The organism is Jiangella muralis (assembly GCF_001270745.1).
GTDB classification, from domain to species: domain Bacteria; phylum Actinomycetota; class Actinomycetes; order Jiangellales; family Jiangellaceae; genus Jiangella; species Jiangella muralis.
On record NZ_LFXL01000035.1, the window covers coordinates 57,353 to 103,137 of the forward strand.

Annotated in this window: 45 protein-coding genes (1 of these 45 cut by a window edge); 19 read left to right on the forward strand and 26 right to left on the reverse strand. The window is 72.4% G+C overall.

Annotation, left to right across the window (positions count from 1 at the left end; all coding sequences use genetic code 11):
* Nucleotides 1-99, forward strand: partial view of an aldehyde dehydrogenase family protein gene (locus ACW62_RS25900; protein ID WP_053207004.1) — the 3' end only. The gene continues 774 nt to the left of window position 1, outside the view; only the last 99 of its 873 coding nucleotides appear in the window; the start codon falls outside the window, past its left edge; it ends in the stop codon at nucleotides 97-99.
* A 4-nt stretch (nucleotides 100-103) separates the two neighbouring features.
* Here the strand turns inward: ACW62_RS25900 and ACW62_RS25905 are convergent, their stop codons facing one another.
* The 6 genes from ACW62_RS25905 to ACW62_RS25930 all read right to left on the reverse strand — a co-directional run bounded on the left by ACW62_RS25905 (nucleotide 104) and on the right by ACW62_RS25930 (nucleotide 5,468).
* Nucleotides 104-1,279 carry an HAAS signaling domain-containing protein gene (locus tag ACW62_RS25905; protein ID WP_053207005.1) on the reverse strand — a complete coding sequence of 392 codons (1,176 nt, stop codon included), beginning with the start codon at nucleotides 1,277-1,279 and terminating at the stop codon, nucleotides 104-106.
* Nucleotides 1,276-1,611 carry a PadR family transcriptional regulator gene (locus ACW62_RS25910; RefSeq protein ID WP_053207006.1) on the reverse strand — a complete coding sequence of 112 codons (336 nt, stop codon included), beginning with the start codon at nucleotides 1,609-1,611 and terminating at the stop codon, nucleotides 1,276-1,278. Before ACW62_RS25910 ends, ACW62_RS25905 begins: the two co-directional genes overlap by 4 nt.
* 128 nt (nucleotides 1,612-1,739) lie before the next feature.
* The gene (locus ACW62_RS25915) at nucleotides 1,740-3,956 is read right to left on the reverse strand and encodes a heavy metal translocating P-type ATPase (protein WP_053207007.1); all 2,217 of its coding nucleotides are present in this window, start codon (nucleotides 3,954-3,956) and stop codon (nucleotides 1,740-1,742) included.
* Nucleotides 3,953-4,879 (reverse strand): hypothetical protein, encoded by a 927-nt coding sequence (locus tag ACW62_RS25920; RefSeq protein WP_053207008.1) that lies wholly within the window; start codon nucleotides 4,877-4,879, stop codon nucleotides 3,953-3,955. The genes ACW62_RS25915 and ACW62_RS25920 overlap by 4 nt, the downstream gene beginning before the upstream one ends.
* 24 nt (nucleotides 4,880-4,903) lie before the next feature.
* Nucleotides 4,904-5,113, reverse strand: a complete 210-nt coding sequence (locus ACW62_RS25925) for a heavy-metal-associated domain-containing protein (protein WP_053207009.1) — start codon at nucleotides 5,111-5,113, stop codon at nucleotides 4,904-4,906.
* 43 nt (nucleotides 5,114-5,156) lie between these two features.
* Complete coding sequence (locus ACW62_RS25930) at nucleotides 5,157-5,468, reverse strand: metal-sensitive transcriptional regulator (protein ID WP_053207010.1); 312 nt, start codon at nucleotides 5,466-5,468, stop codon at nucleotides 5,157-5,159.
* Nucleotides 5,469-5,681: 213 nt separating this feature from the next.
* On the opposite strand from ACW62_RS25930, the gene ACW62_RS25935 reads away from it, so the two are divergent.
* From ACW62_RS25935 to ACW62_RS25945, 3 genes are all read left to right on the forward strand, one after another.
* Entirely contained in the window at nucleotides 5,682-6,290 is a 609-nt protein-coding gene (locus ACW62_RS25935) for a dihydrofolate reductase family protein (protein ID WP_053207011.1), read from the forward strand.
* A 58-nt stretch (nucleotides 6,291-6,348) separates the two neighbouring features.
* Nucleotides 6,349-6,951, forward strand: coding sequence for a uridine kinase family protein (locus ACW62_RS25940; RefSeq protein ID WP_053207012.1), 603 nt, complete (start codon nucleotides 6,349-6,351; stop codon nucleotides 6,949-6,951).
* Between the two features lie 71 nt (nucleotides 6,952-7,022).
* Nucleotides 7,023-7,235, forward strand: a complete 213-nt coding sequence (locus ACW62_RS25945) for a PspC domain-containing protein (protein ID WP_053207013.1) — start codon at nucleotides 7,023-7,025, stop codon at nucleotides 7,233-7,235.
* Here ACW62_RS25945 and ACW62_RS25950 read toward each other — a convergent pair.
* Entirely contained in the window at nucleotides 7,216-8,346 is a 1,131-nt protein-coding gene (locus tag ACW62_RS25950; protein WP_053207014.1) for an adenosine deaminase, read from the reverse strand. The two genes, ACW62_RS25945 and ACW62_RS25950, sit on opposite strands and share 20 nt — an antisense overlap.
* Nucleotides 8,347-8,399: 53 nt before the next feature.
* Here ACW62_RS25950 and ACW62_RS25955 point away from each other — a divergent pair, with 53 nt between their 5' ends.
* The 3 genes from ACW62_RS25955 to pta are packed head-to-tail and all read left to right on the forward strand — an operon-like array spanning nucleotide 8,400 to nucleotide 11,532.
* Nucleotides 8,400-8,924 carry a hypothetical protein gene (locus ACW62_RS25955; RefSeq protein WP_053207015.1) on the forward strand — a complete coding sequence of 175 codons (525 nt, stop codon included), beginning with the start codon at nucleotides 8,400-8,402 and terminating at the stop codon, nucleotides 8,922-8,924.
* Nucleotides 8,924-9,412, forward strand: a complete 489-nt coding sequence (locus ACW62_RS25960) for a DUF421 domain-containing protein (RefSeq protein ID WP_053207016.1) — start codon at nucleotides 8,924-8,926, stop codon at nucleotides 9,410-9,412. Before ACW62_RS25955 ends, ACW62_RS25960 begins: the two co-directional genes overlap by 1 nt.
* A 53-nt stretch (nucleotides 9,413-9,465) precedes the next feature.
* Nucleotides 9,466-11,532, forward strand: a complete 2,067-nt coding sequence (gene pta / locus ACW62_RS25965) for a phosphate acetyltransferase (RefSeq protein ID WP_053207017.1) — start codon at nucleotides 9,466-9,468, stop codon at nucleotides 11,530-11,532.
* Nucleotides 11,533-11,549: 17 nt separating this feature from the next.
* Here the strand turns inward: pta and ACW62_RS25970 are convergent, their stop codons facing one another.
* On the reverse strand, nucleotides 11,550-12,515 hold the full coding sequence (locus ACW62_RS25970) for an LLM class flavin-dependent oxidoreductase (RefSeq protein ID WP_205629603.1): 966 nt from the start codon (nucleotides 12,513-12,515) through the stop codon (nucleotides 11,550-11,552).
* Nucleotides 12,516-12,559: 44 nt separating this feature from the next.
* Here ACW62_RS25970 and ACW62_RS25975 point away from each other — a divergent pair, with 44 nt between their 5' ends.
* Both ACW62_RS25975 and ACW62_RS25980 read left to right on the forward strand, forming a co-directional pair.
* Nucleotides 12,560-13,708: an acetate/propionate family kinase gene (locus ACW62_RS25975; protein ID WP_053207018.1), complete on the forward strand. Its 1,149-nt coding sequence runs from the start codon at nucleotides 12,560-12,562 to the stop codon at nucleotides 13,706-13,708.
* Between the two features lie 63 nt (nucleotides 13,709-13,771).
* Nucleotides 13,772-14,863 carry an endonuclease/exonuclease/phosphatase family protein gene (locus ACW62_RS25980; RefSeq protein WP_053207019.1) on the forward strand — a complete coding sequence of 364 codons (1,092 nt, stop codon included), beginning with the start codon at nucleotides 13,772-13,774 and terminating at the stop codon, nucleotides 14,861-14,863.
* A gap of 57 nt (nucleotides 14,864-14,920) precedes the next feature.
* On the opposite strand, the gene ACW62_RS25985 is transcribed toward ACW62_RS25980, so the two are convergent.
* From ACW62_RS25985 to ACW62_RS25995, 3 genes are all read right to left on the reverse strand, one after another.
* On the reverse strand, nucleotides 14,921-16,213 hold the full coding sequence (locus tag ACW62_RS25985) for a hypothetical protein (RefSeq protein WP_053207020.1): 1,293 nt from the start codon (nucleotides 16,211-16,213) through the stop codon (nucleotides 14,921-14,923).
* A gap of 471 nt (nucleotides 16,214-16,684) precedes the next feature.
* A complete protein-coding gene (locus ACW62_RS25990) occupies nucleotides 16,685-17,569 on the reverse strand; it encodes a phosphotransferase family protein (protein WP_053207021.1) in 885 nt (294 codons plus the stop codon).
* Nucleotides 17,566-18,933 (reverse strand): NsdA family TPR-like regulatory protein, encoded by a 1,368-nt coding sequence (locus ACW62_RS25995; protein WP_205629605.1) that lies wholly within the window; start codon nucleotides 18,931-18,933, stop codon nucleotides 17,566-17,568. The genes ACW62_RS25990 and ACW62_RS25995 overlap by 4 nt, the downstream gene beginning before the upstream one ends.
* Before the next feature lie 297 nt (nucleotides 18,934-19,230).
* Between ACW62_RS25995 and ACW62_RS34355 the strand changes: the two genes are divergently transcribed.
* Both ACW62_RS34355 and ACW62_RS26000 read left to right on the forward strand, forming a co-directional pair.
* Nucleotides 19,231-19,392: a hypothetical protein gene (locus ACW62_RS34355; protein WP_157574980.1), complete on the forward strand. Its 162-nt coding sequence runs from the start codon at nucleotides 19,231-19,233 to the stop codon at nucleotides 19,390-19,392.
* A gap of 539 nt (nucleotides 19,393-19,931) precedes the next feature.
* Nucleotides 19,932-20,429 carry a hypothetical protein gene (locus tag ACW62_RS26000; protein ID WP_053207022.1) on the forward strand — a complete coding sequence of 166 codons (498 nt, stop codon included), beginning with the start codon at nucleotides 19,932-19,934 and terminating at the stop codon, nucleotides 20,427-20,429.
* 67 nt (nucleotides 20,430-20,496) lie between these two features.
* Here the strand turns inward: ACW62_RS26000 and ACW62_RS34360 are convergent, their stop codons facing one another.
* The 4 genes from ACW62_RS34360 to ACW62_RS26015 all read right to left on the reverse strand — a co-directional run bounded on the left by ACW62_RS34360 (nucleotide 20,497) and on the right by ACW62_RS26015 (nucleotide 24,064).
* Nucleotides 20,497-20,649, reverse strand: a complete 153-nt coding sequence (locus ACW62_RS34360) for a hypothetical protein (protein ID WP_157574981.1) — start codon at nucleotides 20,647-20,649, stop codon at nucleotides 20,497-20,499.
* 109 nt (nucleotides 20,650-20,758) lie between these two features.
* Nucleotides 20,759-22,342, reverse strand: a complete 1,584-nt coding sequence (locus ACW62_RS26005) for an amidohydrolase (protein ID WP_053207054.1) — start codon at nucleotides 22,340-22,342, stop codon at nucleotides 20,759-20,761.
* A 50-nt stretch (nucleotides 22,343-22,392) separates the two neighbouring features.
* Nucleotides 22,393-22,746, reverse strand: a complete 354-nt coding sequence (locus ACW62_RS26010) for a cupin domain-containing protein (protein WP_053207023.1) — start codon at nucleotides 22,744-22,746, stop codon at nucleotides 22,393-22,395.
* Between the two features lie 19 nt (nucleotides 22,747-22,765).
* The gene (locus ACW62_RS26015; protein ID WP_053207024.1) at nucleotides 22,766-24,064 is read right to left on the reverse strand and encodes a thymidine phosphorylase; all 1,299 of its coding nucleotides are present in this window, start codon (nucleotides 24,062-24,064) and stop codon (nucleotides 22,766-22,768) included.
* A gap of 85 nt (nucleotides 24,065-24,149) precedes the next feature.
* Between ACW62_RS26015 and ACW62_RS26020 the strand changes: the two genes are divergently transcribed.
* On the forward strand, nucleotides 24,150-24,785 hold the full coding sequence (locus ACW62_RS26020; RefSeq protein WP_053207025.1) for a maleylpyruvate isomerase N-terminal domain-containing protein: 636 nt from the start codon (nucleotides 24,150-24,152) through the stop codon (nucleotides 24,783-24,785).
* Here the strand turns inward: ACW62_RS26020 and ACW62_RS26025 are convergent.
* Nucleotides 24,782-26,260, reverse strand: a complete 1,479-nt coding sequence (locus ACW62_RS26025) for an MFS transporter (protein ID WP_083460177.1) — start codon at nucleotides 26,258-26,260, stop codon at nucleotides 24,782-24,784. The genes ACW62_RS26020 and ACW62_RS26025 overlap by 4 nt on opposite strands.
* A 143-nt stretch (nucleotides 26,261-26,403) precedes the next feature.
* On the opposite strand from ACW62_RS26025, the gene ACW62_RS26030 reads away from it, so the two are divergent.
* Entirely contained in the window at nucleotides 26,404-27,120 is a 717-nt protein-coding gene (locus ACW62_RS26030) for a TetR/AcrR family transcriptional regulator (RefSeq protein WP_053207027.1), read from the forward strand.
* Between the two features lie 10 nt (nucleotides 27,121-27,130).
* Here ACW62_RS26030 and ACW62_RS26035 read toward each other — a convergent pair whose 3' ends face one another.
* From ACW62_RS26035 to ACW62_RS26080, 10 genes are all read right to left on the reverse strand, one after another.
* The gene (locus ACW62_RS26035; RefSeq protein ID WP_053207028.1) at nucleotides 27,131-28,075 is read right to left on the reverse strand and encodes a hypothetical protein; all 945 of its coding nucleotides are present in this window, start codon (nucleotides 28,073-28,075) and stop codon (nucleotides 27,131-27,133) included.
* Nucleotides 28,076-29,396: 1,321 nt separating this feature from the next.
* On the reverse strand, nucleotides 29,397-29,798 hold the full coding sequence (locus ACW62_RS26040; protein WP_053207029.1) for a cytidine deaminase: 402 nt from the start codon (nucleotides 29,796-29,798) through the stop codon (nucleotides 29,397-29,399).
* A complete protein-coding gene (locus ACW62_RS26045) occupies nucleotides 29,795-31,078 on the reverse strand; it encodes an ABC transporter permease (protein WP_053207055.1) in 1,284 nt (427 codons plus the stop codon). Before ACW62_RS26045 ends, ACW62_RS26040 begins: the two co-directional genes overlap by 4 nt.
* Nucleotides 31,075-32,340: an ABC transporter permease gene (locus tag ACW62_RS26050; protein WP_205629607.1), complete on the reverse strand. Its 1,266-nt coding sequence runs from the start codon at nucleotides 32,338-32,340 to the stop codon at nucleotides 31,075-31,077. Before ACW62_RS26050 ends, ACW62_RS26045 begins: the two co-directional genes overlap by 4 nt.
* The gene (locus tag ACW62_RS26055) at nucleotides 32,337-33,932 is read right to left on the reverse strand and encodes an ABC transporter ATP-binding protein (protein ID WP_053207030.1); all 1,596 of its coding nucleotides are present in this window, start codon (nucleotides 33,930-33,932) and stop codon (nucleotides 32,337-32,339) included. The genes ACW62_RS26050 and ACW62_RS26055 overlap by 4 nt, the downstream gene beginning before the upstream one ends.
* Nucleotides 33,933-34,032: 100 nt before the next feature.
* Nucleotides 34,033-35,139: a BMP family lipoprotein gene (locus ACW62_RS26060; RefSeq protein WP_053207031.1), complete on the reverse strand. Its 1,107-nt coding sequence runs from the start codon at nucleotides 35,137-35,139 to the stop codon at nucleotides 34,033-34,035.
* Nucleotides 35,140-35,328: 189 nt separating this feature from the next.
* Entirely contained in the window at nucleotides 35,329-36,375 is a 1,047-nt protein-coding gene (locus ACW62_RS26065) for a hypothetical protein (protein ID WP_157574982.1), read from the reverse strand.
* Nucleotides 36,376-36,471: 96 nt separating this feature from the next.
* Entirely contained in the window at nucleotides 36,472-37,155 is a 684-nt protein-coding gene (locus ACW62_RS26070; RefSeq protein WP_053207033.1) for a hypothetical protein, read from the reverse strand.
* 56 nt (nucleotides 37,156-37,211) lie between these two features.
* Nucleotides 37,212-38,789 (reverse strand): acyl-CoA mutase large subunit family protein, encoded by a 1,578-nt coding sequence (locus tag ACW62_RS26075; RefSeq protein WP_053207034.1) that lies wholly within the window; start codon nucleotides 38,787-38,789, stop codon nucleotides 37,212-37,214.
* A gap of 257 nt (nucleotides 38,790-39,046) precedes the next feature.
* Nucleotides 39,047-39,622, reverse strand: a complete 576-nt coding sequence (locus ACW62_RS26080) for a hypothetical protein (protein ID WP_053207035.1) — start codon at nucleotides 39,620-39,622, stop codon at nucleotides 39,047-39,049.
* Between the two features lie 234 nt (nucleotides 39,623-39,856).
* On the opposite strand from ACW62_RS26080, the gene ACW62_RS26085 reads away from it, so the two are divergent.
* The 6 genes from ACW62_RS26085 to ACW62_RS26110 all read left to right on the forward strand — a co-directional run bounded on the left by ACW62_RS26085 (nucleotide 39,857) and on the right by ACW62_RS26110 (nucleotide 45,631).
* A complete protein-coding gene (locus ACW62_RS26085; RefSeq protein ID WP_053207036.1) occupies nucleotides 39,857-40,987 on the forward strand; it encodes a glycosyltransferase family 4 protein in 1,131 nt (376 codons plus the stop codon).
* Between the two features lie 174 nt (nucleotides 40,988-41,161).
* A complete protein-coding gene (gene sdhC, locus ACW62_RS26090) occupies nucleotides 41,162-41,539 on the forward strand; it encodes a succinate dehydrogenase, cytochrome b556 subunit (RefSeq protein WP_074946504.1) in 378 nt (125 codons plus the stop codon).
* A 4-nt stretch (nucleotides 41,540-41,543) separates the two neighbouring features.
* The gene (locus ACW62_RS26095; RefSeq protein ID WP_053207038.1) at nucleotides 41,544-41,987 is read left to right on the forward strand and encodes a succinate dehydrogenase hydrophobic membrane anchor subunit; all 444 of its coding nucleotides are present in this window, start codon (nucleotides 41,544-41,546) and stop codon (nucleotides 41,985-41,987) included.
* 21 nt (nucleotides 41,988-42,008) lie between these two features.
* Entirely contained in the window at nucleotides 42,009-43,760 is a 1,752-nt protein-coding gene (sdhA, locus tag ACW62_RS26100; protein ID WP_053207039.1) for a succinate dehydrogenase flavoprotein subunit, read from the forward strand.
* Nucleotides 43,760-44,509 carry a succinate dehydrogenase iron-sulfur subunit gene (locus tag ACW62_RS26105; protein ID WP_053207040.1) on the forward strand — a complete coding sequence of 250 codons (750 nt, stop codon included), beginning with the start codon at nucleotides 43,760-43,762 and terminating at the stop codon, nucleotides 44,507-44,509. Before sdhA ends, ACW62_RS26105 begins: the two co-directional genes overlap by 1 nt.
* A 198-nt stretch (nucleotides 44,510-44,707) precedes the next feature.
* Nucleotides 44,708-45,631, forward strand: a complete 924-nt coding sequence (locus ACW62_RS26110; protein ID WP_157574983.1) for a type IV toxin-antitoxin system AbiEi family antitoxin — start codon at nucleotides 44,708-44,710, stop codon at nucleotides 45,629-45,631.
* Nucleotides 45,632-45,785 lie beyond the last annotated feature (154 nt).

Consider the following 45,785-nt stretch of genomic DNA (forward strand, 5'->3'; position numbering starts at 1 on the left):
GCGCCGGAGGCCGAGCCCGACTGGATCGCCGAGCCCGGCCTCGAGCGCATCACCGCCTACCTGGAGACGAAGACCGTCTGGCACCCGGTCGGCGTCTGACCCGTCACTTCAGCGCGTCGGGGTCGCCCGGCGGCACCGTCACCGGGCCCGGCAACTGCGGGCCGAACGGCGCATCCAGCATCGCCTGCTCGCACCGGCCGTCCGGCGACACCCCCACCGTCAGCCGCGGGAAGACGTGGTCGCCCCAGGCGTTGGCGGCGGTGAACGACTGCTCGTCGTAGGCGCCGTCGTAGCAGTCCTCCTGCCAGCCGAGGTCGATCGGGTTGCCGTCCTGGTCATAGAGCCGGACGTTCTCCAGCAGCGCGCCGTCGGCGCCGTACGGGAAGATGTTGGTGACCTGGGCGCCCTCCTGGTCGTAGAAGCCCGGATCGTCGTAGCCACCGTCGACGTACTGCACGTGGGAGCCGGTGGCGGCCTCGAACGCCACGCCGGCCACCACCAGGCCGCCGATCGCCAGCGCGGCGTTGACCGCCTGCACCGCGACCAGCCGCGGCCCGCGGATCTGCCGGGCCGCGGCCCGCCGGCCCAGCCACACCGAGGCGACCGTCGCCACCAGGAACACCGCCATGCCGAACGCCACGCTGCCCGCCACGAGGGCGGTGATCATCCCCAGCGCGACGGCCCGCGCGACCCACCAGGCCGGGCGCAGCGACGTGACCAGCTCGATCGCCGGCCGTCCCCACGGCATGCTGCGCACCCACTCCTCGACCTGCGCCAGCAGCGGCGCCGTCGGCAGTCTCCGCAGCTCGGCCACGGCGTCCTGACGGCCGATGACCAGCAGCAACGCCCCCGCGACGGCGAGCACGGCCGAGATCAGCGCCGGGACCGCGAAGGTCCCGGGCGAGCCGCTCAGCTCGAACACGGTGTCGACGAACGCGAGCGCGGCCAGCCCGACGGCGCTCCAGCCGAAGAAGGCGACCACGAACCGGACCAGCCGCCGGATGAAGCCGGTCCGCTCGCCGCTCGGCTCCGGCTCGGGTTGCGGCAATCCGGCCGCGGCGCGCAACTCGGCCGCGTACGCCGCCGGCGCGCCCAGCCGGTCGATCAGCACGCCGATCGTGACGTCGTCGCCGTACTCGGCCGCGACGTCGTCGAGGTGGTCGCGGACGTCCTCGGCGATCTCCGCGAGCTCGTCCGCCGGCAGGTCGCCGAGCTCGTCGCGGACCGCGGCGACGTACGTCGCGACGGCCGGGTGGGCGGTGGCCCGGGTGGTGCTCACGCTGCCTCCTTGGTGGCGTGGTCGACCAGCTCCGTCAGCACCCCGGCGAACTCGCGCCACGTCTTGGCCGAGCGTCGCAGCAGGTCACGGCCGGTGCCGTTGAGGCTGTAATACTTGCGGTGCGGGCCCTCCTCGGAGGGCACGACGTACGTGGTCAGCGCGCCGGCGTGGTAGAGCCGCCGGAGCGTCCCGTAGACCGAGGCGTCACCGACCTCGCTCAGTCCGGCCGCGCGCAGCCGCCGCACGACGTCATAGCCGTAACCGTCCTCCTCGCGCAGGACGGCGAGCACGGCGAGGTCGAGCACACCCTTGAGGAGCTGACTGGTGTCCATGGCGGACTATTCTGCATGACGCAGTACTGCGCGTCACGCGACACGCCGCCCACGCCCATGATCATCAACCTTTTGCGCTGGTGGAGCAGCACAAAAGGTTGATGATCATGGGCGTGGGGTTGCCGGCGTCAGGCGGCTGCCTTGAACCGGCGCAGCCGCAGGCTGTTCGACACCACGAACACCGACGAGAACGCCATGGCCGCGCCCGCCAGCATCGGGTTGAGCAGTCCGGCCGCGGCCAGCGGCAGCGCCGCGACGTTGTAGCCGAAGGCCCAGAACAGGTTGCCCTTGATGGTCGAGAGCGTGCGCCGGGCCAGCCGGATCGCGTCGGCGGCCGCGTTGAGGTCGCCACGGACCAGGGTGAGGTCGGACGCCTCGATCGCGACGTCGGTGCCGGTGCCCATCGCCAGGCCGAGGTCGGCCTGGGCCAGTGCGGCGGCGTCGTTGACACCGTCGCCGACCATCGCGACGACCTTGCCCTCGCTCTGCAGCCGCTTCACCACGTCGACCTTGTCGGCCGGCAGCACCTCCGCGACCACCTCGTCGATGCCCACCTCACGCGCGACGGACCGCGCCGTCGCCTCGTTGTCGCCGGTCAGCAGGATCGGGGTCAGCCCCAGGCCGCGCAGCCGGGCGATCGCGTCGGCGGACGTCGGCTTGACGGCGTCGGCGACCACCAGCACGCCACGCGCGGCGCCATCCCATGCGACGGCGACGGCGGTGCGGCCCGCGGCCTCGGCCCGCTCCATCGCCACCTGCAGCGACGGCGGGAGCTGGACGGACCACTCGGCGAGCAGCCGCGGCCGACCGGCCAGCACGCCGTGCCCGTCGACGACACCCTGGACGCCGAGGCCCTCGATGTTGCGGAAGTCCTCGACGGCGGGCAGCGCGCCGGCCCGCGAGCGGGCGCCGTCGGCGACGGCCTTGGCGATCGGGTGCTCCGACGCGTCTTCCAGGGCGCCGGCCAGCCGCAGCAGTTCGTCGGCGGACTCGTCCTCGGCGGGCACGACGTCGAGCAGCGTCATGGTGCCGGTGGTGACCGTGCCGGTCTTGTCGAGCACGACGGTGTCGACGCGACGGGTCGACTCGAGCACCTGCGGGCCCTTGATGATGATGCCCAGCTGGGCCCCGCGGCCGGTGCCGACCAGCAGCGCCGTCGGCGTGGCCAGGCCCAGCGCGCACGGGCAGGCGATGATCAGCACGGCCACCCCGGCCGCGAACGCCGCCGCGGCCCCGCCGCCGGTGCCCAGCCAGAAGCCCAGCGTGGCGACGGCCAGCCCGATGACGATCGGCACGAAGATGCCGGAGACGCGGTCGGCCAGGCGTTGCACCTCGGCCTTGCCGTTCTGCGCGTCCTCGACCAGCTTGGCCAGCTGCGCGAGCTGGGTGTCGGCGCCGACCCGGGTGGCCCGCACGACCAGCCGGCCGTGCGCGTTGACGGTGGCGCCGGCGACCTCGTCGCCCGCACCGACCTCGACCGGGACGGACTCGCCGGTCAGCATCGACCGGTCGACGGCCGACGCGCCCTCGGTGACGACGCCGTCGGTGGCGATCTTCTCCCCCGGCCGGACGACGAACAGGTCGCCGACGGCGAGGTCGCCGGCCGGGATGCGCTGCTCGACGCCGTCACGCAGGACGGAGACCTCCTTGGCGCCCAGCTCCAGCAACGCCCGCAGCGCCGCACCGGCCCGCCGCTTCGACCGGGCCTCGAAGTACCGCCCAGCCAGGATGAACGTGGTGACACCGGCCGCGACCTCGAGGTAGATGTCGCCTGCGCCGCCGCCGCGCGAGATGGTGAACTCGAACGGGTGCTTCATGCCGGGCATGCCGGCGGTGCCCCAGAACAGCGCGTACACCGACCAGCTGAGCGCGGCCAGCGTGCCCATGGAGATGAGGGTGTCCATGGTGGCGTTGCCGTGCCGCAGGTTGGTCCAGGCCGCCTTGTGGAACGGCAGCCCGGCGCCCAGCACGACCGGCGCGGCCAGCGTCAGCGACAGCCACTGCCAGTAGTCGAACTGCCAGGCCGGCACCATGGCCAGCACGATGACCGGCACGCTGAGCACGGCAGACAGGATCAGCCGGTCGCGCAGCGGACGCACCGGGTCGGCCTCCGCCACCTCGGCGGCGGACGGCTCGGGCTGCGGCAGCCGCGCGGTGTACCCGGCGGACTCGACCGCCCCGATCAGCTCCGCGGTGGCGATGTCGCCGTCGTAGCTGACCCGTGCCTTCTCCGTCGCGTAGTTGACGGTGGCCGTGACGCCGTCGAGCTTGTTGAGCTTCTTCTCGACGCGCATGGCGCACGAGGCGCAGGTCATGCCGCCGATCTCGAGGTCGACGGTGCTCATGGGTGATCCTCCGCGGCGATCGTGAACTCCGCGGTACGGACGACACCGTCGTGTTCGAAGTCGAAGAACAGCCGGTAGTCGGCCGCGGACGCGGCGGTGGCGAAGAACGAGACGTCCGGTCCGGACGGCGTGACGCCGTCGCCGGGCTCGCCCTCGGGGTGAACGTGCAGGTAGGCGAGGTCGCCGTCGCGCAGCGCCACCAGGTGGCCGTAGGCGCCGAGGTACGGCTCGAGATCGGTGACCGGGACGCCGTCGCGGCTGACGGACAGCGTCAGCTTCGACTCGACCCCGGTGTCCATGTGACCGTCGAGCGTGACGGTGTAGCCGTCGACCTGCGCGGTGGTGCTGGCCGGGGGCAGCGCCGCCGGCTGGTAGTCGCCCGGGACGGACAGGCTGGTCCCGAGCGTCAGGGCCTCACCCTCGGTGGAGAAGTCGGCGAACAGCTTCCACTCGCCGGACGTGAGGTCGAGCGGGACGCTCCAGGTGCCGTCGTCGGCCCGCACCGGGTGGACGTGCTGGTACCCGGTGAAGTCGCGGCGGACGGCGATGAGGTGCAGTTCCTGCTCGTGCTCGACGTCGTACTCGGTGACGGGTCCGTCGGGACCGTCGATGGTGAACTGGAGCGGCTGGGCCGGCCCGGCGGGCAGGGTGTCGGCCGCCAGCGCGAACGTGTAGCCGTTCTCGGAGACCATCAGGCCCCCGGGCAGGTGCTCGGCAGCCTCGGCCGATTCGTCGTGGCCTTCCTCTTCCTCGCCCGCCTCGTCGTCGTGCCCGTCCATGCCGGACTCCTCCTCCGACTCGGCCGCGGCGGGCGCGGTGTCGTCCTCGCCGATCGGGCCGACGACACCGCCGACCGCGGCCGCCAGGCCGAACGCGCCGGCGAGGCACAGCGCATAGACACCGAGTTTGGCCGGCGCGTTCATGGCACTACCTCCGTGGACAGGGGCTCAGGACCCGGTGAGCTGGTAGCCGGCCTCTTCGACCGCGGCCTTGACGTCGTCGGCGCCGAGCGGCGACGCGCTGGTGACGTCGACGTTGCCGGTGGCGAGGTCGACGTCGACCTGGCTGACGCCGTCGAGCCGGCCGAGCTCCTCGCGGACCGACCCGGCGCAGTGGTCACAGGTCATGCCGACGACGGTGTAGGTGGAGGTGGTCATGGCGATGCCTTCCCTCGGTACGGTGGTGCGTGGACGGCGCGAGTCAGGACCGGACGAGCCGGGCGATGGCGTCGGAGGCCTCCTTGACCTTCACGTCGGCCTCGGCGCCGCCCTGACGGGCCGCCTCGACGACGCAGTGGGCCAGGTGCTCCTCCAGCAGGCCGAGCGCGACCGACTCCAGGGCCTTCGTCATGGCCGAGACCTGCGTGAGGATGTCGATGCAGTACTTCTCCTCGTCCACCATGCGCTGCAGCCCCCGCGCCTGACCCTCGATGCGGGTGAGCCGCTTGAGGTAGTCGTCCTTGCGGTGGATGTAGCCATGGGGGGCGTGGCCCTCGTCCTGTGTCTCGGTCATGAGTCCTCCTCGCGTCGACGCCGATCCGTTCCTATACACGGTACCCAGGTGCCGTATCGGCGTCTGCCATATTCATACACTACCCCCCTAGGGTATGTCCACTCCCGCGTGGCAGAGGGGTGACGCCGCGGCGACGCCAGCGTGTGGTTCGCTCGCCCCGCACGGCGTCCGGCACCGCTTGAGCACGAACGGAAGAAACAGGGGGACCAGATCATGAAATTGACGGCCACCATGCAGGTCACGGTCGACGGCGTAGCGCAGGGCAACGGCGGGGCACACCCCGATCTCGACCCCGGGTTCGAACGCGGCGGCTGGGCGCTGCCGCTGTTCGACAGCGAGTCCACGACCCACGTCGAACAGCGCTGCCTGAAGGCCGACGCGTTCCTGTTCGGCCGGCGGACCTACGACTTCTTCGCCAGCACCTGGGGCACGATCGACGACATGGTGAAGAGCACCATCGGCCAGGCCTTCAACACGCGGCCCAAGTACGTGGCCTCGACCACCCTCACCGACCCGGGGTGGGGCCCCGCGACCGTCGTCGCCGATGCGGCCGCCGTCCGCGAGCTGAAGGCCGCCCCCGGCGGGGAACTGCAGGTGCACGGCAGCATCGCCCTGGTCCGCTGGCTGCTGGAGAACGACCTCGTCGACGAACTGGAGCTGCTCGTGTTCCCGGTCGTCGTCGGCGAGGGCACGCGGCTGTTCCCCGACGCCGGCCCGGACCACGCGCTCGACCTCGTGGAGTCACGAACCTTCCCGAAGGGCGTCGTGCTCCAGGTCTACCGGCCGGCCGGGCGCCCGCAGTACGCACCGGTCGCCGGCTGACGCAGGCCGCCGGGCGTCCGCTCGGGCCGGCCGGGTGGTCGTGACAGACTGTGCCTCCGTGCACCGTGTCGTCCTCCTCGCCGGCCCGTCGGGCAGCGGCAAGTCCCGGCTGGCCCGCGAGAGCGGCCTGCCGGTGCTGAACCTCGACCACTTCTACCGCGACGGCGACGACCCGGGGATGCCGCGCCATCCGGACCTCGGGATCATCGACTGGGACGACCCCCGCGCCTGGGATGCCGAGCGCGCCGTCGACACGCTGGTCCAGCTGAGCCGCACCGGCAGCGCCCAGATCCCGGTGTACGACATCGCGCACGACCGCACCGTCGGCAGCGAGCCGTTCACCGTCGGGACGGCGCCGGTGTTCGTCGCCGAAGGGCTGTTCGCGGCCGACATCGTGGCCGAGTGCCGGTCGCGGGGCATCCTGGCCGACGCCATCGTGCTGCACCGCAAGCCATGGAAGAACTTCGTGCGCCGGCTCGCCCGCGACCTCGCCGAGCGCCGCAAGCCGCCGCTGACGTTGCTGCGTCGCGGGCGGGAACTGATGCGCACCGAGCGGGTGATCGTCGACCGGCAGCGCGCCCTCGGTGCCCGCCCGGCCGACGCGCAGCAGGTCCGGGACGCGCTCAGGGATGCCGCCGGTGCGCCCTCCGGGAAGCCCTGACCTGCGGTCTCCGGGTCGGACCATCCGCGAGACGGACGCCCGGCGGGCGCCCGCGGACCTACCGTTGAGGTATGAGCACAAGCAGCTATTTCTCAGAGGCCCGAGGCGGACTGGTCCGCCCGACCGGCAACCGCATGATCGGCGGCGTCTGCGCCGGCCTGGCCCGGCGGTTCGGCATGAAGACGCGCACCGTGCGCATCCTCTTCCTGCTGTCCTGCCTGCTGCCCGGCCCGCAGGTGCTCGTCTACCTGGCGCTCTGGATCATCATGCCGACCGAGGACTGACCCCGGCCGTCCGCACCCGGTCGAACGCCCGCTGGGCGCCCAGCGCGGCGTACCCGGGCTTGACGACATCGTTGATCAGCGCCAGCCGCTGGTCGAACGGGATGAACGCACTCTTCAGCGCATTCACCGTGAACCACTCGAAGTCCGGCAGGTCGTAGCCGAAGGCGTCGGCCAGCAGGGCGAACTCGCGGGACATCGAGGTTCCGCTCATCAGCCGGTTGTCGGTGTTGACGGTGACCCGGAACCGCAGCCGCGCGAGCAGGCCGATCGGGTGCTCGGCGATCGAGCCCGCGGCGCCGGTCTGGATGTTCGACGACGGGCACAGCTCCAGCGGGATCCGCTTGTCGCGGACGTACGCCGCCAGCCGCCCCAGCGTCACCGAACCGTCGGGCGCCACCGAGACGTCGTCGATGATGCGCACGCCGTGGCCCAGGCGGTCGGCGCCGCACCACTGCAGCGCCTCCCAGATGGACGGCAGCCCGAACGCCTCGCCGGCGTGGATGGTGAAATGCGCGTTCTCGCGGCGCAGGTACTCGAACGCGTCGAGGTGGCGGGTGGGCGGGAAGCCGGCCTCGGCGCCGGCGATGTCGAAGCCGACGACGCCGGCCTCGCGGTTCGCGACCGCCAGCTCGGCGATCTCGCGCGACCGGGCGGCGTGCCGCATGGCCGTCAGCAGCGTCGCGACCCGGATGGGCCGGCCCGCCGCGGCCGCCCGCGTCTCGCCCAGCCGGAACCCCTGCTCGACCGCCGCCACGACGTCGTCCAGCGACAGGCCGCCGCCGAGGTGCTGCTCCGGCGCGTACCGCACCTCGGCGTAGACGACGCCGTCGGCGGCGAGGTCCTCGGCGCACTCGGCGGCCACCCGCACCAGCGCGTCGCGGGTCTGCATGACGGCGACCGTGTGCTCGAACGTCGCCAGGTACCGCTCCAGCGACAGCGAGTCGGCCGCGTCGGTGAACCACCGCCGCAGGCTGGCCTCGTCGGAGGCCGGCAGTTCGTGCCCGATCTCACCCGCCAGCTCGAGAACGGTGGCCGGCCGCAGCCCGCCGTCGAGGTGGTCGTGCAGCAGCACCTTCGGCGCGGCCAGGATCTCGGCGTCGGTCGGTCGCATGCTCCGAACCTACCCCGCCGATTGGCTACATCGCCGCTGGGTACGACCCGGATGTGAGCCAGCCTCTCGCGACGCTGCCGAGCAGCCGCGACGCCGTCGCCGCACGCCGCGGCCGGAACCTGCGCCGCGTCGGCATCGTGGCGTTGACCCTCCTGATCGTGGCCGCGCTCGCCGGTCTGCTGGGGCCGCGGGCGGCCACCACGACGACGTCCGGCGGCGGCTACGAGCTGACCGTCCGGCACGGCCAGATCACCCGGCCGGGCCTGCCGATCCCGCTGGAGATCACCGTCGAGCGGTCCGGCGGATTCGACGGTGCCGTGACGCTCACCGTCAGCCGCGACCTGCTGGACCGGCTGGACTTCAACAACTGGTCGCCCAACGCCGACGGCGAGTCGCCGGGTCCGGACCGGGTGGAGTACGTGTTCACCCCGCCGAGCGGTGACGTGCTGCACGTCCTGCTGGACGCCCGCACCGCGCCCGGCCAGCTGCCCGGCCTCGGCCGGTACGCCGTCACCGTCCTCGACCCGGACGGCGGCGTCGCGGCCGAGGCGGCGTTCCGGCTGGCGGTGCTGCCCTGATGGACATCGTCATCCGCGCGGCCGTCGTCTTCGTCCTGCTCTGGTTCGTGCTGCGGGTGTCGGGCAAGCGGCAGGTGACGCAGCTGTCCGCGTTCGAGCTGATCCTGCTGGTGACACTCGGCGACCTGATCAGCCAGACCGTCCTGCAGGAGGATCTGTCGCTCACCGGCGGCACGCTGGCGGTGGCGACGTTCACGCTGCTGTCGGTGCTGCTGTCGTGGCTGAGCTGGCGGTTCCGGCGGTCACGGCGGCTGCTGGAGGGCGAGCCGACCATCCTGGTCAAGGACGGCCACGTCGACGACGCGGTGCTGCGCTACGAGCGGCTGCCGGTCGACGACGTGCTGGCGGCGGCGCGCGAGCACGGCGTGCGCGATCTCGCCGCCGTCGATCTCATGGTGCTGGAGGCCGACGGCACGTTCTCGGTGTTCACGCGGTCGGACGCGGGGGCGCCGGACGACCCGCCGCGACGGGGTTCGGACGTGTCGTGACTCGCCGGGGCGGTCACCGCACGAGGTGCACCGTGGCGATATAGCCTCACGGGGTGGCTCGCGGCGTCTACGTGACATCGGTGACGGGCGAGACCGGGAAGTCGACGGTCGCGCTCGGCGCGCTGGAGGCGCTCACCCGCCGGCTGGGCCGGGTCGGCGTGTTCCGCCCGGTGGTCCGGGCCGGCGCCCAGCCCGACTACGTCCTGGAGTTGCTGCTCGAGCACGACGGCGTCGACCTGCCGTACGACGTGTGCGCGGGCGTCACCTACGAGGACGTGCACGCCGACCCCGACGCCGCGATGAGCACGATCCTCGACCGCTACCGCACGGTCGCCGCGCAGTGCGAGGCGGTCGTCATCGTCGGCAGCGACTACACCGACGTCGACAGCCCGACGGAGTTCTCCTTCAACGCGCGGGTGGCGGCGAACCTCGGCGCTCCGGTCGTGCTGGTGCTCAACGGCCACGACCGCTCGCCGGCCGACCTGCGCGCCGTCGCCGAGCTGGCCACCGCGGAGCTGGCCGCGAACTTCGGCGCGCTGGCAGCGCTGGTCGCCAACCGGGTGCCGCCGGACGCGCTGGACGACGCCTGCGAGGCGCTGGGCGCGCTCGGCCCGGCGTGGGCGCTGCCGGAGGAGCCGCTGCTGTCGGCGCCGACCATGGGCGACCTCGTCGCGGCGTCCGGCGGCGAGCTGTTCCGCGGCGACCCGTCCCGGCTGGGCCGCGAGGTCGGCGGGCTGGTCGTCGCCGGCATGACGCTGCCACACGTGCTGGACCACCTGTTCGACGACGCGGTCGTCATCACCCCCGCCGACCGCAGCGACGTCCTGCTGGGCGTGCTGGCGGCGCACGCGGCGAAGACGTTCCCGACGCTGGCCGGCGTCGTGCTGAACGGCGGGTTCGAGCTGCCGCCGCAGATCGTCCGGCTGATGGACGGCCTCGACGTCGGGCTGCCGATCGTCACCGCGCCCGGCGACACGTTCGGGACGGCGACGGCGCTGGCGGCGGTGCGGGGCCGGCTGACCTACGACGCCACCCGCAAGGTGCAGACCGCGCTGGCGCTGTTCGACCGGTACGTCGACGCCGGCGACCTGCTCGACCGCCTCGACGTCACCCGCAGCGACGTCGTCACGCCGCTGATGTTCGAGCACGACCTCGTCGACCGCGCCCGGTCCGGCCGCCGCCACATCGTGCTGCCCGAAGGCACCGAGGAACGCATCCTGCGCGCCGCCGACACCGTCCTACGCCGCGGCATCGCCGACCTCACCCTGCTGGGCCCGCCGGCCGACGTCGCGGCGGCGGCCGACCGCGTCGGCGTCGACATCGGCGCCGCCGAGATCGTCGACCCGCGCGAGAGCGAGCTGCGCGGCCGGTTCGCGCACGAGTACGCGCTGCTGCGCGCGCACCGCGGCGTCACCCAGGAGGCGGCCTGGGACCAGGTCGCCGACGTCTCCTACTTCGGCACGATGATGGTGCAGCTCGGCCTCGCCGACGGCATGGTGTCCGGCGCCGCGCACACCACGGCGCACACCATCAGGCCGGCGTTCGAGGTGATCAAGACGCTGCCCGGCACGTCGATCGTGTCGAGCGTGTTCTTCATGTGCCTGCGCGACCGCGTGCTGGTCTACGGCGACTGCGCCGTCAACCCCGACCCGACGGCCGAGCAGCTGGCCGACATCGCGATCTCGTCGGCCGAGACGGCGGCGCAGTTCGGGGTGGCGCCGCGGGTCGCGATGCTGTCGTACTCCACCGGCGAATCGGGCACCGGCTCGGACGTCGACAAGGTGCGCACGGCGACGTCGCTGGTGCGCGAGCGCCGGCCCGACCTCGAAGTCGAGGGGCCGATCCAGTACGACGCCGCCGTCGACGCCAGCGTGGCCCGCGCCAAGCTGCCCGGCAGCGAGGTGGCCGGCCGGGCCACGGTGTTCGTCTTCCCCGACCTCAACACCGGCAACAACACCTACAAGGCGGTGCAGCGCAGCGCCGGCGCCGTGGCCGTCGGGCCGGTGCTGCAGGGCCTGCGCAAGCCGGTGAACGACCTGTCGCGCGGCGCGCTGGTCCGCGACATCGTCAACACCATCGCGATCACCGCGATCCAGGCGCAGCCGGCGGCCGCGTCGTGACCGCGGCCGCCGCCGCGCTAGCGCCGGGCCAGCTCCATCACGTCGGCCAGCTGGGTGCGGGCGGTCTCGACGTCGCTGAGGGGGAACAGGCCGACGCTCTGGACACCGGCCTCCTCCAGCGCCTGAAGGTGCGCGGCGGCGTCGTCCATCGTGCCGACCGGCGCCAGCTCGGTCCACCACGCGGACGGCATGGTGGCCAGGCCGTCGACGCCCTTGTCGGCGAAGCGGGCGGCGAGGTCGTCGAAGAACGGCAGCGAGGTGAGAGGCGTGCGCGGCTGCTGGAGCTGCCCCGCCAGCCACGGCGCCATGGTGCGGTAGGCCTCGGCGCGGTCCTTCTGCACGCACAGCACACTGAACGCCGCGAGGTGGAAGTCGGGATCGCCGGGCGTGCGGCCGGCCTGCTCCATGGCCCAGCGCACGTACGACGGACTGGCCGGCTCGGCCAGCACCAGCCCACCGGCGACCCGTCCGGCCAGCGCCAGCGACTTCGGCCCGAACACCCCGGCCAGCACCGGCGGCGGGTCGGCCGGCGGATACTCGAGCCGGACGGCGTCGAGGTCGACGTAGTGGCCGTGGCTGGTGACCTCGTCGCCCGCGAGCAGCCGCCGGACCGCGACGATGACCTCTTCCAGCGCGGTGAGCGGCGACACCGGCCGCACCCCCATCTGCGCCATCCACGACTGCACCCCGTGGCCGATGCCGGGCAGCACCCGGCCCGGGCCCAGCCCGCACAGCGTCGCGATCTCCATGGCCGTGACGGGCGCGGTGCGGGCTACCGCCGGCAGGATGCCCACACCCACCGTGAGCTGCTCGGTGACCGCCAGCGCCGCGGCCGCCAGACTCGGCCCGGCGGTGTAGAAGCAGTCCTCGATGACCCAGAGCTGCTGGGCGCCGCCTGCGTCGAGCGCGCGGGCGGCCTCGGTGACGAAGGCGGGCGGAAAGGTTTGGTCGAAGCTCATTCCGACCTGCAGGCGGTTGGTCATAACCGCACCATAACGGCACCCTCCGACAGGAACGGACTCCCTCGATGACCGTCCTCGTGCTCAACTGCGGATCGTCGTCCATCAAGTACCAGCTGATCGATCCGGACGGTCCGGCGCGCCTGGCCAAAGGGATCGTCGAGCGCATCGGCGAGGACGGCGGCGTACCCGACCACGCCGCCGCGCTGCGCCAGGTCGCCGCCGAGCTGGAGCGCGACTGCGGGCCGCTGGCCGAGCTCGGCCTGGCCGCCGTCGGCCACCGCATCGTGCACGGCGGCGACCGCTTCGCCGAGCCCACCCTCGTCGACGACGACGTCGAACGGGTCATCGAGCAGCTGGCGCCGCTGGCGCCGCTGCACAACCCGCCCGGGCTGACGGCGCTGCGGCTGGCCCGGCGCGAGCTGCCCGACGTCCCGCACGTCGCCGTCTTCGACACCGCGTTCCACCAGACGCTGCCGCCGGTCGCGTACACGTACGCCGTCGAACGCGACCTCGCCGCCCGGTACGGCGTGCGCCGGTACGGCTTCCACGGCACGTCCGTCTCGTACGTCAGCCGCGCCGCGGCCGAGTTGCTGGGCCGCGACCCCGACGACACCAACCTCGTCGTCCTGCACCTCGGCAACGGCGCCTCCGCGACGGCGGTGCGCGGCGGCCGCTCCGTCGACACCTCGATGGGGCTGACGCCGCTGGAGGGCCTGGTCATGGGCACCCGCACCGGCGACATCGACCCCGGCGCGCTGTTCTACCTGCACCGCGAGGCCGGCCTCTCCGTCGACGACCTCGACCGGCTGACCAACCGGTCCAGCGGGCTGCTCGGCCTGGCCGGCGCGAACGACCTGCGCGAGGTGCACCGTATGGCCAAGGCCGGCGACCAGGCGGCGCAGCTGGCCCGCGAGCTGTACTGCTACCGCATCCGGCACTACGTGGGCGCGTACCTCGCCGTGCTGGGCCGGGCGCACGCCATCGTCTTCACCGCCGGCGTCGGCGAGAACGACTCGTGGGTGCGGTCGCACTCGCTGGCCGGCCTTCGCCAGTTCGGCGTCGAGGTCGACCACGTCCGCAACTCCTTCACCAGCAGCCGCGCCCAAGTCATCTCGCCCGACGAGGCCGACGTCGCCGTCCTCGTCGTGCCCACCGACGAGGAGCTGGAGATCGCCCGGCAGGCGGCCGGACTGGTCGAAGCGGCGCCCGCCTGATGCAACCTCCGGCACGGGGCCGGGCGTCCTACCGAGTGACACCGGTCACACGGAAGGATCACCATGCCCCGGATCACCCGCCGCGCCGCGCTCGTCACCGCGCTCGCGGCCGCCACCGCGTTCTCGCTGGCGCCCGCCGCCGCCTCTGACAACGCCGCTCGCGGCGCGCACGACCCGACCTCGCTGTTCTCCGCCGACGTCGCCACCTACAACGTCTACCTGGGCGCCACGCTCGACCCGCTGTTCACGGCGACCAGCCCGCAGGAGCTGGTCCGGCTGGCCGGCGAGGTCTACGCCGGCGTCGAGGCGACGAACTTCCCGGAGCGGGCCGGCGCCATCGCCGACCAGATCGCCGGGCACGACCCCGAGGTCGTCGGCCTGCAGGAGGTCGCGCTCTGGGAGAAGGGCCCGCTCGGCGGCCAGCTGCAGGTCACCTACGACTTCCTCGACCTGCTGCTGGACGAGTTGGCCGAGCGCGGCCACCCGTACCGCGCCGTCGCGACGAACTGGAACTTCGACGGGACGCTGCCGATCTCGGCGACCGAGCAGGTCCGGTTCCGCGACCGCGACGTCATCATCGTCCGCGCCGACCTGCCCAGCCCGTTGCTGCGCGTGACGAACCCGCGGTCGGGCACGTACGGCGCGGTCCTGGAGATCCCGACGGCGATCCCCGGCCTGACGTTCCAGTCACCCCGCGGCTGGTCCACCGTCGACGTCGGGCTGTTCGGCGCGTCGTTCCGGTTCGCCAACACGCACCTGGAGGCGTCCGGCCCGGCCGCCATCCGCAACGCGCAGGCGACGGAGCTGGCCGGCCTGCTGGAGACGTCGCCGCTGCGCACCGTGCTGGTCGGCGACCTGAACTCGCGGCCGGCCGACACCGCGGGTGCGTACGGCATCCTCACCGGCGCCGGACTCTCCGACGCCTGGCTCGCCACCGGCGGCGACCCGGCCACCGGATTCACCGCGGGCCAGTCCGCGACGCTGCTGGACGAGAACCGGCTGCGCAGCCGCATCGACTACGTCCTCGCCGGCACCGGCGTCCGCGCCGTCACCACCGAGATCATCGGCGACGAGGAGGCCGACCGCACCGTCCCGACCGGCTTCTGGCCCTCCGACCACGCCGGTGTCGTGTCGCGGCTGCGCTTCACCCGCTGACCGGGATCCCATGATCATGTTCCCTCGCGGCGTCTGAGCGACCGCTAGGAAACATGATCATGGGACGGCGTGCGGCTTGCGGTGGATGCGGTAGCGCAGCACCAGGAACGGCAGCCCGAACAGCGAGAACGCGTGGTCGGCGCGCAGCTCGCCGGCGTCGGACCAGACCTGCAGGTCCTCGCCGAACCCGGGCACCGTGAGCGTCGTCAGCTCACCGGTGTCGGGGTCGACGACGCTGAGATAGTGCCCGGCGTCGGCGTGGGCGCCGCGGCTGGACAGCGTCAGCCCGCCGCCCGGGCGCAGCCGCGGCTCCAGCGTCGCGGTGAAGCTGCCGCCGGGCAGCGGGAAGCCGACGCTGACGAAGCCGCGCCCGCCGCGCCGGTAGGTCGTGTAGATGCCGACGTAAATCGGCTCGTCGTCGTCGGCGTAGGAGCGGATCCAGCCGCGCACCCGGGTGCCATCGGGCTGGTCGACGGTGTCGATGCGGCTGACGACGCCACGTTGCGCCTGTCGCTGGTTCATCGGCACGTTGGCCTGGCCGAGTGGCCGCGCGAGCGCCGTCCGGTACAGCAGGTAGCCGGGGCGCACCCAGGCCCGCCACTGCGGCTCGATGTCGAGCGCGAACCGGGTCGTGTGCTCGTAGAACTCACGCACCAGCGGGTCGACGGCGGACGGGTAGAAGTCGCCGCCGACCAGCTCGTCCAGCGACGCGATGATGCCGACGTCCGCGGCGTCGCGGGTGTAGTCGCCGTCCAGCTCGGTGGCGAGGGTGCGGACGAAGTCGGTGCCGACGTAGCCGCCCTGCGCGGCCAGTGGCACCACGAACGGCAGGTCGTCGGGCGCGGCCCGCTCGGCCAGCAGCGCCACCTGCGGGTCACGGAACAGCACTGCCGCGGCCAGCCGGTACGCGACGACGGTGACGGCGGCGGCCTGCGCGGGCGTGGCCCTCGCGACGACGGGGCGCATCGCCAGCCCGACCGCCGGGCCGAGCAGCACCTTGTGCGGCCGGACCCCCAGCCCACCGGCCACGCCGCCGGCCGCCAGCGCCACCCGGGCCGGTGGCTGCCGGGTCAGCGCGCCGGCCGCCCAGCCCAGCGGCGCGGCGACGGCGCCGCTGGCGAGGATGCGGTGCGGCAGCGCGGGGATCTCGTCCGGCCGTTGCCGCCGCCGGGCCACGTACTCCGACGCCGCGAGCACGGCCGCGCCGGCCAGCGCCCCGAGACCGGCCGCCCGCCGTCCCCGTCCGGCCCCCAGCGCGGCGCCCGCCAGCCCGCCCAGCACCGCCGCCGTCGACACCTGCTCGGTCAGCTTCCCGGCCACGTCCTGTCCCTCCGTCGTCGACGGGGCCATTCTCCTCGCTCCCGTGCATCAGCGTCAGTGTCGGTGCCCGCCCGTAGGGTGGGGGCCCTCCCGCACGGGGCGGGGTCCACCTACCAGTCGCGGCGCGGCAGCCGTCCGCGTCGCTCGGCCGTCGTTCTGGCCGGCCCGCGTCCAGCGTGAGCTGGCGCAGCTGATCGCCGAGGCCGACCAATGACCCCCGCCCCGTTCGCCGCCGGATCATCGTCGCGGAACGATCAGGTGACGAAACGACGCCGAGCGCGCGGCCTACGTCACCTGATCATCTCCAGCATGTGGACACGAAACGATCAGGTGACAAAGGTGCCGGGTTCCGGGCCGTTCGGTCACCTGATCAACCGCCGTCCACATACTGGAGATGATCAGGTGGCCAACCGGTGTCGACCGGCGCCTGGATCAAGGAAGAGACAACGGTGACGGAGACGTTCGGGCGGCGGCTGCGGTGGCCGGTCCGGGACCGTGGCCTCAGAACACCCGCCGCCACCGCCACGGCCGGTCGCCGCACCGCCCGCGCAGGCAGCCGACCCGCCGCTGCGCCTCGGCCCGGGCGGCGTCGCCGCGCCAGGCGTGCTGCAGCATGTACGAGCAGGCGCGCAGTTCGCGGATGTCGCGCAGCGTCTCGTAGCCGGCCCAGCCGATGACGTCGTGGCCGTAGGCGGCGCAGAACTCGGCGTACCCGGCGGCGTCGAGCGTCCCGAACGAGGTCAGGCGGACCGCCGTCGACACCAGGTCCCACTCCGGCGGGCCGACGGCGAACCGCTCCAGGTCCAGCAGCCAGACGGTGCCGTCGTCGTCGGCCACCACGTTGCCCGCCCACGCGTCGCCGTGGACGACGCCGGCGGCGAGGCCGTCCGGCAGCTCGGCGAGCCGGTCCTCGAGGTCGGCGAGGTACCCGAGCAGCCATGCACGGTCCGCCGCCGGCACCGTCGGCGCCGCCTCGATCCGGTCCCGGATCCGCACGAACGGCGCCAGTTCCGGTAGCGCGAACTCGCCCGGCGGGTCGAGGGCGTGCAACCGGCGCAGGACGGCGGCCAGCTGCGGGTCGGCGGCCTCGTGGTGCGGCGGCAGCGCCCGCCAGAACGTCACCGGGACACCGTCGACGTCGACCGGCTGATCGACGCCGGGGAGGGCGCGGACGGCGGCCAGCCCGGACCGTTCCAGCCAGTGCGCGACGCGGACCTCCTTGCCCGCCGCGGCGGCCTGGCCGGACCGCCCGACCCGGGCGATGACCTGGCCGGGCAGCCGGTAGACGGAGTTCTCGGCGCGCCGGATCAGCTCGGCCGGCGTCGGGTCGAGCCCGGCGCTGAGGCAAGCGTGGTGCAGAACGCGGTGGGTGTCGTCGGCCGTCACGACGCCAGAGCGGTGGTGACCCGATGTCGCAGCTCGGCCACCTCGGGAACGCCGGCGTGCCGCCCGGCGTAGGTGCGTAGTTCGGCGAGGTCCATCGCGGCCCGGCGCGAGTGCAGCTGCCCGGCGTCGGTGACGGCGGCCAGCCCGATGCGCGCGGCCTCGCCGGGGTCGCCGACGGCCATCGTCAGCGACGCGAGCTTGGTCTGCGACATCGCCCGGGAGCGGACGTAGCCGGCGGTGTGGCCGTCGACGGCGGCCAGCAGGCGGGTCGCCGCCTCGGTGTCGTGGCCCTGCACCGTCAGGTCGAACAGCGCGTGCCCGGTGTCGCCGGCGTGCTGCGCGGCGTCGTAGTAGCCCATCCACGGCGGGTCGCCGGCCGGCGCGGTGTGCGCGAACGCGTCGTCGGCCTGTCCGACGGCGCGCAGGGTGTCCTGGTAGCGGCCGAGCTTGGCCAGCGCCCGTGCCCTTGCCGTGTGCAGCATGGCCTGCTCCGTCGCCGTCAGGCAGTCGGCGCGGACCAGCGCCAGCTCCGCGTACGTCAGGCCGAGGTCGTGCTCGCCGCGCCAGATCTCCTGCCGGGCCAGCGACGACAGCACCTTCGCCCGCAGGTGCCAGCTGCCGACTTCTTCGGAGCAGGCCAGCGCGAACTTGAAGATCTGCCGTGCGTCGTCGTACGCGCACGCGTCGAAGGCCATGTGCGCGGTGGCGTGGCCGAGCAGCCCGACCGCCTCGTGCAGCTCGACCCGCACCTCGGGCGTCGCCTGCGCGTTCAGCAGCTGGCCGAACCACCGCAGCTGCGCGTTCGCCGCTTCCCGGACGCCGGCGCCGCCGTGGCTGTGGCCCCAGCTGACCAGCAGGTCGGCGGCACCGCGGACCTGCTCGATCTCGCTGCGCCCGACCCGCTTCGGCGCGTCGCTCGGCCGCAGCGGCGCCAGCAGGTCGAGCAGTGTCGACGGCGAGGTCAGCAGGCCGCCGACGCCGACGAAGGCGGCCCGCAGGAACTCCTGCCGCCTCACGTCCGGCTCACCGCCCAGCGGTTCAGGGCCGGCGTCCTGCTGCTGTGCCGGCCGCAGCACCGGTGCGGCCTGCAGTCGCCGGGTGTTGACGAAGCCGAGGTCGCGGTCGGTCGCGGCGCCGAGCACCGCCCGTAACGCGTCGCGGTAGGCGGCCTGCGGCCAGCGGATGATGCCACGTTCGAGCTTGCCGACGTAGTTGTCGTCCAGCTCGGACAGCCGGCCGGTGCGCTCGAACAGCAGGGCGTTGACGCGGTCCGCCAGTTCCTGGCGGGACATCGCGGTCCCGGGCACGTCGGCTGACGGCGTGCTCTCGCGGGCCAGTCGCAGCTGCTCGTTCGGTTCGCGCACGATGTCTCCACGTACGTGGGGAGGAACATAATGGCATTCTCGGCGTATTGCTGTCAGGTGATCCGTAGAATCCCGAACCATCCCCACTCGCCTCCCCCGATGATCCCACCTCGATGCCCTACTGATCACCCAATTCCGGCGAAATGATCGGTACACGAGTCATGGCCGGTGCCTTTCTCCCGATTCGACACCGATCATGGATGCCGTGACTCGAGGCGGGTTGCCGGGCGACCACCCCGACCCCGGCAACCCGCCGCGAATTCCGGGGGACGCAGGGGGTTCGGAAGGTTGAGGCCGATGCTGCACCGCGACACGGAGTACGTCCTGACCTGGAACGCCGCCGACCACGCCTGGGAGGCGCGCCCGATCCGCCGGGAGGGACGGCGCATCGTCCCGCTCGCCGCCGACGGCGCCGCCGGCCGCCTCCCCGCCGTCTTCCCCGACATCGCCGGCGATTGAATGGCGCCGGCCGCGACACCCGGGACACCAAGGGCGATTCGTCCGAATTGTTCTGGGCGATTTCCACGGGGACGGGACAATCACATGCATGCAATTCCGCAGAACGTCGGGAATGACGGAAAGTCCAGTCGGCCGTTCGGCTGATACGGCGTTGGGGCGTTCGTCCGAGCGCCTCCCGGACCCGCGCGACGGGGATACGGGGAGAAAGGGCCGGGGGATCCGGGCGAAGGCAGCGCCCGGGTCCCCCGGCCCTCTTGCGCGTGATCATCAACCTTCTGGGCCGCCATCACGCCTCGGACCCTTGCTGATCATGGACGCCCCCAGCCGACCTGAGCCCCTGGGGGATCGTCGCGCCCCCGTACGTCGCCGAACGTAGACGCGAGATACGCCCCCAAGCCGACGTGCGAGCAGCACTCGCCTTCGTAGCGTGAAGCCACTCCCCACGGAGTCGGTGAAGGACCGCCGGAGCGGCAACTCCGGCGGTCCGCCGAGAAGGACAGTCCAAGCCGCGGACCCCTCTCTACGAAGGATGGTAGATCATGTCCACCACAGCCCCCGCCCGTCAGAGCACCGGCGTTCCCGCCCGCCGCGACCCGGTCGCCGTCGCCGCTCGGTGGCTGGCGGCGCACGGGATCCAGGCGCTCCAGGTCAGCCTCGGCGTCGTGGTGCTGGCATTCGGCGCGCTGAAGTTCTTCCCCGGCGCGAGCCCGGCGGAGCCGCTGGTCATGCGCACGGTCGACGCGTTGACGCTGGGCCTGGTGCACGGGCAGGCCGCCGTGGCGCTGACCGCGGTTATCGAGACGTTCATCGGGCTCACGCTGATCACCGGCGTGTTCCTGCGCACCGGCCTGGTGGTGCTGTCGGGGTCGCTGCTGGGGATGATGTCGCCGCTCGTGCTGTTCTTCGGCGACATGTTCCCGGACGGCACGCCGACGCTGGAGGCGCAGTACGTCTTCAAGGACATCATCCTGGCCGCGGCCGTGCTGGTGATCGGCGCCAAGGCGCTCGGCGCCCGGCTGGAGCCGAGCGACCGCTGACGCACCCCCTGAACCGGCGAGAGCGCCGGGCTCGCCCCCGCGAGCCCGGCGCTCTCGTCGTCCCCGTTCAGTTGCCGGCCTGCCACTTCCCCGCGACGGCGTCGGGCTCGCGCTCGCCGTCGGCCACTCCCGGCGACGACTCCACCGGCTCGGCGCCGGAATCGTCGCGCGCCGGAGTGCCGACGAGGAATGCGCCCGTCGCCAGCGTCCTGAACACCATGACTCCACGCTTCCAGCCCGGCGGAGTCGGCACATCGGACCTGGAGCCGAACCGCGGCCTACGTCGCTGGGCGTAGGGGCTCTCCCGTAAGGGGTACCCGGAGCGGAGCTCAGATCGCCCCGTGGACGACCTCGCCGCCGAGCACCGTCGCGACGACCGGGACGGCGGCGATGGCAGCCGGTTCGACGGTGCGCGGATCGGCGCCGAGCACGACGAGGTCGGCCTGCTTGCCGGCCGCCAGGCTGCCGGCGACGTCGTCGACGCGGCAGGCGTAGGCGCTGCCGGTGGTGTAGGCGGCCAGCGCCTGGTCGACGGTGACGGCCTCGTCCGGGCCGACGGGGGCGCCGCCGGAGCTGGTGCGGTCGACCATGAACTGGATCGCCCGCAGCGGGGCGCCGTCGGCCACCGGACGGTCCGAGCTGCCGGCGACGCGGACGCCGTGGTCGAGGAAGGACCGGCCGCGGTACATCCAGCCGCTGCGCTCCGGGCCCATGATCGTCGCGTATTCGTCGCCGAACGCGTGCAGGAACGTCGGCTGCACGACGGCGGTCAGCCCGGCCGCCGCCAGCCGCGGCAACTGCTCGGGGCGGACCAGCCCGCAGTGCTCGACGCGGTGCCGGGCGCCGGGCCGCGGGTGCGCCGCCTGCGCCGCGGTGACCACGGTGATCGCCTGGTCGACCGCGCCGTCACCGATGGCGTGGATGGCCAGCTGCCAGCCGGCCCGGTGCGCGTCGAGGATCAGGGCCGCCAGCTCGTCGTCACCGAACGCGAGCTGGCCGCTGCCGCCGTCCGAGCCGTCGGGCGTGAGGTACGGCGCGGTCAGGGCGGCGGTGCGGGCCATCATGCCGCCGTCCAGCCACAGCTTCAGCGCGCCGATCGACAGCCGGTCGTCGCCGAGGCCGGTGCGCAGCCCGAGGTCGACGGCGCGCACGATGCCGTCGCCGTCGGCCGCGCCGGACGGCCGCAGCATGGCCGCCGGCACCATCGTCTGAACGCGGACCGGCAACCGGCCCTGCTCGCGCGCGACCTGGTACGCGGCCAGTTCGACCGGCGACGACCCGGCGAGGTCGGTGACGATGCCCGCTTCGGCGACCGTCGTGATGCCCTGCGCCAGGCACTCGCGCCCGGCGATCTCGACGGCGGCGACGATCTCGTCCAGCGTGTACGGCAGCCGGCGGGCGCGGGCGATCGCCATCGCGCCCTCCTCCAGCAGGCCGGTCGGCCGGCCGCTCACGTCGCGGACGACGCCGGGGGCGTGCGCCGCGAACTCGTCCTCGGTGACGGTGGCGAGGACGGCGTCGGAGACCAGGCAGGCGTGCCCGGACAGGTGCCGGACGTAGAGCCGCCGGCCGGGCGCGGCCACCTCGAGGTCGTCGCGGGTCAGGTGCGCGCCGAGCGGACGCTGGTCGTACCCGGCGAGGTCGACCCAGCCGTCGCCGGGCACGGCGCCGGCCGCCCGGCGGACCGCGTCCAGCACGGAGTCGCGGGTGCGCAGCCCGGACAGGTCGACCAGACCGGCGGCCATGCCCGTCCACGCGAGATGACAGTGCGCGTCGATGAAACCCGGCAGCACCGTGGCGCCACCGAGATCGACCGTCCGCCGCGCCCGCAGCCCGTCGAGCTCCTCGTCCAGCCCGGCGATACGGCCCTGCCAGACGCCGAGCCGCGAGGCGCTCTGACGGGCCGGGTCCATGGTCACGATCCGGGCGCCGGTCACCAGCAGGTCGAGCTCCACGCGACCCTTCACTCCTCGCGACGGGCCAAGTCCGGCGCGAACGCGGGCAGGCAGACGGCGACGTAGTCGGCGCCGGCCGGGCCGGCGGTGTAGCGGACCCGCTCGCCGGCCGCGGTGAAGAGCGCCTGCCCGGCCGCGACCTCCACGCTGCCGCCGTCATGCTCGACGACGACACTGCCGGTGAGGACCAGCGTGATCTCGTCGAACTCCGGCGTCTGCGCCGGCTCGTCCCAGCCGGGCGGCGCCTGCATGCGGGCCACCGAGACCGCGCCGTTCTGGGTGGCGACGCGGCCGACGTACTCGTCGATGACCTTGCCGCCGGGCACCGGGATGCGGGCCGGCGCGTCGATCAGTCTCACCATGGCGCCGAGCGTAGACCGGTCAGCCGATGCGGTCGATGACCAGCGGCGGCAGGTCGGGCCGGCTGCCCTCCGGCGCGATGACGTACCCATCGTCCAGCGCCGAGAGCGCGCGGTCGAACCGGGCCGGCTCGTCGGTGTGCAGCGTCAGCAGCGGCTCACCGGCCCGGATGACGGCGCCCGGCTTGACATGCAGTTCGACACCGGCGGCGGCCTGGACGGACTCGTCCTTGCGCGCCCGGCCGGCGCCGAGCCGCCACGCGGCGACGCCCACCTGGTAGGCGTCCAGCCGGGTCAGCACCCCGGACGCCGGTGCGAGGACGGTGTGCGTCTCGCGCGCGACCGGCAGCGGCGCGTCCGGGTCGCCGCCCTGGGCCGCGATCATCCGCCGCCACACGTCCATCGCGGACCCGTCCTTCAGCGCGTCGGCCGGGTCCTTGCCGCCGGTCAGCCCCGCCGCGGCCAGCATCTCGCGGGCCAGCGTGACGGTCAGCTCGACGACGTCGTCGGGGCCGCCGCCGTCGAGCACCTCGACCGACTCGCGCACCTCCAGCGCGTTGCCCGCCGTCAGCCCGAGCGGGGTCTCCATGTTCGTGAGCAGCGCGACGGTGCGCACCCCGGCGTCCGAGCCGAGCTCGACCATGGTCGACGCCAGCTCGCGCGCCGACGAGACGTCCTTCATGAACGCGCCCGACCCGACCTTGACGTCGAGGACGAGCGCGCCGGTGCCCTCGGCGATCTTCTTGCTCATGATCGACGACGCGATCAGCGGGATCGCCTCGACGGTGCCGGTGACGTCGCGCAGCGCGTACAGCTTCTTGTCCGCCGGCGCGAGGTCGTCGCCGGCGGCGCACACCACCGCACCGGTCGAGCGCAGCACGTCCAGCATCTCGGCGGCCGACAGCGACGCGCGCCAGCCGGGGATCGACTCCAGCTTGTCCAGCGTGCCGCCGGTGTGACCGAGGCCGCGGCCGGACAACTGCGGGACGGCGGCGCCGCACGCGGCCACCGTCGGGGCCAGCGGCAGCGTGATCTTGTCGCCGACGCCGCCGGTGGAGTGCTTGTCGGTGGTAGCTCGCTCGACGCCCGCCCAGTCCATGCGCCGGCCGGTGCCGATCATCGCGTCGGTCCAGCGGGCGATCTCGCGCCGGGCCATGCCGTTGAGCAGGATCGCCATCGCCAGCGCCGACATCTGCTCGTCGGCCACGACGCCGCGCGTGTACGCGTCGACGACCCAGTCGATCTGCCCGTCGGACAGCTCGCCGCGGTCGCGCTTGGTCCGGATGACGTCGACGGCGTCGAAGGGTTCGGGTGCTGCCATGGTGGGATCATCGCACCTCCGGCCCGCCCGTACGGGGCCGGTATCCGGCCGCGAGGTCTGACGTCAGTCGCCTAGAGTCACGGGCATGACAACGGTGCGGCAGGCCTACCTCGACGCCGCGGGCGCGGCGCTCGCGCTGCTCGGCGACCCGGCGGTCGCGGCGCGCTGGGACGAGCCGAGCGCGCTCGACGCGTTCACCGTCGGCGGGCTGGCCGGGCACCTCGCCGGACAGGTGCTCGCGGTGCCGGACGTGCTGGCCACGCCGGTGCCGGACGAGCCGCCGGCGGCGCTGCTGGACCACTACACCCGGTCCACCTGGATCGGCGCCGGCGTCGACGCCGCGACGAACGTCGCGATCCGCGCGGGCGGCGACGCCAACGCCGTCGACGGTCCCGAGGCACTCGTGGAGCGGACGACGGCCGCGCTGGCCATGCTGCGGGCGGCGTTGTCCGCCGAGCCGGCCGGGCGGCTCGTCCACCTGACCGGCCGCTGGTCCCTCACCCTCGACGACTACCTGACGACGCGGCTGCTGGAGATCGCCGTCCACGACGACGACCTCGCCGTCAGCGTCGGCGTCGAGACGCCGGAGCTGACCGACGCCGCGCTGACCCCGGTGTTCGCTCTGCTCACGACGCTGTCAGTGCGCAAGCACGGCGCGCCGGCCGTGCTGCGTGCCCTCGCCCGGGCCGAGCGCGCGCCGTCGGACATCACCGCGATCTAGGTCGCGCCCCGGCCGCCGGGTGTCGCCGGCTCCGGGCGGAGGCTGGTGACGGCGACCGCCAGCGCCGCCGCGAGCAGGCCGGCGCAGACGGCGAAGGCCGCGGCGTAGCCGTCAGCCGACGCCTCGGCGGGGTTCGGGTCGATCGACGCCGCGGTGACGGCGATGGCGACCACGTTCAGAACCGAGATCCCGACCGCGCCGCCGATCTCTCGCACGGCGTTGGTCAATGCGCTGGCGACGCCCGCCGTCGCCGGCGCCACGCCCTGCAGAGCGAGGCTGACGATCGCGGTGAGGGCGATCCCGAAGCCGACGCCGAGGACGACCTGCGCGGGCAGGATCAGCGACCAGAACGAGGAGTCGGCGCGCAACCACGCCATCGGCGCCATCCCGCAGACGGCAAGGGCCAGGCCCACGGCGATGACGTTTCGCGCCGGCCAGACCGGCAGCAGCCGGCCGGCCGCGACCGCACCGACGAAGATGCCGACGCCGATCGGGACGAATGCCAGACCGGTGAGCAGTGCCGAGAGGTCCTGGACCCCCTGCAGGTAGAACGTCAGCAGGAGATAGAACGTGGACGCCACGGCATTGACGAGCAGGATGATCAGGAACGCGCCGCCGCGGGTGCGGTGCGCCAGGATGCCCAGCGGCATCATCGGCTCGGACGAGCGGCGTTGGAGCGCGACGAACAAGGTCAGCAGGGCGACGCCGCCCAGGATGAAGGCCAACGTGGTCGGTGCGAACCAGCCGTCCGCGGCGACGTTCGAGACGCCGTAGATGAAGGAGCCGACCCCGGCGGTGGCCGTGACCGCTCCGGGCAGGTCATACCGCGTCGGTCGTGCCGCGGTGCTCTCCTCGAGGTGGCGAAGCGCCAGGACCAGGATGACGAGACCGACCGGGAGGTTGATCAGCAGGCACCATCGCCACGATCCGAACGACGTCAACACGCCGCCGAGCACCATCCCGAGGATGCCGCCGGCGCCCGAGGTGACGCCGAAGATCGCGAACGCCTTGGCCCGGCCGGCGCCGTCGGTGTACGCAGTGGTCAGAATCGCCAGACCGGCTGGGGCGAGGAAGGCGGCCGAAGCGCCCTGCGCGGCGCGGGCCGCCAGCAGCATTGCCTCGTTCACGGCAAGACCGCCGAGGACCGAGGCGAGGGTGAAGCCGATCAGGCCCGCCACGAAGGTCTTCTGCCGCCCGCGGACGTCGGCGACCCGGCCACCGAGCAGCAGCAGCCCGCCGAAGGCCAGCGAGTAGCCGGTCACCACCCACTGCTTTCGCGAGTCGGCCAGGCCGAGGTCCGCCTGTGCGGATGGCAGCGCGATGTTGACCACCGACGCATCCAGCACGATCAGGAACTGAGCCGTCACGACGATCGCCAGGGTGTAGGCCCGTCGCCTTGCCGTCGCCGCTTCGGCCGCCACCCGATCGCCGGGTACGCGGCCCGGCCGGGCGTCATCGTGCTCGTCTATCGCCATGGGCACGACTTTACGACACTATGTCGCAAAGGCAATCGGGAGCACCTCCCGAGCTGGGCGACGGGTCGGGTTTCCGGTCCGGGCCGGGGACGTGCCCGTGGGATAGCGTTGGAGTGGATCGGGCGTCGGAGCTTGGAGTCGGGATGGCAGGCGCGAAGGCGACGCGGCGGATGGGCCGGCCCCCACTGGTCGATCGCGACGCGATCGTGCGAGCCGCCCTCGAGATCGGCTTCGCCAAGCTCACCATGTCCGCAGTCGGCCAGCGGCTGGGAGCATCGCACTCGACCCTCTACCGCTACTTCGCCAGCCGGAACGCCCTGGCCGCGGCCGCCATCGACCGCGCGGTGGACGCGGTCGACTGGCCGGAGCCCGGCGGTGACTGGCGCTCCTACCTCTCCGCCCTGGCGTCGTCGTACTGGGATCTCTACGACACGCATCCTGGCCTGGCCGCCGAGGTGTCCAGCCTGCGCTCGACCTCACGGGGCATGGTGGCCGTGACGAATCGTGCCGCGGTGGCGCTGCTGGGCTTCGGGTTCAGCGCCGCTCATGCCGTGCTGGTTCAGGACATGCTCGGCGAGCTCGTGACCCAGGCATTCCTCGGCGCACCGCCTCCGGCCGACGGCCAGCCGGCCGAGATCGACGGCCCCCAAGCCGGGGCCGACGGCCGGCACACGTTCAGCATCGTGAACGGCAGGCGAATGCGCCGGGCCGAACTGATCGAACCGTGGCTGACGCTGTACGACGAGCGGATCCGGGAGGAGTTCTCCGCCGCCGTCGCCCGCGATCCGCGCGAGCAGTTTCGCACCAAGCTCACCGTGCTTCTCGACGGCATCGAGGCCCTGCGGCGCCAGCCACCATGACCTGTCCTGCTCAGACGAGCCGGACGCCGAGGCGGTCGAGCACGGCGCCGATGGGGTTGCAGTAGGTGAGGCCCTGGCCGTCGGGCCCGCCGGTGTCGCTGCCGGCGAACAGCAGGCCGACCGCCTCGCGGGTGTCGGGCCGGTAGACCAGCGACCCGCTGTCGCCACCCGATGAGAAGCCGCCGGCGCCGCCGCCGGTGACCTCGATCTGGTCGTCGAAGTCGATGACGCCGGTCGGGTACTGGACGCTGATGCCGTCGATCTCGATGGCGCTGACCCGGCCGCGGGTGACGCCGGTGGTGCGGCCGGCCTTCTCGACCGCGACGTCGTCGGTGACGGCGACCCAGCCGGCCAGCGCACCGGCGGGGTACTGCGCGGACACCTCGACGCCGTCGTCGAGGCGCGCGGTGGCGGCGTCGACGAGGTTCGGCGCGACGGGGTCGAGCGAGACGACGCCGTCGAGGACGCCGATGCGGTCGGTGGCCGCCGTGCCGCCGTCGGCCACGCCCGGCTGCACGACGATGTCGCCGGCGGCGCCGCGGCCGGAGTCGGCGAGCACGTGGTTGTTCGACAGCGCCAGCACGGCGCCGGACCCGTCGACGACGAACGCGCCGATGGTGCCCGCCGTGACGTCGACGTGCGAGACGGACAGGCCGGGACGCAGCGGGCGCTGCCGTTGCCGCAGCTCGGCGGGGTCCCACTGGAACGCCCGCACCACCCCGACGTCGCGGACGTCGCAGTCGTCGCCGGCCAGCGAGCGGCCGGCCGCCGCGATCTCGTCGGCCAGCTCGGACGGCCCGAAGATCCGCACCGCCACCCCGTACGTCGCCGGCCCGACGACGCACACACCGACGGCGACGCCGCCCGTGGGGGTGTGCGGCCGCGGTGGCACGGCGAGAGCTGACGTCCGCCGCCGGAGTTCGGCCTTGATCTCACGCGCGGTCAGCAGTTCCATGGCGACTCCCGGGGACGGTCGCGGACAAACCCCGCCGGGGAAGCGTCACGCGCACCGAACGCTCGGGTACGGACCCCGCCCGGCTGGGAGGGCTTCCCACCCTATGGGCGGGCGCTGACACTCGCGTAGCTCGTGCCCACGCGCGGCGGCGGCCGGCGACCACCGAACCGGGCGCCGCGGCGCGGCTGGATGAGTGGGTCCGCTTGATCTTGGCTACGCAGCCTGCGTGGCCGGCCGGGGTCCGAGGACAGGGTGCGTCGCCCGGGGCCGCAGCCGCTGCCAACTGGCCACCGTGCCAGCCGGCCGGTCCGCGCGGCGGTCGGGCAGGTCAAGTCGGTTGGGCCGGGCTTCTCGTTGGCTGGCCGACCGTGCGCCCGGGTCCGCCACGGCCGCCGGAGGCCGTGCCGTTGGCCGTCCCCCTGGCGCCCATTCTCTCAGCCGCCTGACCGCGCCTCAAGCGGACCCATGGGGCGCTTCGCGCGTGGGGTGTCCGCTTGACCCGCGGTCCCGCGGCCAAGAACGGGCACCTATCAGGGGGACGGGGAAAGACTGGGCACACCTCGCCGTCCGCCACCGTGACCCCGGGGCCGCCACGGCACACCCACCGCCGAGTTGATCATGGAGAAATCGGGGTCCCCGTGCGCCGGAACCCCACTTTGCCCATGATCAACTCGGGTGGCGGGGCTGGTGGGGGCCGTGGGGCCGGTGGGGTGGGGCGGCGGCTTCCGCGACCGTGGGCACCGTCGGCGGGAGTCGAGGACGACCGAACGGTGCACCGGCACGAACGACGAACGCCAGCCAGGCGAACGGCGAACGGTGCACCGGGGCGGGCCTGTGCCCGCACTTTCCCCGTCCCCCTGATAGCTGCCCGTACTTAGACCGCGCGTGCGGGTCAAGTCCAAGCCCCCAAGCCCAGCGAACGCCGACCACAGCGGCGCGGACTTGAGGCTCGGGTGGCCGGCTAAGAAAATGGGCAGCAGGGGGACGACCCACTACCGCAAGCGGCGAACCGCGCGACAACGGCGAACCGTTACACGATCCCCACCTCACCGTGTGGATCCGCTGCGTCGAGTGGGGCGGATCACTGTTCCCCTGACAACAGCAACGCCACCCAGCAAGCACAGTGATCCCACCCAGTGACGCGCCAGGGCGCACAGTCGCCGCGGCCGAGATCGACGTGAGATCGCTGCGGAAACGACGCGGCATCACTGTCGCGGACACGACAGCGTTCTCACATCGATTACGCACCGATCCCACGCTGTGCGCCGGGCCGTGCCACCCAACGTGGCTGGTCAGACGCTGCGACTGCACATGTGGAGAGCTAGGGGTGCGGCGGCAGCTGTTCCGGCCCGAAGGCCTGCGGCAGCACCTGGTCCATCGTCTGGATGCCGAGCGGCGTGTCGACCAGCAGCGCCGCCCCGCCGTGCTCCCACAGTAGTTGCCGGCAGCGCCCGCAGGGCATGGTCAGCCGCCGGTCGGCGCCGCCGACGCAGGTGAACGCGACCAGGCGGCCGCCACCGCCCGCGACCAGCGACGACACCAGGCCGCACTCGGCGCACAGGGTGACACCGTAGGCGGCGTTCTCGACGTTGCAGCCGACGACCACCCGGCCGTCGGACACCAGGGCGGCGGCGCCGACGGGGAACCCGGAGTACGGCGCGTAGGCCCGCGCCGCCACCTCCACAGCGGCGGCGCGCAGCAGGGCCCAGTCGACAGCCGTCACGACTTCACGTACGGCTCGCCGTCGGCGGCCGGCGCCCGGACCCGGCCGACCAGCCCGGCGACCGCGAAGATCGTCAGGATGTACGGCAGCATCAGCATGAACTCGCTGGGGATCGGCGTGCCGATGATGCCGAGCACGCTCTGCAGGTTGTTCGCGAACCCGAACAGCAGCGCCGCACCCAGCGCGCCGAGCGGGCTCCACCGCCCGAAGATCATCGCCGCCAGCGCGATGAAGCCCTGGCCGGCCGACATCTCGCGGCTGAACGCGCCGACGTTGCCGAGTGTGAAGAACGCGCCGCCGAACCCGGCCACCGCGCCGCCGAGCAGGACGTTGCGGAAGCGCACCGTGTTGACGCGGATGCCCAGCGTGTCGGCGGCCTTCGGGTGCTCACCGACGGAGCGGACGCGCAGGCCCCAGCGGGTGCGGAACAGCGCGACGTGCACCAGCGCGACGGTGACGTACATGGCGTAGACGATGATCGTCTGCTCGAACAGCACCGGCCCGATGACCGGGATCTCGCTGAGCAGCGGGATCTCCACCCGCGGCAGCGTGCCCGGGCTGTTCCACGTGGCCGCCTCGGGCGCCAGCAACTGCCCGTACAGGAAGTTCGTCACGCCGAGCACGAGCACGTTCAGCACGACGCCGACGATGATCTGGTTGACGACGTACTTGATCGCGAAGACCGCCAGCACGAACGCCACCAGCAGCCCGGCCACGACCGCCGCGACGAGGCCGACGTACAGGCTCCCGGTCAGGGTGGCGACGACGGCGGACAGGAACGCGCCGGCCAGCAGCTGGCCCTCGATGGCGATGTTGATGACGCCGGCCCGCTCGCACAGCACCCCGGACAGCGCGCCGAAGACCAGCGGCACCGACAGCGCCAGCGCACCCTGCATCAGTGACGTGAACGAGATCTGCTCGCCGGCGACGGCCCAGACGAGGAACGCCAGCACGAACGCGATCGCGAACAGCACCGTCAGCCAGGCCGGCGCGGCCTGCCCGGCGCGCACCAGCCAGGCCGAGTACGCCGCGACGACGACGCACACCAGCGACAGCCCGAGCGCGACCGGCTGCGACGACAGCGCCAGCGGGTCGATCTGCCAGGCGTCGGAGCTGGTGGAGATGCCGAACGTGCTGGTCTCGCCGGATTCGCCGAGGACGCCGAACGCGATGACGGCGACCAGCGCGAGCAGGCCGAACACGATCGGCGCCTTCCAGCTGGGCCGGACGGCGAGGTCGGCGCTCACCGCGGGAGAAGCGGTCATGGTCGACGCGCTCACGCGCCCCACCCCCTCTGCAGCCCGGCGACGGGTTGCCCGGCCGACCGGACCGGGACCCGGAAGATGGCCCGGACCAGTGGCGGCGCCGCGATGAACAGCACGATGAGCGACTGGATGACGACGATGATGTCGATGGGCGTGCCGGTGCTGGCCTGCATGGGCACGCCGCCGGCGCGCAGCGCGCCGAACAGCAGGCCGGCGGCCACCGTGCCCCACGGGCTGGCCCTGCCGAGCAGCGCGACGGTGATGGCGTCGAAGCCGATTCCGGCCGAGATGCCGGCCGTGAGGTACCGCTCGGTCCCCAGCACCTGCATGACGCCCGCCAGCCCGGACAGGCCGCCGGCCAGCACCATCACCCAGATGTAGGTGTGGCCGACGGACATGCCGGCGGTGCGCGCGGCGTTGGGGTTGGCCCCGACGGCGCGGAACTCGAAGCCCATCGTGCTGCGCTCGAGCAGCCACCACACGCCGAACGCTGCCAGGATGACCAGCACGAACCCGAGGTGCAGCCGCGAGTCGTCGAAGAACCTGGGCAGCTGCGCGGAGCCGTCGACGATCGGGCTGACGGGGTTGGAGGCGCCGGGCCGCTGGAACGCCGCCGTCGTGAGCAGGTAGGCGATGAGGAACCGCGCTACGTAGTTGAGCATGATCGTGACGATGACCTCGTGCGCCCCGGTGCGCGCCTTGAGCACGCCGACGATGCCGGCCCACAGCGCGCCGCCCACGATGCCGGCCAGCACACCGACGATCAGGTGCAGGCCGGTCGGCAGGTGCCAGCCGAAGCCGACGTAGCCGGCCAGGATGGCGCCCAGGATGATCTGGCCCTCGGCGCCGATGTTGAACAGGCCGGCCCGGAACGCCAGCGCGACGCCGAGACCCGCGGCGATGAGCGGCGCGGCGTTGGTGGCGGTCTCCGCCAGCGGCCGCAGCGCCCGCCCGAGGGTGTACTCGTTGACGTCGATGATCGAGCCGGTGAACAGCGCGCCGTACGCGTCGCTGATGGCGTTCCACGCGGCCGAGAGGGTGTCGCCGGGCCGGGTGAAGAAGTAGTCCGCGCGGTCCTGGACGTCCGGGTCGGACGCGGCGATCAGCACGGCCCCGATGACCAGCGCCAGCAGCACCGAGAGGATGGTCACCAAGATGCTGCCGCCGGTCAGCTCGCGCATGAACCGCTGGAAGACGGTCTCCTGCCGCGGTGGGGGCGGCTCCTCCTCGGACGCGGCGGGCTCGGGCGCCTCGGCGGGTGGCTTGGTGTCGGTCACGACTGTCCGTCCTCCGGGTCACTGACGGCGGGCGCGTCGTCGGCGGCCAGCGAGACCTCCGTCGGGTTCGCCTCGGCCTCGGCCTGCGCCTCGTCCGGCGCGATGCCGGCCATCATCAGGCCGAGCACGTCGCGGCCGGTGTCACCGGGCACGATGCCGACGATGCGGCCGCGGTACATGACGGCGATGCGGTCGGCCAGCGCGCTGATCTCGTCCAGTTCGGTGGAGACGATGATGACCGGCGTGCCGTTGTCGCGCTCGCGCACGATGCGCTTGTGCACGAACTCGATCGAGCCGACGTCGAGGCCGCGGGTCGGCTGGGCGGCGATGAACAGCTTGAGCGGCCGCGACAGCTCCCGGGCGACGACGACCTTCTGCTGGTTGCCGCCGGACAGCGTGCCGGCCGGGGTGTCGATGCCGCTGGTGCGGATGTCGAACTCCTCGACCCGCTGCCGCGCGTTCTTCGCCAGTTCCGCGCCGCGCAGGGACAGGCCGCGGGCGAACGGGGCGCGCTTGTAGAGGTCGAGGACGAGGTTCTCGGCGACGGAGAAGCTGGAGACGATGCCGTCGACGGTGCGGTCCTCGGGCACGAACCCGACGCCGGCGTCGAGCACGTCGTCGACGCCGCGGCCGAGCAGTTCCCTGCCGTCGAGGCGGATCGACCCGGTGACGTGCTCCTGCACGCCGAGGATCGCCTCGACCAGTTCGGTCTGGCCGTTGCCCTGGACGCCGCCGACGGCGAGGATCTCGCCGCCGCGCACGTCGAAGGAGACGTGGTCGACGACGGCGGCGCCGCGGTCGTCGACCACACTGAGGTCGTCGATGGCGAACGCGACGTCGCCGGGCTCGGCCGGCGCCTTGTCGACGGTGAGGCTGACGGAGCGGCCGACCATCATCGAGGCCAGCTCGTTCTCCGACGCGTCCGGCGACGCCTCGCCGACGACGGCGCCGCGGCGGATGACGGTGATGCGGTCGGCGATGGCCCTGACCTCGCGCAGCTTGTGGGTGATGAACACGATCGACGTGCCGTCGGCCTTGAGCTGGCGCATGATCGCGATCAGCTCGTCGGTCTCCTGCGGCGTCAGCACCGCCGTCGGCTCGTCGAGGATGAGCACGTCGGCCTTGCGGACCAGCGCCTTGATGATCTCGACCCGCTGCTGGACACCGACGGGGAGGTCCTCGACCCGGGCGTCGGGGTCGACGTTGAAGCCGTAGCGGTCGGAGATCTCGCGGACGTCGCGCCGGGCGGCGTCCATGTCGAGCAGGCCGGCAGCGCCGACGTGCTCCTGGCCGAGCATGACGTTCTCGGCGACGGTGAACACCGGGACCAGCATGAAGTGCTGGTGCACCATGCCGATGCCGGCCGCCATGGCGTCGCCGGGCCCGGAGAACGCGACCTTGTTGTCGTTGACGACGATCTGGCCGTCGTCGGGCTGGTACAGGCCGTACAGCACGTTCATCAGCGTGCTCTTGCCGGCGCCGTTCTCACCGAGCAGGCAGTGGATCTCGCCCGGCTCGACCACCAGGTCGATGGAATCGTTGGCCACCAGGCTGCCGAAGCGCTTGGTGATGCCGCGCAGTTCGAGCTTCAACGGCCGGACCGCCCTCCTCGTGGTGCGAGCGATGAAGTGAGCACGACGCTACCCCGAACGGCCCACTGAGCGGGCCGTTCGGGGTAGCCGTGACCGACTGTCAGGAGAACGCCGCGTCCGACTCGACGACGAGCTCGCCGGAGATGATCTGCTCCTGGATCTGCGCCAGCTCGTCCTTCGTCTCCTGCGAGACCTCGCCGTCGAAATCGTGGAACGGCGCGATGCCGACGCCGCCGTTCTCCAGCGTGCCGACGTACGGCTCGTTGGTGAACGCGTCGTCCGCCGCCTCCTGCGTCGCCGCGAGGACGGCCTGGTCCATGCCCTTGAGAACGGACGTCAGGATGACGGGGCCGTAGTCGGGCGCGGACTCGAAGCCGTCGGAGTCGGCCCAGACGACGGTGACGTCGCCGGCCGCCTGCGCCGCGATGGCCGCGCTCTCGGCCAGCGGGCCGGCGACCGGGTGCAGCACGTCGGCGCCCTGGCTGATGAGGTTGTCGCTGATCTGGCGGGCGAGGCCGGTGTTGGCGAAGTCGCCGACGAACTGGCCCTCCTGGGTGGCCTTGTCCCAGCCGAGCACCTGGACGTCGCCGCCCTTCTGCTCGTTGAAGTACTGGACGCCGTCGTAGAAGCCGTCCATGAAGATCGTGACCGTCGGGATCTTCGCGCCGCCCCAGGTGCCGACGATGCCGGTCTTGGAGTAGGCGGCCGACGCGTAACCGGCCAGGAACGCCGCCTCCTGAGTGTTGAACACCAGGGGCTTGACGTTGTCGATGGCGATGGGCGCGCCGGTCTCGTCGGCGTACTGGAAGTCGACGATGGCGAAGTTCTCGTCGGGGTTGGCCTCGGCCGCCTCGCTGGTCGCGTCGGCCAGCAGGAAGCCGACCGTCACGATGAGGCCGCAGTCGTCCTGCACCATGGCGTCGACGTTGGGGCCGTAGTCCGCGTCGGTCTGCGACTCGGCGAACTTCGGCTCCGGGATGATGCCCTCTTCCTGGGCCAGCACGAGGCCGTTGTACGACGTCTCGTTGAACGACTTGTCGTTGATGCCGCCCTGGTCAGACACCATGCACGCGGTGAAGTCGGCACTGCCGCCCGTGCTGTCGCCGGTGGCCGTGCCGTCGCCGTCCTCGTCCGGAGCCTCACCACAGGCCGCGACCGCGAGCGCGACGGCGCTCACTGCGGCTGCGAGCCGAAACCTCTTGTTCATCTGCCCCTCCAGGCCCCAGATGGTCGATCGGCCGTGCCACGCGTGTCCGGTGAGGCCGAAATCGCTACGAATCCAAGCCGTAGGCTAACCGCCTATCTCGCCATTTGAACGCAGGGTGGACCGCCGAGATGTATCCGTGACCAAGTCGCTGTCGAACCGCCGCACAGCCTGAACGCCCGAAACGTCCCCTCAGCGGGCGCGTTTGACGATGGTCTGCACCTCGGCGACCGGGACGTTCACCGTCGACTCGCGGCGCAGCGGGTCGAGGTCGCCGCCGACGGTGCTGCCGTCCTGCTCCTGCCCCTCCCACGACGCCGTCCACTCGGTGGCGGCGGTGACGGGGTAGCCGCCCGGGTAGGCGACGGAGGCGCGGGTGAACTGGACGCTGCACCCGCCAGTGTCGGCCGCGCCGGGCGCCCAGGCCTGCTGGGCGAGCTCCGGGTCGCACTGGCGCGACCCGTTCGGCGACGCGATGGACAGGCCGTCGGTGGTCGCGGTGACCTCGGCCCACACGTCGGTGCCGACGACGTCGGCGCGGATGGTGCGGGTGCCGCCGCTGCCGCCGACCATCTCGGGGTCGACCACCCAGAACCAGGTGTTCACGTTGACGAACGTGGCGCCGTCGAGGCTGTCGGCCAGCTTCGGGTTGCGGTCGACCTCCGGCTCGGCGATGACCATGTGCTCGCGCGCCTCGATGGCCAGCGTCTCGGGATCGACGGCCGGCGCCGGCTCCTCACCCGTGACGAACCAGCTGTACATCACGCCGGCCTCGCCGCCGCCGTAGTAGTCGGAGAGCTGCTCCACGTGCGGCGAGCACTCGAGCGGCTCGGGCCCGCCGATGGTGTACCAGGTGACGTCGACGCCGGACTCCTCGAGCGCGATGGCCTCGAGGAACTCGGGCGTGTCCGGGAAGGCCAGCTGGCCGATGGCCGCGTGACCGGAGAGGAAGGGCCGCACTTCCTGGAACCACTCGTAGAACGCCACCGGATCGGTGCCGTCGACCGGCGCACCTTCGATGAACGAGGTCGACACCGACTCCCACCAGCAGATGGGCGGGATCGAGACCGTGTAGCTGCCGCCGTCGCCGGGCGCGCCGTCGCCGGTCAGGACGACCTCGACGCCGACCTCGTAGCCGTCGCCGGTGTCGTCGCCGCCGGAGCCGCCACGGGCGGCGGCCAGCGCGGGCGCGGTCAGCACCAGCGCGGCGCAGGTCAGCACGGCGGACAGACTTCTCACGACGGCCCTCATGGCTCGCTCACTCCACGGTGGTTTCGGTCACATCGGGCGGACCCGGACTTTACCATCGGCAACGGACGCCGTCAGCCGGGTATCTCACTCGCAGGGCTCGGGGTCGGCCTGTTCGGTGTCGGACGCCAGCCAGTCGCCGTCGACGAGGGTCAGCGTCAGCACCAGCCGCTCGACCTCGGGCTGTGGCTCGGCCGTGCCGCGGGTGTACTGCACCCAGTCGCGCATGATGGTGCAGAGGTCGACCTCGGCGGTGGTGTCGGTGACGGTGACGTCGCGCAGCCGGAGCTCGGTCGGCTCGCCGACGACCACCCGCTGCTTCGACACCGACTCGACGAGGTAGTTGAGCAGGCGGCCGAGCTGGGGGTCGACGGCCGTGCGCAGGATGCCGGACTGCTCGTCGCCGGCGCCGAACAGCACAGCGTCCCAGCTGGCCATGAACCGGCCGGCCGCCAGCAGCACCGCGCGCTCGTCGTCGGTGGCGTCGTCGGGCGGCTCGATGGGCAGTTCGGCGCTCAGCTCGACGGTGCGCTCCTCGCCGGGCGGCTGGTAGGGCGGTGTGAACGCGGCGGCCGGCTCGGGCGCGGGGGCGGACGGGACGTCGCCGGCCACCGTCGGCGGGTCGGACGGGACGGTGGACGCGGACGTCGTGACGTCGGCGCTGCCGGTCGAGGAGCCCAGGCCGGTCGGTTCCTCGCCCGCCGCCGAGCAGCCGGCCGGCAGCAGGAACGCGGCCACGGCGGCGCCCACCGCCAGCGCGCGTCGGCTCATGCGTCCCTCCGTCGATGTGCTGATCGGCACATCGTACGTTCCGCGCCGGACAGTCGTCAGATGCCGGCCGGCGGCGTGTACGTCCCCCACACCTCGCGCAGGGCGTCGCACACCTCGCCGACGGTGGCCCGGGCGGCCAGCGCCGCGCGCATCGGGACCAGCACGTTGTCGCTGCCGGCCGCGGCCGCCCGCATGGCGTCGAGCTCGCGGCCCACCGTGTCGCCGTCGCGGGACGAGCGCAGCGCGGCCAGCCGGGCGGCCTGCGCCTCCTCGATGGCGGGGTCGACCCGCAGCGGCTCGTACGGCTCCTCGTCGTTGCTGACGTACCGGTTGACGCCGACGACGGTGCGCGCGCCGGCGTCGATCTGCTTGGCGACGTCGTACGCGGACTGCTCGATCTGGTCCTTCTGGAAACCGCGCTCGATCGCCGCGACGGCGCCGCCCATGTCCTCGACCCGCGTCATCAGCTCGACGGCGGCCGCTTCCAGCTCGTCGGTGAGCGACTCGACGGCGTACGAGCCGGCGAACGGGTCGACGGTGCTGGTGACGTCGGTCTCGTAGGCCAGCACCTGCTGGGTGCGCAGCGCCAGCCGAGCCGCCTTCTCCGTCGGCAGCGCGATGGCCTCGTCGTAGGAGTTCGTGTGCAGCGACTGGGTGCCGCCGAGCACCGCGGCCAGCGCCTGCACCGCGACCCGCACCATGTTCACCTCGGGCTGCTGCGCCGTGAGCTGCACGCCCGCCGTCTGGGTGTGGAACCGCAGCATCTGCGACTTCGGGTTGGTCGCGCCGAACTCGTCGCGCATGACGCGGGCCCAGATGCGCCGGGCGGCGCGGAACTTCGCGACCTCCTCGAGCAGCGTCGTCCGCGACACGAAGAAGAACGACAGCCGCGGCGCGAACTCGTCGACGCCCAGCCCTGCGCTCAGGGCCGCGCGGACGTACTCGCGCGCGTTGGCCAGCGTGAACGCGACCTCCTGCACGGGCGTCGCGCCGGCCTCGGCCATGTGGTAGCCGGAGATCGAGATGGTGTTCCAGCGCGGCAGCTCGCGTTGGCAGTAGCCGAAGATGTCGCTGGTCAGCCGCAGCGACGCGGCCGGCGGGTAGATGTAGGTGCCGCGTGCGATGTACTCCTTGAGCACGTCGTTCTGGACGGTGCCGGTCAGACGGTCGCCCGGCACGCCCTGCTCCTGACCGACCAGCTGGTACAGCAGCAACAACAGCGACGCCGGCGCGTTGATCGTCATCGACGTCGACACCTCGCCCAGCGGGATGCCGTCGAACAGCACGCGCATGTCCTCGACCGAGTCGATCGCGACGCCGACCTTGCCGACCTCGCCGGCCGCCACCGTCGCGTCGGAGTCGTACCCCATCTGCGTGGGCAGGTCGAACGCGACGGACAGCCCGCCGGTGCCGGCCTCGACCAGCTGGTGGTAGCGCCGGTTCGACTCGGCGGCGGTGCCGAATCCGGCGTACTGCCGCATGGTCCACGGCCGCCCGGTGTACATCGTCGGGTAGACGCCGCGGGTGTACGGGTACGCGCCGGGCTCGCCCAGCCGCTGCTCCGCCGGCCAGCCGTCCAGCGCTTCCGGGCCGTAGACGGGCTCGATCGGGAGCCCGGACTCCGTGCTGCTCATAGTGCTGCCCACGGTAGTGACCCGGCCGGGTGTGTGGGTGGTGACATTCTGCACAACGGCCGGACGGCACGACAGCGGCGTCCGGTTCGCCGCGCGCCTGGCCGCTCTTCGTCACCTGATCAACTTCAGCATGCGGACCGAAAACGATCAGGTGACGTACACGCGACGATCGCCGGGGTTGCGTCACCTGATCGTTTCGCGGCCGGCAACTGATCGTCTCGCGGCCGGCGACCCCACCCCGTTCCGGCGAGGACGGCTCAGCCGAGCGGATGCACCGTCGTCTCGCGGTCGGCCTCCACGACGAGGAACCGCTCGCCCCGGCCGACCCGGCGGCCGAGCGGCAGCCGCTGGCGGCCGCGGTCGAGCGGGCCGGTGTAGACGTCGGTCTCGTGCACCCGGTAGAGCGGGTCCAGCCGGGGCAGTGTGACGTCCACGTGGGCGGGTTTGCGCAGCACCAGCACGATGCTGTTGTCGCCGGACTCGTACGCGGCCGCGCCGACGATGCGGGTGTCGCGGTTGGGCGCCGTGACGACCTCGCGGATCTGCGCCACGATGATCGACGGGATCGGCGCGAGGCCGTCGACGACCCGCAGCGTGGGGTTCTGCGCCTTCAGCGACGAGATCATCCGGTCGCGCTTCGGGCCGGTGACGGCCCGGCCGAGCGCCAGGATGTCGATGGTGGCGCCGTCGACGCCGTAGCGGACGCGGTCGGCGTCGGTCTCCTCGCGGACCACCATGCCGGCCTCGCGCAGGGCCCGGCCCAGCTCGTCGAGCACACGCACCCGTTTGCCGACGAGCAGCACGCGTGCCGGAGTCCCGATCTCGGTCGTCACTCGCTACCCCCAGGTCGCCCTGTCACGGCCGAGACGCCCGTGCCAGCGCGAGCCGGCTGGCGCACTCGTAGTATCGATCTTGCGGGTAGGCATCACTCAGCGTCACCGGGCGTCTCTCATAGTGAGAATCTTGCGTCTCGAAACGTCAGTCACGGCCCAGCCGACGCCATAGCGTCGACCGCCGTTCACGCGGGCATCCCCGTCGCGCCACCGGGTGCCCGCATCGTTGCCGGCATGAGGGTAGCGATCGTCGCGGAATCGTTCCTCCCCCAGGTCAACGGTGTCACGAACTCGGTCTGCCGCGTGGTGGAGCATCTCACGCGACGCGGCCACACGGCGCTGGTGATCGCCCCCGGCGAAGGCGTGTCGGAGTACGACGGGCACCAGGTGCTGCGGGTGCCGTCGTTCGCGCTGCCGGGCAACGACGACAGCATCGTCGGCGTCTCCACCCGGCGGCGGATCAGCCGGTTCCTGCGCGACTTCGACCCCGACGTCGTGCACCTGGCGGCGCCGGCCTGGCTGGGCCGGGCCGGCATGAACGCGGCGACCCGGCTGGGGCTGCCGACGGTCGCCGTCTACCAGACCGACCTCGCCGGGTTCGCCCGCGGCTACCGGCTCTGGCGCACCATCGGCGACGACGCGATCTGGTCCTGGCTGCGCCGCATCCACGACCAGGCCGACCTCACGCTGGCGCCGTCGACGGCGAGCCTGCGGCAGCTGGCCGCGCACGGCTTCCCGCGACTGGCCCGCTGGGGCCGCGGCGTCGACCTCGTCCGCTTCCACCCGGCCCACCGCGACGAGGGCCTGCGTCGTGAGCTGGCCCCGGACGGCGAGGTCATCGTCGGCTACGTCGGCCGGCTGGCGCCGGAGAAGCACGTCGCGTCGCTGACGGCGCTGGCCGGGCTGCCCGGCGTCAAGCTGGCCATCGTCGGCGGCGGGCCGAGCGAGGCGTCGCTGCGGGCCGCGCTGCCCGACGCCGCGTTCCTCGGGTTCCGCACCGGGCAGGAGCTGTCGCGCGCCTACGCCAGCCTGGACGTGTTCGTGCACACGGGCCCGGCCGAGACGTTCTGCCAGGCCGTCCAGGAGGCGCTGGCCTCCGGCGTCCCCGTCGTCGCCCCGAACGCCGGCGGCCCCACCGACCTCGTCGACGACGGCTGGTCCGGCCACCTCGTCGACACCGGCGACGGCGAGCAACTGCGGGCCGCGGTGGCGCGGATCGCCGCCGACCCGGTCCGCCGGGTCCGGATGGCCGCCGCCGCCCGCGAATCGGTGTACGGACGGTCGTGGGAGGCGATCTGCGACCAGCTGCTCGAGCATTACGCGACGGCGGTCGCGCGCAAGCGCCTGGCCGCACCCGCGGCGTAGGATCTTCGGCGACTTAGGGTTGCCTAAGTGAGAGATGTCACGGCCGAAACAGGGCTCTGAACAGGCCAGACGTGAGATTGGCCACGGACCCGACCATGACGGCGGGGCTACCATGACCGGCGGCCGGGCACGCTGCCCGGCAGTCCCCCGTCGCAATCGGAAGGCAGCACGTTCGTGCCCAAGGCGCCTGCAGGCACGCTCTATCGCGGCCGTGAAGGCATGTGGTCGTGGGTGGCCCATCGGGTCACCGGCATCGGCATCTTCTTCTTCCTCTTCGCGCACATCCTCGACACCGCGCTCGTCCGCGTGTCGCCGGAGGCGTACAACGAGGTGATCGCCACCTACAAGAACCCGATCGTCGGGCTCATGGAGGTGGGGCTGGTGGCCGCCATCGTGTTCCACGCGTTCAACGGCCTGCGCATCGTCCTCGTCGACTTCTGGTCGAAGGGGCCGCGGTACCAGAAACAGATGTCCGTCACCGTCCTGGTCCTCTGGGTGGCGCTCATGGTGCCGTTCACGATCCGCCACCTCTCCCACGTGTTCGGGGGCTGACCCGATGACGACGACGATTCCCGCCCCGCGCTCACCGCGGCGGCTGCGCGGCCGGACCAACACCGAGCTGTACGCGTGGATGTTCATGCGCGCGTCCGGCGTGCTGCTGGTCATCCTGATCTTCACGCACCTGTTCGTGAACCTGATCACCGGCGACGGCATCAACGCGCTCGACTTCGGCTTCGTGGCCGGCAAGTGGGCCGACCCGCTCTGGCAGGTCTGGGACCTGCTGATGCTGTGGCTGGCGATGCTGCACGGCACCAACGGGCTGCGCACCGTCATCAACGACTACGCCGAGCGCGACCAGCTGCGGCTGTGGCTGAAGGTCGGGCTGTACACGGCCACGACCATCACGATCGTGCTCGGGACGCTGGTGATCTTCACGTTCGACCCGTGCCCGCCGGACGCGGCCGCCGACCTGCTGCCGTCGTTCTGCCAGGTGCCGTAGTTCATCTTCGAGAGGCAAGTCATGCAGACCCATCAGTACGACGTGGTGATCGTCGGCGCCGGCGGCGCCGGGATGCGCGCCGCGCTCGAGTCCGGCCAGCGGGTCCGCACCGCCGTGCTGACCAAGCTCTACCCGACCCGGTCGCACACCGGCGCGGCCCAGGGCGGCATGTGCGCCGCGCTGGCCAACGTCGAGGAGGACAACTGGGAGTGGCACACCTTCGACACCGTCAAGGGCGGTGACTTCCTGGTCGACCAGGACGCCGCCGAGGTGATGGCGAAGGAGGCCATCGACGCCGTCCTCGACCTGGAGAAGATGGGGCTGCCGTTCAACCGCACGCCGGACGGCCTGATCGACCAGCGCCGCTTCGGCGGGCACACCCGCAAGCACGGTGAGGCCGCGGTCCGGCGCTCGTGCTTCGCCGCGGACCGCACCGGTCACATGATCCTGCAGACCCTCTACCAGCAGTGCCTCAAGCGCGACGTCGAGTTCTTCAACGAGTTCTACGTGCTCGACCTGCTGTTCACCGAGGTCGACGGTGTCAAGCGGACTGCCGGTGTGGTGGCGTACGAGCTGGCCACCGGCGAGATCCACGTGTTCCGCGCCAAGGCCGTCATCTTCGCGACCGGCGGCGCCGGCAAGGTGTACAAGACCACGTCCAACGCGCACACGCTGACCGGCGACGGCATGGCCATCGCGTACCGGCGCGGGCTGCCGCTGGAGGACATGGAGTTCTTCCAGTTCCACCCGACCGGCCTGGCCGGCCTGGGCATCCTGCTGTCCGAGGCGGCCCGCGGCGAGGGCGCGATCCTGCGCAACAGCGAGGGCGAGCGGTTCATGGAGCGCTACGCCCCGACGCTGAAGGACCTCGCCCCGCGCGACGTCGTCGCCCGGGCCATGGCCAACGAGGTCCGCGAGGGCCGCGGCTCCGGGCCGAACAAGGACTACGTCCTGCTCGACCTCACCCACCTCGAGCCGGCGCACATCGACGCGAAACTGCCCGACATCACCGAGTTCGCCCGCACCTACCTGGGCGTCGAGCCGTACACGGAGCCGGTCCCCGTCTTCCCGACCGCGCACTACGCGATGGGCGGCATGCCGACGACGATCGACGCCGAGGTGCTGGCCGACAACACGCACGTCCTGCCCGGCCTCTACGCGGCCGGCGAGGTGGCCTGCGTCAGCGTGCACGGCGCGAACCGGCTGGGCACCAACTCGCTGCTCGACATCAACGTGTTCGGACGGCGGGCCGGTCTCGCGGCGGCGGCGTTCGCGGAGAAGGCGCCGCTGGTCGAGCTGCCGGACGCGCCCGCCGACGCGACCGTCGCCCTGCTGGAGGAGATGCGCGACCGCGCCGACGGCGAGCGCGTCGCCGTCCTGCGTCGTGAGCTGCAGGAGACGATGGACGCGAATGCCCAGGTGTTCCGGTCCGAGGCGACGCTGAAGCAGGCGCTCTCCGACGTCCACGCGCTCCAGGCCCGCTACGCCAACGTGTCCGTGCAGGACAAGGGCCGCCGGTTCAACACCGACCTGCTGGAGGCGGTCGAGCTGGGCTTCCTGCTCGACCTCGCCGAGGTCATCGTCGTCGGCGCGCTGGAGCGCAAGGAGTCGCGCGGCGGCCACTTCCGCGAGGACTACCAGAACCGCGACGACGTCAACTACATGCGCCACACCATGGCGTACCGCTCTTCCGCGGACGACGGGGCCGGTGTGCGGCTCGACTTCAAGCCCGTCGTCGTCACCCGCTACCAGCCGATGGAGCGCAAGTTCTGATGACTGCCGTTGCCGAGGCGCCGGTCGCCGGCGCCGTCCCGTCCTTCCAGGTCACGCTGCGGCTGCGCCGGTTCAACCCGGAGAACGACACCGAGCCGCGCTGGGAGGAGCACACCGTCACCATGCACGGCACCGACCGGGTGCTCGACGCGCTGCACAAGATCAAGTGGGAGATCGACGGCTCGCTGACGTTCCGGCGGTCGTGCGCGCACGGCATCTGCGGCTCCGACGCGATGCGCATCAACGGCCGCAACCGGCTGGCATGTAAGACGCTGCTCAAGGACCTGCCGCTGGACAAGCCGGTGACGATCGAGCCGATCAAGGGCCTCGCGGTGCTCAAGGACCTCGTCGTCGACATGGACCCGTTCTTCGAGGCGTACAAGTCGATCATGCCGTTCCTCGTCACGTCCGGGAACGACCCGTCCCGCGAGCGCCGTCAGTCCCCCGAGGAGCGCGCCCGCTACGACGACACCACGAAGTGCATCATGTGCGCCGCCTGCACCACCTCCTGCCCCGTCTACTGGTCCGACGGCCAGTACTTCGGCCCGCAGGCGATCGTGGGCGCCCACCGCTTCATCTTCGACTCGCGCGACGAGGGTGCCGAGGAGCGCCTCGAGATCCTCAACGACCGCGACGGCGTCTGGCGCTGCCGGACGACGTTCAACTGCACGGATGCTTGTCCTCGAGGGATTGAAGTCACCAAGGCCATCCAGGAGGTCAAGCGCGCCCTCCTCTTCCGCCGCGTCTGACCTGCCCGCCCCACGAGTTGATCTTGGAGTAACCGCCGAGTTGACGGGCGATTCGTCCGATTGATTCCCCGAATACTCCAAGATCAACGTGGGACGCGGGGAGGCGGCGTTCTCCACAGGCCGCGCCGGCTCGGGGAGTTGCCCACATTCCAGCGATGTGGCGTGGCATCGCTTCGGGCGTCCAGCGACGGTGGACGCATGCCACCACGACGCCCACTCCCCGGACCGACGCCGGTAGCGGTGCCGGCGCCGTTGCGCGAGACGGCGTTCACGCTGGCAACGGCTCGAGCCCACGGCATCTCAGCTGGGCACCTGCGCGGCCGCCACTACATCCGGATACACCGCTGCGTCTATGCCGAGCGCGATGTGCCATTGGACGGCGACCAGGCCGCGCGCGCCTGGATGCTGGCACTGCCCGACGACGCCGCGATGTACGGAGCCACCGCCGCCACCTGGTACAGCCTGCCCGTCGAGGCACCTGCCGACTTCCAGATCATCGTGCCGTCAGGAACGGTGCCGCGACGCCGGCCGGGCCTGGAGCCGCATGAGGGCCTTCGCCAGGACGAGGCGATCACGTACCGCGGGTTGCGCGTCACCACGCCGGAGCGGACCTGGCTCGACCTGTCCCTGACCCTCGACGACGCCGAACTGATCACCGTCGGCGACGCGATGGTCCACCGCGGTCTGACAACGCCGCAGCGCCTGATCGAGGGGGCCGACGCGGCTCGGCGGCGACGGAGGATCCTGCGCGCGCGATCGCTGGCCCGGCTGGTCCGCGACCGCGTCGACTCGCCACAGGAGACCCGCCTACGACTGATCCTGACCAGCCACGGTGGCCTGCCGGAGCCCACGGTCAACCCCGAGGTGGCCGACGAGCACGGCGAGTGGATCGGTCGCCCGGATCTGGCGTACGAAGACGCCAGGGTCGCGATCCAGTACGAAGGCGACGTGCACCGGACCAGCAAGAAGCGCTGGCGCGCCGACATCGCCCGCGACGAGGTGCTGCGCGACCATGGCTGGGAGGTCCTACGCGTCACCGCCGACGACTTCCGCCGTCACGACCGCCTCTGCGACCGCGTCCGCAGCGCCCTCGACCGCCGGCGCCACCGCTCCCCGCCCTGACCCACCGCCCTCCCGCCCACGCTCCCCTCACCCCGCCGGCACCTCCAGCAAAGTTGATCTTGGAGCAACCGTGGAATCAATCCGGCGAATCGCCCGGCGGCGTCCAGCGGTGTAAGCAACGGTTCATGCTGCTGCCGGTTTGGCGAGCAGCTCG

What these genes read in the sequence shown, in the direction of transcription:
- ACW62_RS25910 (WP_053207006.1), bottom strand. Translation starts at nt 1,611, where the DNA reads ATGGACACCAGTCAGCTCCTCAAGGGTGTGCTCGACCTCGCCGTGCTC.
- ACW62_RS25915 (WP_053207007.1), bottom strand. Translation starts at nt 3,956, where the DNA reads ATGAGCACCGTCGACCTCGAGATCGGCGGCATGACCTGCGCCTCGTGC.
- ACW62_RS25920 (WP_053207008.1), bottom strand. Translation starts at nt 4,879, where the DNA reads ATGAACGCGCCGGCCAAACTCGGTGTCTATGCGCTGTGCCTCGCCGGC.
- ACW62_RS25925 (WP_053207009.1), bottom strand. Translation starts at nt 5,113, where the DNA reads ATGACCACCTCCACCTACACCGTCGTCGGCATGACCTGTGACCACTGC.
- ACW62_RS25930 (WP_053207010.1), bottom strand. Translation starts at nt 5,468, where the DNA reads ATGACCGAGACACAGGACGAGGGCCACGCCCCCCATGGCTACATCCAC.
- ACW62_RS25935 (WP_053207011.1), top strand. Translation starts at nt 5,682, where the DNA reads ATGAAATTGACGGCCACCATGCAGGTCACGGTCGACGGCGTAGCGCAG.
- ACW62_RS25945 (WP_053207013.1), top strand. Translation starts at nt 7,023, where the DNA reads ATGAGCACAAGCAGCTATTTCTCAGAGGCCCGAGGCGGACTGGTCCGC.
- ACW62_RS25950 (WP_053207014.1), bottom strand. Translation starts at nt 8,346, where the DNA reads ATGCGACCGACCGACGCCGAGATCCTGGCCGCGCCGAAGGTGCTGCTG.
- ACW62_RS25960 (WP_053207016.1), top strand. Translation starts at nt 8,924, where the DNA reads ATGGACATCGTCATCCGCGCGGCCGTCGTCTTCGTCCTGCTCTGGTTC.
- ACW62_RS25970 (WP_205629603.1), bottom strand. Translation starts at nt 12,515, where the DNA reads ATGACCAACCGCCTGCAGGTCGGAATGAGCTTCGACCAAACCTTTCCG.
- ACW62_RS25975 (WP_053207018.1), top strand. Translation starts at nt 12,560, where the DNA reads ATGACCGTCCTCGTGCTCAACTGCGGATCGTCGTCCATCAAGTACCAG.
- ACW62_RS25980 (WP_053207019.1), top strand. Translation starts at nt 13,772, where the DNA reads ATGCCCCGGATCACCCGCCGCGCCGCGCTCGTCACCGCGCTCGCGGCC.
- ACW62_RS25985 (WP_053207020.1), bottom strand. Translation starts at nt 16,213, where the DNA reads ATGGCCCCGTCGACGACGGAGGGACAGGACGTGGCCGGGAAGCTGACC.
- ACW62_RS34355 (WP_157574980.1), top strand. Translation starts at nt 19,231, where the DNA reads ATGCTGCACCGCGACACGGAGTACGTCCTGACCTGGAACGCCGCCGAC.
- ACW62_RS26000 (WP_053207022.1), top strand. Translation starts at nt 19,932, where the DNA reads ATGTCCACCACAGCCCCCGCCCGTCAGAGCACCGGCGTTCCCGCCCGC.
- ACW62_RS34360 (WP_157574981.1), bottom strand. Translation starts at nt 20,649, where the DNA reads ATGGTGTTCAGGACGCTGGCGACGGGCGCATTCCTCGTCGGCACTCCG.
- ACW62_RS26005 (WP_053207054.1), bottom strand. Translation starts at nt 22,342, where the DNA reads ATGGACCCGGCCCGTCAGAGCGCCTCGCGGCTCGGCGTCTGGCAGGGC.
- ACW62_RS26010 (WP_053207023.1), bottom strand. Translation starts at nt 22,746, where the DNA reads ATGGTGAGACTGATCGACGCGCCGGCCCGCATCCCGGTGCCCGGCGGC.
- ACW62_RS26015 (WP_053207024.1), bottom strand. Translation starts at nt 24,064, where the DNA reads ATGGCAGCACCCGAACCCTTCGACGCCGTCGACGTCATCCGGACCAAG.
- ACW62_RS26020 (WP_053207025.1), top strand. Translation starts at nt 24,150, where the DNA reads ATGACAACGGTGCGGCAGGCCTACCTCGACGCCGCGGGCGCGGCGCTC.
- ACW62_RS26025 (WP_083460177.1), bottom strand. Translation starts at nt 26,260, where the DNA reads ATGGCGATAGACGAGCACGATGACGCCCGGCCGGGCCGCGTACCCGGC.
- ACW62_RS26030 (WP_053207027.1), top strand. Translation starts at nt 26,404, where the DNA reads ATGGCAGGCGCGAAGGCGACGCGGCGGATGGGCCGGCCCCCACTGGTC.
- ACW62_RS26035 (WP_053207028.1), bottom strand. Translation starts at nt 28,075, where the DNA reads ATGGAACTGCTGACCGCGCGTGAGATCAAGGCCGAACTCCGGCGGCGG.
- ACW62_RS26060 (WP_053207031.1), bottom strand. Translation starts at nt 35,139, where the DNA reads ATGAACAAGAGGTTTCGGCTCGCAGCCGCAGTGAGCGCCGTCGCGCTC.
- ACW62_RS26070 (WP_053207033.1), bottom strand. Translation starts at nt 37,155, where the DNA reads ATGAGCCGACGCGCGCTGGCGGTGGGCGCCGCCGTGGCCGCGTTCCTG.
- ACW62_RS26075 (WP_053207034.1), bottom strand. Translation starts at nt 38,789, where the DNA reads ATGAGCAGCACGGAGTCCGGGCTCCCGATCGAGCCCGTCTACGGCCCG.
- ACW62_RS26085 (WP_053207036.1), top strand. Translation starts at nt 39,857, where the DNA reads ATGAGGGTAGCGATCGTCGCGGAATCGTTCCTCCCCCAGGTCAACGGT.
- ACW62_RS26095 (WP_053207038.1), top strand. Translation starts at nt 41,544, where the DNA reads ATGACGACGACGATTCCCGCCCCGCGCTCACCGCGGCGGCTGCGCGGC.
- sdhA (WP_053207039.1), top strand. Translation starts at nt 42,009, where the DNA reads ATGCAGACCCATCAGTACGACGTGGTGATCGTCGGCGCCGGCGGCGCC.
- ACW62_RS26105 (WP_053207040.1), top strand. Translation starts at nt 43,760, where the DNA reads ATGACTGCCGTTGCCGAGGCGCCGGTCGCCGGCGCCGTCCCGTCCTTC.
- ACW62_RS26110 (WP_157574983.1), top strand. Translation starts at nt 44,708, where the DNA reads ATGCCACCACGACGCCCACTCCCCGGACCGACGCCGGTAGCGGTGCCG.